The organism is Xanthomonas sacchari, assembly GCF_040529065.1.
In the GTDB taxonomy this organism is placed as follows: Bacteria; Pseudomonadota; Gammaproteobacteria; order Xanthomonadales; family Xanthomonadaceae; genus Xanthomonas_A; species Xanthomonas_A sacchari.
The window spans coordinates 849,896-907,566 of sequence record NZ_CP132343.1 but is presented as its reverse complement, the minus strand read 5'-3'; the positions used below and the strand labels follow the sequence as shown (position 1 = coordinate 907,566).

General features: G+C 70.6%; 40 protein-coding genes and 1 pseudogene (2 of these 41 running past the window's edge). 12 read left to right on the top strand and 29 right to left on the bottom strand.

Going from position 1 to position 57,671, the window contains the following annotated elements; all coding sequences use genetic code 11:
- The 4 genes from RAB71_RS03925 to RAB71_RS03910 all read right to left on the bottom strand — a co-directional run.
- On the bottom strand, nt 1-271 hold the 5' end (the start) of the coding sequence (locus RAB71_RS03925; protein WP_041499664.1) for a hypothetical protein. The gene continues 1,244 nt to the left of window position 1, outside the view; only the first 271 of its 1,515 coding nucleotides appear in the window; it begins with the start codon at nt 269-271; its stop codon lies off the left edge, out of view.
- Entirely contained in the window at nt 219-2,090 is a 1,872-nt protein-coding gene (locus RAB71_RS03920) for a glycosyltransferase family 2 protein (RefSeq protein WP_234006496.1), read from the bottom strand. The genes RAB71_RS03925 and RAB71_RS03920 overlap by 53 nt, the downstream gene beginning before the upstream one ends.
- Nucleotides 2,091-2,152: 62 nt before the next feature.
- Nucleotides 2,153-3,103, bottom strand: coding sequence for a hypothetical protein (locus RAB71_RS03915; protein ID WP_104609554.1), 951 nt, complete (start codon nt 3,101-3,103; stop codon nt 2,153-2,155).
- Nucleotides 3,104-3,256: 153 nt separating this feature from the next.
- Complete coding sequence (locus tag RAB71_RS03910; RefSeq protein ID WP_010343608.1) at nt 3,257-4,102, bottom strand: glycosyltransferase family 2 protein; 846 nt, start codon at nt 4,100-4,102, stop codon at nt 3,257-3,259.
- A gap of 415 nt (nt 4,103-4,517) precedes the next feature.
- Here RAB71_RS03910 and RAB71_RS03905 point away from each other — a divergent pair, with 415 nt between their 5' ends.
- From RAB71_RS03905 to RAB71_RS03890, 4 genes are all read left to right on the top strand, one after another.
- Nucleotides 4,518-5,669 (top strand): phosphotransferase enzyme family protein, encoded by a 1,152-nt coding sequence (locus tag RAB71_RS03905; RefSeq protein WP_010343607.1) that lies wholly within the window; start codon nt 4,518-4,520, stop codon nt 5,667-5,669.
- Nucleotides 5,670-5,773: 104 nt separating this feature from the next.
- Nucleotides 5,774-7,954 (top strand): TonB-dependent siderophore receptor, encoded by a 2,181-nt coding sequence (locus RAB71_RS03900; RefSeq protein ID WP_010343606.1) that lies wholly within the window; start codon nt 5,774-5,776, stop codon nt 7,952-7,954.
- A 415-nt stretch (nt 7,955-8,369) separates the two neighbouring features.
- On the top strand, nt 8,370-8,942 hold the full coding sequence (gene pnuC, locus RAB71_RS03895) for a nicotinamide riboside transporter PnuC (protein ID WP_010343605.1): 573 nt from the start codon (nt 8,370-8,372) through the stop codon (nt 8,940-8,942).
- A gap of 156 nt (nt 8,943-9,098) precedes the next feature.
- Nucleotides 9,099-9,836, top strand: coding sequence for a UTRA domain-containing protein (locus tag RAB71_RS03890; protein WP_010343604.1), 738 nt, complete (start codon nt 9,099-9,101; stop codon nt 9,834-9,836).
- 60 nt (nt 9,837-9,896) lie between these two features.
- Here the strand turns inward: RAB71_RS03890 and RAB71_RS03885 are convergent, their stop codons facing one another.
- The 18 genes and pseudogenes from RAB71_RS03885 to xerD all read right to left on the bottom strand — a co-directional run bounded on the left by RAB71_RS03885 (nt 9,897) and on the right by xerD (nt 40,677).
- Nucleotides 9,897-10,355 (bottom strand): hypothetical protein, encoded by a 459-nt coding sequence (locus RAB71_RS03885; protein WP_010343603.1) that lies wholly within the window; start codon nt 10,353-10,355, stop codon nt 9,897-9,899.
- Nucleotides 10,348-11,181, bottom strand: coding sequence for a hypothetical protein (locus RAB71_RS03880; RefSeq protein ID WP_010343602.1), 834 nt, complete (start codon nt 11,179-11,181; stop codon nt 10,348-10,350). The genes RAB71_RS03885 and RAB71_RS03880 overlap by 8 nt, the downstream gene beginning before the upstream one ends.
- Before the next feature lie 4 nt (nt 11,182-11,185).
- Entirely contained in the window at nt 11,186-13,489 is a 2,304-nt protein-coding gene (gspD, locus tag RAB71_RS03875; protein ID WP_010343601.1) for a type II secretion system secretin GspD, read from the bottom strand.
- Nucleotides 13,490-13,500: 11 nt separating this feature from the next.
- Complete coding sequence (gene xpsN / locus RAB71_RS03870; protein ID WP_029562180.1) at nt 13,501-14,277, bottom strand: type II secretion system protein XpsN; 777 nt, start codon at nt 14,275-14,277, stop codon at nt 13,501-13,503.
- A 178-nt stretch (nt 14,278-14,455) separates the two neighbouring features.
- Nucleotides 14,456-15,100: pseudogene (gene gspM, locus RAB71_RS03865) on the bottom strand (type II secretion system protein GspM); the annotation flags it as partial.
- Nucleotides 15,081-16,205: a PilN domain-containing protein gene (locus tag RAB71_RS03860; protein WP_104609552.1), complete on the bottom strand. Its 1,125-nt coding sequence runs from the start codon at nt 16,203-16,205 to the stop codon at nt 15,081-15,083. The pseudogene gspM and the gene RAB71_RS03860, both read right to left, overlap by 20 nt.
- Nucleotides 16,202-17,059, bottom strand: a complete 858-nt coding sequence (locus tag RAB71_RS03855; RefSeq protein WP_010343596.1) for a general secretion pathway protein GspK — start codon at nt 17,057-17,059, stop codon at nt 16,202-16,204. Before RAB71_RS03855 ends, RAB71_RS03860 begins: the two co-directional genes overlap by 4 nt.
- The gene (locus RAB71_RS03850) at nt 17,056-17,709 is read right to left on the bottom strand and encodes a type II secretion system protein J (RefSeq protein ID WP_010343595.1); all 654 of its coding nucleotides are present in this window, start codon (nt 17,707-17,709) and stop codon (nt 17,056-17,058) included. The genes RAB71_RS03855 and RAB71_RS03850 overlap by 4 nt, the downstream gene beginning before the upstream one ends.
- Nucleotides 17,706-18,122: a prepilin-type N-terminal cleavage/methylation domain-containing protein gene (locus RAB71_RS03845; protein WP_010343594.1), complete on the bottom strand. Its 417-nt coding sequence runs from the start codon at nt 18,120-18,122 to the stop codon at nt 17,706-17,708. Before RAB71_RS03845 ends, RAB71_RS03850 begins: the two co-directional genes overlap by 4 nt.
- A complete protein-coding gene (locus RAB71_RS03840) occupies nt 18,119-18,568 on the bottom strand; it encodes a GspH/FimT family pseudopilin (protein ID WP_029562178.1) in 450 nt (149 codons plus the stop codon). Before RAB71_RS03840 ends, RAB71_RS03845 begins: the two co-directional genes overlap by 4 nt.
- Nucleotides 18,569-18,646: 78 nt before the next feature.
- Nucleotides 18,647-19,084, bottom strand: coding sequence for a type II secretion system major pseudopilin GspG (gene gspG / locus RAB71_RS03835; protein WP_029562177.1), 438 nt, complete (start codon nt 19,082-19,084; stop codon nt 18,647-18,649).
- 675 nt (nt 19,085-19,759) lie between these two features.
- Entirely contained in the window at nt 19,760-20,974 is a 1,215-nt protein-coding gene (locus RAB71_RS03830) for a type II secretion system F family protein (protein WP_010343591.1), read from the bottom strand.
- 139 nt (nt 20,975-21,113) lie between these two features.
- On the bottom strand, nt 21,114-22,844 hold the full coding sequence (gspE, locus tag RAB71_RS03825) for a type II secretion system ATPase GspE (RefSeq protein ID WP_010343590.1): 1,731 nt from the start codon (nt 22,842-22,844) through the stop codon (nt 21,114-21,116).
- Nucleotides 22,845-23,121: 277 nt separating this feature from the next.
- Nucleotides 23,122-25,017: a S8 family peptidase gene (locus RAB71_RS03820; RefSeq protein WP_010343589.1), complete on the bottom strand. Its 1,896-nt coding sequence runs from the start codon at nt 25,015-25,017 to the stop codon at nt 23,122-23,124.
- 157 nt (nt 25,018-25,174) lie between these two features.
- Nucleotides 25,175-33,385 (bottom strand): ESPR-type extended signal peptide-containing protein, encoded by an 8,211-nt coding sequence (locus RAB71_RS03815; protein WP_104609551.1) that lies wholly within the window; start codon nt 33,383-33,385, stop codon nt 25,175-25,177.
- Nucleotides 33,386-34,332: 947 nt separating this feature from the next.
- A complete protein-coding gene (gene purL / locus RAB71_RS03810; RefSeq protein WP_010343586.1) occupies nt 34,333-38,373 on the bottom strand; it encodes a phosphoribosylformylglycinamidine synthase in 4,041 nt (1,346 codons plus the stop codon).
- Between the two features lie 300 nt (nt 38,374-38,673).
- Nucleotides 38,674-39,480 carry a DsbC family protein gene (locus RAB71_RS03805; RefSeq protein WP_010343585.1) on the bottom strand — a complete coding sequence of 269 codons (807 nt, stop codon included), beginning with the start codon at nt 39,478-39,480 and terminating at the stop codon, nt 38,674-38,676.
- Nucleotides 39,481-39,702: 222 nt separating this feature from the next.
- Nucleotides 39,703-40,677: a site-specific tyrosine recombinase XerD gene (gene xerD, locus RAB71_RS03800; protein WP_041500492.1), complete on the bottom strand. Its 975-nt coding sequence runs from the start codon at nt 40,675-40,677 to the stop codon at nt 39,703-39,705.
- Nucleotides 40,678-40,915: 238 nt separating this feature from the next.
- Here xerD and RAB71_RS03795 point away from each other — a divergent pair, with 238 nt between their 5' ends.
- Both RAB71_RS03795 and RAB71_RS03790 read left to right on the top strand, forming a co-directional pair.
- Nucleotides 40,916-41,392 (top strand): RDD family protein, encoded by a 477-nt coding sequence (locus RAB71_RS03795; RefSeq protein WP_010343582.1) that lies wholly within the window; start codon nt 40,916-40,918, stop codon nt 41,390-41,392.
- 572 nt (nt 41,393-41,964) lie between these two features.
- Nucleotides 41,965-42,366: an MAPEG family protein gene (locus RAB71_RS03790; protein WP_010343581.1), complete on the top strand. Its 402-nt coding sequence runs from the start codon at nt 41,965-41,967 to the stop codon at nt 42,364-42,366.
- A gap of 204 nt (nt 42,367-42,570) precedes the next feature.
- On the opposite strand, the gene lptG is transcribed toward RAB71_RS03790, so the two are convergent.
- Together lptG and lptF are read right to left on the bottom strand one after the other, a co-directional pair.
- Nucleotides 42,571-43,677: an LPS export ABC transporter permease LptG gene (lptG, locus tag RAB71_RS03785; RefSeq protein WP_010343580.1), complete on the bottom strand. Its 1,107-nt coding sequence runs from the start codon at nt 43,675-43,677 to the stop codon at nt 42,571-42,573.
- Nucleotides 43,674-44,759, bottom strand: coding sequence for an LPS export ABC transporter permease LptF (gene lptF, locus RAB71_RS03780; protein ID WP_010343579.1), 1,086 nt, complete (start codon nt 44,757-44,759; stop codon nt 43,674-43,676). The genes lptG and lptF overlap by 4 nt, the downstream gene beginning before the upstream one ends.
- 107 nt (nt 44,760-44,866) lie before the next feature.
- On the opposite strand from lptF, the gene RAB71_RS03775 reads away from it, so the two are divergent.
- The 3 genes from RAB71_RS03775 (at nt 44,867) to RAB71_RS03765 (ending at nt 49,841) form a co-directional block, all read left to right on the top strand.
- The gene (locus RAB71_RS03775) at nt 44,867-46,348 is read left to right on the top strand and encodes a leucyl aminopeptidase (protein ID WP_010343578.1); all 1,482 of its coding nucleotides are present in this window, start codon (nt 44,867-44,869) and stop codon (nt 46,346-46,348) included.
- A 111-nt stretch (nt 46,349-46,459) separates the two neighbouring features.
- Nucleotides 46,460-46,885, top strand: coding sequence for a DNA polymerase III subunit chi (locus RAB71_RS03770; protein WP_029562175.1), 426 nt, complete (start codon nt 46,460-46,462; stop codon nt 46,883-46,885).
- A 115-nt stretch (nt 46,886-47,000) separates the two neighbouring features.
- Entirely contained in the window at nt 47,001-49,841 is a 2,841-nt protein-coding gene (locus RAB71_RS03765) for a valine--tRNA ligase (RefSeq protein ID WP_010343576.1), read from the top strand.
- Nucleotides 49,842-50,082: 241 nt separating this feature from the next.
- Here the strand turns inward: RAB71_RS03765 and RAB71_RS03760 are convergent, their stop codons facing one another.
- The 4 genes from RAB71_RS03760 to pssA all read right to left on the bottom strand — a co-directional run bounded on the left by RAB71_RS03760 (nt 50,083) and on the right by pssA (nt 53,541).
- On the bottom strand, nt 50,083-51,237 hold the full coding sequence (locus RAB71_RS03760) for a polysaccharide lyase family 1 protein (protein ID WP_010343575.1): 1,155 nt from the start codon (nt 51,235-51,237) through the stop codon (nt 50,083-50,085).
- A gap of 551 nt (nt 51,238-51,788) precedes the next feature.
- On the bottom strand, nt 51,789-52,277 hold the full coding sequence (gene rimI, locus RAB71_RS03755; RefSeq protein WP_010343574.1) for a ribosomal protein S18-alanine N-acetyltransferase: 489 nt from the start codon (nt 52,275-52,277) through the stop codon (nt 51,789-51,791).
- On the bottom strand, nt 52,274-52,750 hold the full coding sequence (locus tag RAB71_RS03750) for an alanine acetyltransferase (protein ID WP_208625099.1): 477 nt from the start codon (nt 52,748-52,750) through the stop codon (nt 52,274-52,276). Before RAB71_RS03750 ends, rimI begins: the two co-directional genes overlap by 4 nt.
- Before the next feature lie 14 nt (nt 52,751-52,764).
- A complete protein-coding gene (pssA, locus tag RAB71_RS03745) occupies nt 52,765-53,541 on the bottom strand; it encodes a CDP-diacylglycerol--serine O-phosphatidyltransferase (protein WP_010340188.1) in 777 nt (258 codons plus the stop codon).
- A 77-nt stretch (nt 53,542-53,618) separates the two neighbouring features.
- On the opposite strand from pssA, the gene RAB71_RS03740 reads away from it, so the two are divergent.
- The 3 genes from RAB71_RS03740 to RAB71_RS03730 all read left to right on the top strand — a co-directional run bounded on the left by RAB71_RS03740 (nt 53,619) and on the right by RAB71_RS03730 (nt 56,518).
- Nucleotides 53,619-54,011, top strand: coding sequence for a DUF4124 domain-containing protein (locus RAB71_RS03740; RefSeq protein ID WP_010340189.1), 393 nt, complete (start codon nt 53,619-53,621; stop codon nt 54,009-54,011).
- A gap of 100 nt (nt 54,012-54,111) precedes the next feature.
- The gene (locus RAB71_RS03735; protein WP_010340191.1) at nt 54,112-55,806 is read left to right on the top strand and encodes a proline--tRNA ligase; all 1,695 of its coding nucleotides are present in this window, start codon (nt 54,112-54,114) and stop codon (nt 55,804-55,806) included.
- Between the two features lie 250 nt (nt 55,807-56,056).
- The gene (locus RAB71_RS03730; RefSeq protein WP_010340192.1) at nt 56,057-56,518 is read left to right on the top strand and encodes an H-NS family nucleoid-associated regulatory protein; all 462 of its coding nucleotides are present in this window, start codon (nt 56,057-56,059) and stop codon (nt 56,516-56,518) included.
- Nucleotides 56,519-56,578: 60 nt separating this feature from the next.
- On the opposite strand, the gene RAB71_RS03725 is transcribed toward RAB71_RS03730, so the two are convergent.
- A protein-coding gene (locus tag RAB71_RS03725; RefSeq protein ID WP_010340193.1) for a threonine/serine exporter ThrE family protein crosses the window boundary here: on the bottom strand, nt 56,579-57,671 show its 3' portion. It continues 167 nt past the right edge of the window; only the last 1,093 of its 1,260 coding nucleotides appear in the window; the start codon falls outside the window, past its right edge; the stop codon is at nt 56,579-56,581.

Sequence of the window (57,671 nt, the reverse complement as noted above, 5' to 3'; positions counted from 1 at the left end):
CGCCGATCAGCACGCCCAGGTACAGCGAGGCCTGCGCGTACAGGAATCCCAGGTACTCGATGCGGAAGCCGGCCGCGTCGCGCAACAGCAGCAGCTTGGCGTACTGCGCCATCGCGTCGTCGCTCATGTAGCCGTGCGCGAGCAGCCGGTGGCACAGCAGCGCCAGCAGCGCCGCGGTGAACACGAACACCGCGGTGCCGCGCGCGCGCGGCGGCGCGTCAGTCGTCGAGCGCGGCGCGGCGCTCTTCGGCCATGTGCTTGCTGATGCCATGGGTGGTCTTTTCCCAGTAGAACGGGTTGCGGATGAGCTGCCACAGGCCCTTGTAGGCGGCGATGGACTGCAGCAGCCAGTACAGCGGCACGGTCAGCGCGTAGGGCGCCAGGCGGAAGTAGTCACGCTTGAACGCCGCCACCAGGGTCATGTAGATCAGGAAGCCGTTGCCGAGCAGCAGGTTGAGCAGGCTCAGGTACAGCAGCGCGGGTGGGAAGAACGGATCGAAGAATTTCGAGCCCACCGCCAGCCACAGTCCGTAGCTCAGCCACATCAGCGGCGCGGCCAATGCGGTGAAGAAGGTGCCGCCGACGAACAGTTGGAAGCCCCAGAACCCGCGCACGCCGGTAGAGCGGTACAGCTGCACCGGGTCGCGCATGTGCACCAGCCAGGTCTGCATGTAGCCCTTGAGCCAGCGCGAACGCTGCCGGATCCAGTTCGGAATGCTCACGTTGGCTTCCTCGAACGTGGTCGAGTTGACTACGCTGACCCGGTAGCCCTGCTGGGTCAGGCGCACGCCCAGGTCGGCGTCCTCGGTGACGTTGTACGGGTCCCAGGCGTGGACCTTGCGCAGGATGTCCAGGCGGAAGTGGTTGGAGGTGCCGCCGAGCGGAATCGGGATGCGCAGGGTCTCCAGCGCCGGCAGGTAGAAGTCGAACCACAACGTGTATTCCAGCGTGAACATGCGCGTGAGCCAGTTCTCGTCGGCGTTGTAGTAGTTCAGCCGCGCCTGGATGCAGGCCACGTCGGCCGGCGACTTGCGGAACGCGGCGACCACGCGCTTGAGCTGGTCCGGCTCCGGCTTGTCCTCGGCGTCGTAGATGGTGAGCATCTGCCCGCGGGCGAAGCGCAGCGCGTAGTTGCAGGCCTTGGGCTTGGTCTTGGGCTGCGACGGCGGCACCCGGATGATCTCGAAGAATGCCTCCAGGCCCAGTGCCTTGGCCGCCTCGATGGTCTCGGTGTCGTCGGCCTCCAGCACCAGCTTCACGTCCAGCTTGGAGGTCGGGTAGTCGAGCCGGCGCAGCGCGTTGGCCAGGATCGGCAGCACGTCCGGCTCCTTGTACATCGGCACCAGCACCGTGTAGACCGGCAGGTCCTCGTCGCCGAGCGCGGCCACTTCCTCGTCGCTGACCTTGATGTCGATGCGGCGCCGCGCACCGCGCCAGGCCAGCACCAGCTTCAGCCCGAAGGTGGCCAGGAACGCCACCGCGATCAGCGTGTTGAGCGCGATCAGGGTGACCAGCGGCCACAGCGCCAGGGCCGCGGCCAGCACCACCGTGAGCGCCACCAGGAACACCGACTGCGCGCGGGTGATCACCTGCCGCGCCGAATGCTCGGGCGCATGTTCGGCCAGCAGGTTCAGCGCGTCGTGGGTGAGCTGCGCGTCGGCGTGCTGCTGCAGGCTCCAGACGATGTCGAACTTGGAGGTGCCGACGAAGCGCACCTGCTCGCCGTAGGTGGCGCGCGCCCAGGAAAAGGTCTCCGGGCCGGGATCGGCCACCGCCAGCACCAGCTGGCCGTCCTCCTCGCGCCACGGCAGCACCAGGCGCTGCGCGTAGTCGGCCAGATGCTCCGGCTGGAACAGCGCCGGGTCGATCGGCTGCTTGAGCAGATTGACGAAGTGCAGCCCGAAATGCTCCGCCAGCACGGTGTAGAAACGCAGGGGCGCAACCCCGCGCTGGGCCAGCACCACGTCGCCCAGCCGCGAGCGCCAGCGCGCCTGCAGCGACAGCGCGTTCTGCAGCTGCGGCGGATCGATCACCCCGGCGGCGACCAACGCCTCGCCGATCGGCGCCTGCAGGCCGCCCTCGGTCGGCAGCCGCCCGAGGCGGCCGGGGACGCTCGCCTCGGCGGCGACGCTCTCGTGTTCGCCGGACACGGCTAGAACCGCCACCAGGCGGCCACGAACGGACCGCCCGCGCCGCCGGTGTTGCGCCCGGCTACCGGCTGCTGGTAGCCGAGCTGCAACTGCGTGCCGCCGGGCAGCGTGTACAGCACCGAGGCCTGCAGCTTGCTGAAATCGAAGTTGTTGCCGCGGATCGGCGTGTTGTCGCCGGGCGCGTAGATCCGGTTCGGCCCCTTGCCGTTGCCCAGGCTCTGGATCACGTTGAACTCGCCGATCAGCATCCAGCGCGGCGCCAGCGCCACGCCGCTGGACACGTCCAGCCGCGCCTCGTCGGAGGCGTCGCCGCCGCGCAGCCGCACCGCCGTGCCCAGGTCGACATAGCCGTCGTGCTCGCCCAGGCGATAGCCGCGGCCCACGCTGTAGCGCAGCTCGGCGCCGTAGTCGCCCTGGCCCAGTGCCGGCCGCTCGCCATCGCGCTGGCGCGCATACGCGGGCACCAGCGCCAGCACCTGCAGCGCGCCCTGCCAGGGGCCATCGCGGCCGTCCGGGTCGAGCCGGTAGCGCAGGCCGATTTCCTGATCGGACCAGCCGCTGCTGTGGCGGTCGCCGTAGCCGCTGTCGTTGCGGTAGCCGACCTTGCTGAAATAGAAGTTGCCGACCAGGGTCAGGTCCGCGCTCAGCCCGTATTCGCCGTAGAGATTGAGCTGGTCCTGGCGGCTGCGCCCGGCATCGGGGAAGTTGCCGGACTGGCCGTGGCTGTTGAACACCGCGCCGCCATCGGTGTGGCTGGCCTTGAGGATCACCAGCCCGTGGCCGGCCTCGTCGACCCAGGCGCTGGCCCAGCAGGGGCCAGCCGCCAGGGCGAGCAGCGCCAGCGTCAGCCGCGCGCGGCGCGCAGGCGTGACGCGGCGGGCACCGGGCAGGGGCACAGCAGACGCGCAGGCACGCGCGTGGGTGCGCGGACGCACGCCGTCGAAATCATGCATGGTTGAGTTCCTGGTGGGGGTCCCCCGAACCGGAAAGCAGGCGCGGTCCAGGAGGAAATCGGCGGAACACGTCATTTGTTAAGTGACGCACTTCCCAATATAGCGAATTTATGCTGCCATGCCGCACGCGCGCGCGGCGCGCGCCGATTTCGTTCAGCCTGGGCGGCGCCAGCACAGCCGGGCGAAGGTGACCCAGGCGTGCAGCCAGATCACCGCCCAGACCGCCGCCCGCACCGGCCACGCCCGGCTGGGCGCCTCGAACTTGCGGAAGTAGCGCCACAGCCCGCGGTGCTTGTGCCACTCGACGAACCACGGCCGCTTGCGGCTGGACACGCCGCGCACGTGCAGCACGCGCAGGCGGTTCAGTACCGCCACCGTGGCCCCGGCCTGGCGCACCCGGCGGCACAGGTCCAGATCCTCGGCATGCAGCCGGTAGCCGGCGTCCCAGCCGCCGATGCGCACGAACAGCGCGCGCGGCAGCAGCATCAGTGCGCCGGACAGCGCCGGCACCGGCTGCAGCGGTTGCGCCGGGTCGGCCGCCAGCGCCAGCCGCGAGCCGGCCAGCGGATGCCGCAGCATCGCCGCGAAGTCCGGGTCGCGGCGGCGCACCGCGGCGTCGGCTCGGCCGTGTTCGTCGACCTGCTCCACGCCCAGTAGCGCCTCGCCGAGCGCGGCGGCCTGCGCGCGCAACTGCGCCAGGGTGTCGGGTTCGACCATCAGGTCGGGATTGACGAAGGCCAGCCACGGCGCGTCGCTGGCCGCGGCGCCCTGGTTGCAGGCGGTGGCGAAGCCGGGATTGTCGGGATTGGCGATGAAGCGCACCCGCGCATCGTCCAGCGCATGCCGCTGCACCAGCGCCAGGGTGTCGTCGCGCGAGGCGTTGTCGACCACCCGGATCTGCGCCACCTCGGCCGCCGCGCGCAGGCGGTGCAGACAGGCGTCGATGGTGCTGCCGCTCTCGTAGGTCACCACCACCACGGCTATCTGCTGTTCGCTCATCGGCCGATTATCCCGCATGCGCCGCCCGCCACGCGCGCAGCAGGCATGGCGGCGGCGGCGATTGCCGCGCATACTCTGCGCCCCGTGCGCTGCGCGGCCGTTTGCGGCCCTGCGCGCATGGGAGACGGAGCGATCCGTGTCCTTCCTTTCGCCCAGTGCAGATGCCGGTCAGCGTTGTTTCCTGTCCCAGGCTCCCGCCCCACCCCGCACACCGCGCGCGCCGCCTGAGCCCGCGCGCATGCCGAGATGCCGGCGGCGCCCGCTTCTCCGCTCCCGATCGCGCGATCGGGCACTGCCCCAGGCCTCCCCGCCCCTGGTCTAGACCAACCACTCGCAATGGCGGTGCCGTCGCGCATGCCGGGGCTGACATGCGGCGGCGGGTCCGGCGCGCCGGGTCGCGCTGCGAGGCATGCGCATGAGCGCCCGCCACCAGATGCACGGCATGGGCACGCAGACCGTGGTCGCCGACTGGCCGCCGCTGTCCGACGGCGAGGTGGAGGCGCTGCTGCAGCAGTACGCCCTGCGCGGTCACCTGCGCGGACTGCGCTGGCATAGTCCGCGCCCGTTCTCGGCGGCGGCCGAGGTCGAGACCGGCGTCGGCACGCTGTTCGTCAAGCGCCACCACCGCCGCGTGCGCGATCTGCATGCCTTGGGCGAGGAGCACGCCTTCATCGCCCATCTGCGCGCGCAGGGCGTGCCGGTGCCGGAGGTGCTGCGCGATCGCGACGGCGCCAGCGCCGTGCGGCGCGGCCACTGGACCTACGAGGTGATGCGCGCTGGCGCGGGCGAAGACCGCTATCGCGAGGCGATGTCGTGGACGCCCTTCGCCGACACCGCCCATGCCGCCGCCGCCGGCCACGCGCTGGCCGCGCTGCACCGCGCCGCCGCCGGCTACGCCGCGCCGCCGCGCAGCAGCACCGTGCTGGTCGCCAACCTGCGCCTGTTCGCCCAGCCGCAGCCGCTGCAGGCGCTGCAACAGGACATGGTACGGCGCCCGGCGCTGGCCGCATGGCTGCAGCAGCGCGACTGGCAGGGCGACCTGCGCGCGCACCTGCTGCCCTGGCACGCACAGGCCTGGCCGCTGCTGCAGACGCCGCCGCCGGCGCTGTGGACCCATGGCGACTGGCACGCATCCAACCTGCTGTGGCGCGGCCACGGCGCCGCCAGCACGGTCAGCGCGGTGTTCGATTTCGGCCTGTCCGACCGCACCTTCGCCCTGTTCGACCTGGCCACCGCGATCGAGCGCAACCTGATCCCGTGGCTGCAACTGGACGACGGCGACACCGCCGTCGCCGACCTCGACCAGCTCGATGCGCTGCTGCACGGCTACGCCACGCTGCTGCCGCTGGACGCGGCGCACCTGCGCCTGCTGGCCGCGCTGCTGCCACTGGTGCATGCCGATTTCGCGCTCAGCGAGATCGAGTACTTCGCCGGCATCACCGGCTCGGAGGCGCACGCCGACATCGCCTACCGCCGCTACCTGCTCGGCCACGCCGCCTGGTTCGGCGAGGGCGAAGGCCAGCGGCTGTTGCGACATCTACAGCGGCGTGCCGCGGCCGCGCCATGAACCGTCGCATCCACCCCGACACATCCGCCGTCACGCCTGCCGCGCACGCACCGCGCGACGCTGCCGCTTCCCACTTTCGTTTCGTTTGCCCGAGGTCGTTCCGCATGCTTCCAACCCGCCGTTTCCCCGCTCCGCACGCCCTCGCGCTGGCACTGGCCACCGCCCTGCCGTTGCCGGCCCTGGCCGCCGACGATGCGGCGCCGTCCGCCAGCACGCAGACCCCGGTCGAACTGGACGCGGTCAACGTGCAGGGCCGCCAGCAGCACAACCGCAGCAGCCTGAGCGGCTATGGCGATGCGCCGCTGCTGGACACGCCGATGGCGATCGCCACCATCGACCGCAGCCAGTTGTCCGACCGCCAGGTCCGCGTGCTCAGCGAGGTGCTGCGCGCCGACGCCGCAGTCGGCGATAGCTATGCGCCGATCGGCTACTACGAGAATTTCCTGGTCCGTGGCTATTCGCTGGATGCGGCCAACAGCTACCGCATCAACGGCCTGACCATCGCCGGCGAGCAGAACGTGGCGCTGGAGAACAAGGAGCAGGTGCAGGTGCTCAAGGGCCTGTCCGGGGTGCTGTCGGGCATCACCACCCCGGCCGGGGTGATCGACTACCAGACCAAGCGCCCGCAGCACGTGCGCAGCCTGGTGCTGAGCGGCGACGACGACGGCAGCCGCGGTGCGGCGGTGGACCTGGGCGACTGGTTCGGCAGCGAGCGCCAGTTCGGCCTGCGCGTCAACGCCGCGCACGAGACCCTGCGCAGCTATGTCGATCACGCCGATGGTCACCGCAACTTCCTGTCGCTGGCCGCGGACTGGAACATCGATCCGCAATCGACCCTGCAACTGGACGTGGAATACCAGGACCGCCAGCAGCGCTCGGTGCCGGGCTATCAGTTGCTCGGCGGCACGCAGTTGCCGAGCGGGGTGTCGGTGCATCGCCTGCTCGCCTACCAGCCGTGGTCCAGGCCGGTGGGCATCGAGGCGCTGAACGCGCAGGCGCGCTACACGTACCGCTTCAGCGACGCCTGGAATCTGCAAGTCGCCGCATCGCACAGCCGCGCGCTGATCGACGATTACTCCAGCTTCGCCTGGGGCTGCTACGGCGCGGCCAGTTGCGCCGGCGACGCGGTACCCAACCATTTCAGCCGCGAAGGCGACTACGACATCTACGACTACCGCAGCCCCGCCGACAGCCGCCGCAACGACGAACTGCAGGCGATCGCCAGCGGCAGCGCCAGCACCGGCGTGCTGCAGCACCAGGTGCAGGTCGGCGTCGACTATCTGCATCGCACCATCGACCGCCACGGCTCGATCAACGAGATGATCGGCAGCGGCAACATCGACGCCGACCCGCCGCTGCTGGCGCCGGCCGATGCCACGCTCGGCCCCAAGCGCCGGCGCCTGGACAGCGAACAGACCGCGCTGCTGGCCAGCGACCGCATCGGCATCGGCGATGCCTGGCAACTGCTGCTGAGCGCGCGCCAGGTGCGCTACGACGAACGCGCCTGGGACCGTGATGGCATGCTGACCCGGCGCACGCGCCGCTCGGTGCTGCTGCCGCAGGCAGCGCTGCTGTTCAAGCTGCAGCCGTCGCTGTCGCTGTACGCCAGCTTCGCCAAGAGCCTAGCGCCGGGCGGCACCGCGCCGTGGTTCGCCAGCAACGCCGACAGCATCCTCGCGCCGACCAGCGCCTACCAGCGCGAGGCCGGCCTGAAGTACGAGCGCGACGGCGTGACCCTGGGCGCGGCGCTGTTCGACATGCGCCAGGCGGACCAGTACGCGCAGCCGCAGGCCGACGGCAGCTTCCTGTTCGTGCAGCAGGGCCGCCTGCACAACCGCGGCATCGAACTGTCTGCCGCCGGCACGCTCGGCGCCGGCCTGCACCTGCAGGCCAGCGTCGCCGGCATCCGCGCGCGCGCCGAGGACATCGGCACGCCGAGCGACGAAGGCCATCAGGCGCTGAACGTGCCGCGCTTGCGCGCCAGCGCCCAGGCCAGCTGGGACGTGCCCGGCGTCAGCGGCCTGGCGCTGCTGGGCGGCGCGCAGTACAGCGGCGCCAAGTACGCCGACCGCAGCGGCCAGGTCGCCGTCGGCGGCTACAGCGTCTATAACCTCGGCGCCCGCTACACCACGCGCCTGGGCGCGGTGCCGACCACGCTGCGACTGAGCGTGGACAACCTCACCGACAAGCGCTACTGGCGCGACGTCGGCGCCTACGAAGGCGACGATTATCTGTTCCTGGGTGCGCCGCGGACGGCGCGGCTGGCGGTGCAGTTCGAGTTTTGAGGAGCGGGGATTGGGGATTCGGGATTGGGGATTGGTTGAGGAGCTGGGAATGGGGAATCGAGAATTGGGATTGGTAAAAGCTAAAAGCGGAACATGGCGCGTCACCCGTGTAGGCGCGGCTTCAGGCGCGACGGGCTATTGCTGACGGGTCGCGGCTGAAGCCGCTCCTGCAAATACCCACGATCTCATGCGCTTGCGAACGTCCTGATCCAGATTTCCTGATCCACAATGATTTCATCCACTCTCGAACCCCATCCGCGCTGCGGGCCCTTGTAGGAGCGGCTTCAGCCGCGACGGGCTTTCCCGTTAACGCCTGTCGCGGCTGAAGCCGCTCCTACAACACGCGCGCAATGCACTGCGCTCGCGCACCACCCCCAATCCCGAATCCCCACTCCCCAATCCCGGCCTCCCAACCATGTCTCCCCTCGAGCTGCTCGCCGTGCTGGTCAATGTCCTGGGTGTGTGGCTGACCGCGCGGCGGGTGCGCTGGTGCTGGCCGGTCAACGTGGTGGCGGTGCTGCTCTACGCGTGGCTGTTCTATCAGTGGAAGCTGTATTCGGACATGCTGCTGCAGGGCCTGTACGTGATGCTGCAGGGCTACGGCTGGTGGCGCTGGAGCAAAGGACTGGGCGACGACGGCAAGGTCCAGGTCGGGCCGCTGCCGTGGGCCGAAGGCGTGCGTTCGGTCTTGGCCGGCGCCGCCGGCGCGGCGCTGCTGGGCTGGTGGATGCACCGGCACACCGATGCGGCGCTGCCGTGGCTGGATGCGGCGCTGTCGGCCTTCAGCGTGGTCGCCAGCGTGTGGGCCGCGCGCAAGCGCATCGCCAACTGGGGCCTGTGGATCGTGCTGGACTGCGTCTACGTTGGCGTGTTCGTGTACAAGGGGTTGTATCCCACTGCCGCGCTATATGCAGGATTCGTGGTGCTGGCGGTGTACGGCCTGCGCCTGTGGCAGGCGGATCTGCGTCGCGCGCGTGCCATCACTTGAGTGCGCGCAGTGACTTTCTTGGTCTAGCGACACAGCGCGAGCGAACGCAAGACGACCGGCGCGCGGGAATCGCGCAAACATCGGACGCCACATCGTCCGTATGCCTGCCGGCAGCGTAGTCTTGTAGGCCACGCTTCACCACGTCCAGAACGCCACATGAGCTTCCCCACTGCCGCCGCCGCCGGCTTCGCTCAACGCATCGCCGATGCGCTGCTGGCGCGCATCACCGCCGGCGAATGGCGCGCCGACCAGCGGCTGCCGGTGGAGCGCGAACTGGCCGCGTTGTTCGGTTGCACCCGCATCACCTTGCGCGAGGCCCTGCAGCAACTGGAATCGGATGGGCACATCTACCGCGAGAACCGTCGCGGCTGGTTCATCAGCGCGCCGCGGGTGCGTCACGATCCCAACAGCATCGCCGGCTTCATGCAGTACGTGGCCGCACAGGGCGGCGTCCCGCGCACCGAACTGCTCGCCGCGCAGCGCCAGCCGGCCGGCCCGGCGCTCGCCCGGCACCTGCAATTGGACGATCCCACGACCGAGGTGTTCGTGCTGCGCCGCCGCCGCTGGATCGGGCGCCGCGCGGTGCTGCTGGAGACCAATGCGATCCTCGCCGCGTGGGCACCACGCCTGCTCGACCACGACCTGGCCGGCTCGCTGAGCACGGTGCTGACCCAGCGCCTGGGCTTGCGCCAGGCGCGCAGCCGGCTGTCGATGTATCCGGCCACGCTCGATGCCGAGCAGGCCGCCCTGCTGCAATCCACCGCCGGCACGCCCTGCTTCCGCCTGCAACGCGTCAGCTACGATCCCGACGGACGTGCGGTGGAGTTCGACATCGAATCCTGGCGCCACGACGTGCTGGAAGTGTCGGTGGATGTCTACGCGCCACCGGAGTGAAGCCGACTCTGCATAGCGCTGCGGGGAATGGCTTGCGTGGCCAGCCGGGTCGTTCCCGCGTCACCACCAGAACCACAGGCGAAGATCGCCCCTGCCGATGCAGTGGTCTCCCCGCCCCTTCGAAATGCCGTCGATTCCGTCTCGCAGGGCTGCAAGCCAGGCCGCACCGATCTCAAGTGCGGCCGGCGCCAGATCCGCTGGAAACGACCACCGATCATCGATCGTCGAGAAGGTGAGCCGCAGCTTCTCCGGGGCGACCCACGCAGCGCGACCGCGCCGATTGTTTGGAACGGCAAGCTCGGCCCTGGTGGGCGCCGTGATCGCGATGACACGCGAACCGCCGCCATCGGTGGCCAACGCGTCGAGCAGCATCAACAGCGACTGGCACCCGGCCGCGTCTGCATTGAGATGCCAGCCGGGAAAGTTGCGCTCGTTCTCGAGATAACGCCACAGCGAGATGCGGCCGGTTTGCGTCCAGCGATGGGCAAGCCGCAGATCGGACGGCGACAGGCTACGCATCGAACAGCGCGCGCTGCGGATCCGGTGGCGGCAGCGTGTCGTACAGGCGCTGCAACTCCTCGCGGCAGGCGCGCAGCGGATCGTGCATCAGGAAGCCGGCCAGGCGCGCGTGCCAGGCCGGCCAGCGCGTGGCCAGCGCGTCCATGTCGCCGTCGGCGGCGCGGCCTTCGCCGCTACACGCGACATGCGCGGTCTCGCACAGCACGTTGCGCCAGCCGAGTCCGGCCATGCGCAGCGACAGGTCGGTCAGCGCCGCATACCAGGAGCCATAGCTGCTGGCGTCCAGGCCGCCGGCACGCTGCCGCGCCACCCCACGCAGCACCACCGCATGGCACACCGCCGACGGCAGTTCCGGATGCAGCGGCGGCAGCGCCGCGCAGGCCCGCGCCAGGCGCTCGGGATCCTCGGGCAATGGGTTGATCTCGCCCAGCCGCGGCCACGCGCAGGCTTCGCCGGCGTTGCTCCACGGCGTGGCGCTGGCGATGGCCGCATCGCGCGCCAGGCAGGCGCTCAACTGCAGCAGCCAGCCCGGCCCGGGTTGCGCGTCGGCGGCCAGCACCGCCACGTCGGCATCGCCGCAGGCGCGCAGCATCTCGTCCACATGCGCCACCTCGCCGAGCATGCGCGGCCGACGCGTGTAGTCGGCCTGCAGGCGCGTGTGCGCCAGCCAGGCCTCGATCACGCGGATGCCGCGCGGGCCGGCCTGCGCATCGTCGGCCAGCCACACGCGGGTGCCGGCCGGCGTGTTCGCTTCGAGCGCACCCAGGCAGGCGTCCAGCGCGACGTCGTCGACGCCGACCGCCAGCAGCACGATGGGCAGGCTCACCCGCTTACTTCTTGCCGCGTGCCGGCAGCGGCTCCATGGCCTTGAACTTCTGCCCGTACTCGTCGGTGAGATTGCGCGCTTCCTGCGGGTTGCGCACGATCGTCGGGGTCAACAGCACGATCACTTCGTTGCGGGTCTTCTGCTGGGTTTTCTGACCGAACAAGGCGCCGACCACAGGCAACTTGCTCAGATACGGCACACCGCTGCTGCCGTCGGTGGTGCTGTCGTTGATCAGGCCGGCGAGCATGATGGTGTCGCCGCTCTGCACCGCCGCCTCGGTCTTGACCCGACGGGTGTTGATATCGACATTACAGGCCGAGCTGTTGACGATGGTGGTGGAGGACGTGCATGCCGTCGGCCGCGCGCCCGGCGTACTGACCTCTTGCACGATGTCCAGGAACACCATGCCGTCCTTGGTGACCCGCGGACGCACCTTGAGGATCACGCCGGTGTCGATGTAGCTCACCGATGAGTAACTGGTGTCGGTCCCGATGCCGGTATTGATCGAGGTCGAATTGATCGGAATGCGCGTACCGACATTGAGCGTCGCCTCGGCGTTGTTGCGCACGAATACCGACGGCGTCTGCAGCAGCTTGAGGTTGGTGACCTTGTCCAGCGCGGTAATCACTGCGGCAGCATTGGTACCGAGGAAGGTCCAGCCGAGGCCACTGCTGCCGGTGATCTTGCCGGCGATATCGCCCCAGATCTTGCGACCCGCAGCACTGGGCAGGCCCGCTCCCGGGCCGAGGCCGGTGGTATTGGATACGGTGGAATCGGCAGAAGCGTTGACCGAGTTCTCGAAGAACCAATTGACGCCGTATTGCAGATCACCGGTCAAGCTGACCTCCGCCACCTGCGCCTCGATATGCACCTGCATCGGCATCACATCGAGCTTCTCGACCACGTCGCGGATCGAGCGCCAGGCCTGCGGGGTCGAGCGCACCAGCAGGGTGTTGGTTTCCTCCACCGCCGACACGCCGACCTTGTCGCCCTGCACTTCCAGGGTCACGCTGCCGTTGCCGGACGTGCGCGGCGACAGTTGCAGGCTGCCATTACCCAGGCCACCGCTGCTGCTGCCGGAAGAACTGCTGCTGCCCAGGCTGTCGCTGCTGCTGCCCAGGCTATTGCTCCCCAGACCGCTGCCGCCCAGGCTGCTGTCGCTGCCGTTGAAGCCGCCCAGGCCGCCGCCGTTCAACTGGCTCATCTGCGAGCCCGGCATCAGCGAGGCGTTGGAGTCGCCGCGGTTGCCGCCGCCGGCGCCGAACACTTCGGCCAGGCGGTCGGCCAGGTCCTTGGCCTTGATGTACTTGAGCTCGTAGGAGAACAGGCGCGCGCCGCCGCCGGCGCTGTCGATGCGGTCCAGCCACTCCTGGATCTGGTCCAGGTAGCGCGCCTGCGGGGTGATCACCAGCACCGCGTTGGCGTTCTCCAGCGGCATGAAGCGGAACATGCCGGCGCTGGGGGTCTTGCTGTTCTCGCCAAACACCTTCTCCAGGTCCGCCGCGACCTGCTCGGCCTTGCCGGACTGGATCGGGAACACGCCCACCGACATGCCCGACAGCCAGTCGACGTCGAAGATCTGCACGGTGCGCAGGTAGTTCTCCAGCTCGGCACGGGTGCCGCCCAGGGTGATGACGTTGCGCGAACTGTCGATGCCGACGATGGCGTTCGGCCGCGCGTAGGGCTCGAGCACCTTCTTCATCTCGCTGGCGGAGATGTACTTCAGCGGCACCACGCGCACCTCGAAACCGCGCGCATTGGCCGGCGAGGCGGTGCTCGGCGCCACCGTGCCGGCCAGGGCCTGGTCGGCGGGGACGATGTTGTAGCGGCCGCCGCTGTAGACCATGCGCGCGTTGTTCCAGCCCAGCACCATCTCCAGCAGGTTCAGCGCCTGCGCCGGCGATACCGGCTTGGGCGTGGCCAGGGTCACCGTGCCCTGCACGCCCGGCGCGATCACGTAGTTCTGCCCGAGCATGTCGCCGAGGATGGCCTTGACCACCGCCTGCAGCGATTCGCCCTCGAAGTTGAAGGTGGCGCTGCCGCTGCTGGCGTTGCCCAGCGACGGCGCCGGCGCCGCGGCGGCCGCGGAATTGATCATGGTGCCGCTGCCGCGGCGGATCACCGGGGTGGCGCGCTCGGGCAAGGCATTGGGATCGGCCGGGCCGCCTTCGCCGTCGGTCTGGGTGCTGCCGGCCGCGCCGACCTGGGGATTGATCGCGGCGCCGCGGCGGACGTCCGGCGAGGGCGTGGTGGCGCAGCCGGCCACCAGGCCGATGGCGAGGAACAGGGAAAACAGACGCGGCGTCATGCGATCACTCTTCAAGGGTTCTGACCTGAGGGGTTGTTCTGGCGCTGTTGCTGCAATTGCCGGCGGCGCGCTTCGATCCGCTCGCGGATGGCCTGCAACTGCTCCGACGAGGGGGCCGGCGAGGACGGCGGCGGCGCGCTCGGGGTCGGCGCCTGGTTCGGCACCGGGTTGGACGCGGAGGGAGTCTGCGGTCGCGGCGCGTTGGCGTTGGACTGGCCATTGGGCGCGGACGCCGGCGGCGGCATCTGCCCCTGCGCAGCGGCGCGTCCGGCCTGGCCGAGCACGGTCGGCGGTTGCCCGCCCTTGCCGTCGAACACCTTCAATTCCAGGGTTTGGGTGCCGCCGGAACCGCTGACCGTGGCCTGCCGCGGCGACAGCGACAGCAGCCGCCAGCCCTGCACGGCGTCGCCGCCTTCCTTCAGGCGCAGCGATTCGCCCTGCTCGGTGGTCAGCGTCGCCATCTTGAAGCGGTCGGTGAGCAGCACGCCGGTCAGGCGCACGTTGGGCGCGGCGGCCTGGCCGTTGTCGGCGCTGAGGAAGAACGGATGCGGACGGCGATCCTCGGCAAATATCGGCCGCGCCGCGATCTCGCCGTACTGCGAGAAATCGCCCAGACGCTGCGTGGTGGCCGCGGGCAAGCCCGGCAGCCGCTGCAGCATCGACGGATCGTCGGGCAGCGGCGCCACGCGCTCGCCGAGCCCGCCCAGGCCCAGCGCCCAGACCAGCAGCCCCCACAGCGCCAGCGTGCCCAGCCACACGGTGCGCAGGCCCATCGCTTCAATTCGCATGACGGCCCTCCACCTGTTGTGGCAGGTCCGCCGGTGCGGCATTGGCGGCACCGGGCGCACCCGGCGGGTTGGTCGCGCCGGGCGTGCCCGGTGGTGGCGGCGGCGGCGGCGTGGACGCCGGTTCGCTCGGCCCGGCGCCGGCGGAACCGCCGGCGTTCATCACCGGCGTGGCGGCGGCGGGTGCCGTCGCGGCAGACGGGTCGGAAGCGGCGGACGCCGCCGGCGGCGCCGGCATCGCGTTCGGGCGCAGGTAGCCGGCCAGTTCGAAGGCCACGTCCAGGCCGTTGCCGCTCTCGCCCGGCGAGAGCTGGTAGCGCTGCGCCATCACGTTGAGGTTGTCGATGAACAGCGCCGGCGTGCCGCTCTCCAGCGCATGCAGCACCGCCGCCAGTTCCGGCGTGCCGCAGCGCAGGCGCACTTGCACCGCGACCCGGGTGAAGCGATCGCTGCGGTTGTCGGCGGCCAGCGGCGAGCGGTTGCTGATCGCGCAACTGCGGTTGCCGGGACTGGCCGTGGCCACCGCGCTTTCCAGGCGCTGCACCAGGCCGGCCGAGGCCAGCTCGGCCGAGGTCTCGCGCAGGAAGCCCGGGCGCGTGGCCAGTTCGCGCTGCGCCTGCTGCAGCCGTTGCGCCACCTGCGGCGCCTGCTGCAACTGCATGCGCACGCGCAGTTCGCGCTGCTGCAGTTCCTGGATCTGCGCATCGACCTCGCGCATCGGCACGGTCCACCACGGATGCACCAGCACCAGGTAGCCCAGCGCCAGCGCCGCCAGCAGCAGGCCCAGCGCCAGCCAGCGGTCGCGCTTATCGACCTGCACCGGCATCGGCGGCCTCCTTGCGCTTGGTGCCGGCCAGCTCGGCGGTGAGGGTGAAGCGGTCGCGGTGGCTGCCCGGGTCGGCCTGCAGCACGCCGGTCAGCGACGGCGTGCGCCACAGCGGCGAGCCTTCCAGGCGCCCGACCAGCGACGAGGCTTCGCTGCTGAGGCCGATCAACTGCAACTGGTTACCCTCGATCGAGAACTTCTCCAGATAGGTGCCCTCCGGCAGGCGCTTGCTCAGCTCGTTCCAGACCTCCACCGAGGCCGGACGCTCGGCGCGCAACTGGTCGAAGAACGCGGCGCCCTCGACCAGATCGAGCAGTTGCTGGCGCTGCGCGGCCACGGCGCGTGCGCGCTGCGCGCCGCTGTCCACCTGCGTGCGCAGGTGCTCCAGCGCATCGCGGCGATTGTCCAGCAACTGCCAGCCGGCCGCGCACAGCGCCAGCAGCGCGGTAGCGGCAAGGATCGCGTTCCAGCGCCGCATCGGGTCGGCGCGGCGGTGGCGCTGTTCCTGCGGCAGCAGGTTCACTCCCAGCGGCGCGCCGTCGCTGCCGGCGACGTCGATGCCGGCCAGGGTCGGGCGCAGCGCACCGGCGCTGGCCTGCAGGTCGTCCAGCACGCGGCGCGGCGCCACCACCAGTTCGGCATCGAGCTGGGCGTCGTCGCGGCGGCCGTCGGCGCGCACGTCGTAGATGACCTGGTCGGCCTGGAACGGGGTCTGCCGGTCGATCTCGAACTTCACCACCTCGCGCAGGTGCTCGGCCGCCGCCGCCGGCAGCCGCAGCCGGCGTTGCAGCGCCGCCTCGGCCGGCAGCAGCCACACCCGCGGCAGCGCCGCCAGGCGCGGCCCCAGCAGCGCCTCCAGTTCGGCGGGCAGCAGCGGCCACGGCAGCGCCAGCGGCGCGCCCAGCTCGGACTCGACCTGCCGCGCCAGCATCAGCTGCTCGCCCTCGCGCCACAGCAGCAGCCGCGCCTGCGACCAGCCCAGCTGCAGTTGCCAGCGCGGCGGCAGCCACGCCATCAGCGAGCGCTGCCACCAGGCCAGCAGCCCGCCCGCACCGGGGGCGATGCGTACGCCAAGTTTGTCCATCGTGTCGCGCCACGCCGTCATCGCACCGTCGTTCCTTCTTCCCAACGCAACACAGTGTAGGCGGAGCCCGGCAGCGCCGACGAGCCTGGGCGCACCACCGCGCGCAACACGCCCTCGCGGCCATTGCCCAGCCGCGCCCGGCTTTCGATGCTGTAGGTGCCGCCACCGCCCATGCCGACCATGCCGAGCTGGGTCTGGTCGGTGCGTTCGCGCTGCGCCAGCACCTGCTGCGCGTCCAGGCCCAGCGCGGTCAGCACCGGCCCCGGCGCGAAGTCCGGCGTCGGCCGCGACACCCCGCCGTACAGGGTCAGGTTGGGCAGCAGCTTGGCGTACAGCTCCGGGTCCATGCCCAGCACCAGTTGCAGCTCGGCCAGGCTTTCGAACGGCGCATCCTTGGCGCCGTAGGGCAGGCCGGCCGCGGCGTAGTCCGGATCCTCGGCGCCGTTGGGCTGGGTCAGGTTGTCCGGGTCGCGCCAGTCCACGATGGCCGCGGCGATGCGCTCGGCGCGCTGCGGATCCTCGCCGACCGCGCGCACCAGCGCCGCCAGCAGCGGCGCATCGGCCATGTTTAGATCGACCTTGCCGCTTTCGTCGGTGACCCGCAGGTCGACCGTGGCCCCTTCGTACTGCCAGCGGTAGCGGCGGCCGTCGGCACGCCAGCCCGGCTGCGTGGGGGTGCCGGCGAGCCGGGTCAGCGCGTATTCCAGGCCGGCGCGGGCGCGCTCCTGCGCCTCGGCGCCGTCGCCCAGCACCTTGCCCTGCAGGTTCTCGGTGCGCGCGGTCAGTGCGAAGGCGCCGATCAGCGCGGTCAGCAGCGCGATCAGCCACAGCACCAGCACCAGCGCGGCACCGCGGTGGCGATGCGTCGCGCTCATTGCCGCATCTCCGCGCCGCCGGCCTGGCGCAGCGCCACCACCAGCGGCGGCCACGCCGTGCCGTCGCCGCTGCGCAGCTCGATCGAGACCAGCAGCGGCAGCGTGTCGGTGCGCTCCCAGCGCTCCTGCCAGGGGCCGATGGTGCCGCGCTCCGGATCCAGGCCGCGGTAGCGGAAGCGCACCTCGCGCAGGTCGCGCGCCAGCGGTTCGGGCGGGCGCGGCGGGGTCTCGGCCAGTTGCTTGCCGGCCTGCACCTGCACCAGCGCGATCGCCAGTTGCCGATGGTCGCCCTCGCCGCTGACCCGCAGGTCGTGCAGGTAGGGGCCGCCGCGGCCGAGGTACTCGGGCAGATCGGCCACGAACTGCATGCGCTGCGGTTCGCCGACGAAACGCACCGGCTGCAGCGTATGCGTGTCGATATCCAGCGGCAGCGACTGCGCGCCGCTCAGGCGCCGGCGCAGGAAGCCTTCGACCGCGCGCATGCGTTCGCTGCGTCCGGCGATCGCCTCGCCACGGCCGCTGATCGCCATCGCCGAGCGCAGCGTGGCGAAGGCCAGGGTCAGGCCGCCGACCAGCAGCACCGTGGCCAGCAGCACCTCGATCAGGGTGAAGCCGCGCGCGCTGGCGCGCTGCGGCGCGCGTGCGTTCATTGCGGCACCCCGTTGCCTTGCGGGGCGACCAGGCGCAGGGTCTTCCACTGCAGCGCCTGCGCCGGCGCATCGCCCCAGCGCACCTGCAGGCTCAGTTGCAGCAGGGTCGGTGCGCCCGGCGTCACCGCCGCATCGGGCGGCCGCCGCGGATCCGTGTAGGGCGCCACGTCCAGGGTCCAGCGGTAGCGGCCCTGGTCCAGGGTGCCCTGGCTGCGCCCGGGCTGCAGCGGCTGCTCCACGCCCTGTGCCGCCAGCAGCGACTGCGCGTACAGGGTGGCGCGGCTCACTTGGTCGGCGCGCTGCACCTGGCGCGCGGCGCCGGACAGCGAGCCGAGCAGCAGGGTCAGCGCCAGCGCCAGCAGCGCGAACGCCACGATCACCTCGATCAGCGTGTAGCCGCGCTGGCGGTTCATGAACCCGCCTGCTCCGGCGCACGCCCGACCGTGACTTCGCCGGTCAGCCAGGTCACGTCGATGCGCCAGCGCGCCTGACGCGCCTGCAGCTCGATGCGTCCACCGCTGGAGGCGCCGTCCTCGAAGAACTGGATCGCGCCCTCCCCTTCGCGGCGCTGCGCCTGGCGCGCGCCGGTGAAGCGGATCGTCAGCGACGGCGGGATCTCGCCGTGGCGGCCGTTGGGCGCCTGCCAGCGGTGCGCCTGCGGATCGATCAGGAACCGCTGCGGCTGGCCGCTGGCGATCGCCTGGGTGCGGGTGTAGCGCAGTTGCGAGGCGATCTCCTTGGCCGCCGAGCGCAGGCGCATGCCGTCGATGCCGCCGGTCAGCACCGAGGCCGCCAGCAGCGCGGCGATCGCGATCAGGCCCACCACCAGCAGCATCTCCAGCAACGAGACGCCGCGCATGCGCGCACGCGCGGCCGGCGCGCACGCCGGCGCGCCGAAGCGCAGCGCGCCGGCAGGGGCCAGGATCACGGCGCCGGATCACTCGTACTTGATGTCGGCGTCGTAACTGCTGCCGCCGGGCTGGCCGTCCTTGCCCAGGCTGATCAGGTCGAACGGACGGCCGTCGCCGGGCACCTTGTACTCGATCGGATGACCCCAGGGGTCGTTCAGTTCGGCGGGCTTGGCATACGGGCCGAGCCAGCCGCTGACGCCGCCCGGCGCGGTGACCAGGTCGTCGAGCTTGGACGGCAGCTTGCCGGTATCGAGCTGGTAGTTGTCGACCTTGCCGGCCAGGGTCTGGATCTGCGACTTGGCCAGGTTGGCCTTGCCGCGATCGGCGCCGCCGAGCACGCGGCTGCCGACCAGGGTCAGCACCGCGCCGATCAGCACGATGACGATGATGATTTCCAGCAGGCTCATGCCCGCCTGGCGTGCGGCGGACGGGGAACGGGTGAGGGAGCGGCGGAGAGTGCGCATTGCATCGGATCCTTGCGGTGGAAGACCTATGTAGCCGAACACGGTGACGATGGCAGCCGGCGGCGGCCGGCGGTACAGCGGCGCGTCACGCACGCCGTCACACCTGCCGCCGGAGGATCCGTGCCGCGCGCACGCACGGCCGCGGCCGGCGCGCAAGGCGCCGCTGGCAATGGGACAGGGGCAGCGGCCGAAGGTTCCCGGCCGGGACCGCGCGGCGTCACACTCCGTGGCAGTCGCCTGAGGCCCGGACGGGGCCGGCCGTTCGGCGCCACATGCGCCATGGCGCACCGCGTGGACGCACCAGGCAAGGCCGCTGCCATCCATGGCGTCGCATCGCCGGCGCCGGACAGACCTGCCCGGCCATCCATGGCCGGGCGTTCGGCCATGCGCGAACCTGCGGTTCGCAAGCGCATGGCCTCCTTCGATTCGCTCGTCCGCTGCGCCAGATGATTGCGCAGCCGTCCATGGCGCGGCATCGCGAGCGCCGGAACCACCGGCCCGGCCATCCCTGGCCGGGCGTTCGGCGCCAAATGCGCCATGGCGCACCGCGCGGACGCACCAGACAAAGCCGCTGCCGTCCATGGCGACGCATCGCCGGCGCCGGATAGACCGGCCCGGCCATCCATGGCCGGGCGTTCGGCCATGCGCGAACCTGCGGTTCGCAAGCGCATGGCCTCACCCAATCGCATTGGTCAGGTCGTAGAGGGGGACGAGGACGGAAATGATCACCAGGCCGACCACCGAGGCCAGGACCAGGGTGATCGCCGGCACCATCGCCGCCAGCAGGCGGTCGATGGCCTGGGCGGTTTCCTGTTCGAAGGTGTCGGCGGTCTTCAGCAGCATGATGTCGAGCGCGCCCGACTCCTCGCCGACCTGGATCATCTGCAGTGCCAGGCGCGGGAAGCGTTTGCCCTTGGACAGCGAGGCCGACAGCCCGTGGCCGTTCTTGACGTCGTCGGCGGCGGCGCCGACGTCGGCGGTCAGCGCCAGGTTCGACAGCACGTTGCGGGAGATGCCCAGCGCCGCCAGCAGCGGCACGCCGTTGCGCAGCAGGGTGCCGAGGGTGCGGGTCAGGCGTGCGGTCTCCAGCCGCGCGATCAGCACGCCGACGAAGCGCTGGCGCAGCAGCCAGGCATCGAAGCTGGCGCGGAACGCCGGGTCACGGCGCTTGCGGTCCACCGCCAGGATGGTGACCCCGGGCACCACCAGCAGCACGATCCACCAGTCGCGCACGAACAGGCCCACGCTCAGCACCGCCTGGGTGAACCACGGCAGGGCCACGTCCAGGCTCTCGTACATCTGCGCGAACTGCGGCACCACGTAGCCGAGCAGGAACAGCAACGCGCAGCCGACCACGCTGACCAGGATCGCCGGGTAGATCAGCGCGTTGATCACCCGCCCGCGCAGTTCGCGGCTGCGCTCCAAGTACTCGGCCAGGCGCTGCAGGGTGTCGTGCAGGCTGCCGCCGGCCTCGCCGGCGCGCACCATGTTGATGTACAGGCGCGAGAACAGCCCGTGCTGGCGCTCCAGCGCGGTGGACAGCGGCGCGCCGCCGCGCACCGCGTCGCGGATGTCGCCGACGGTGCGCTTGGAACGCTCGTCCTCGGGCAGTTCGAGCAGGATCGACAGCGCGCGGTCGAGCGGCTGGCCGGCGCCGAGCAGCGTCGCCAGCTGCTGGGTGAACTGCACCAGCGCCGCGCCGTCGAACGGCTTGGGCCGGAACAGCCCGCGTAGCGAGGTGCCGCCGCCCTCGGCCGCGAGCTTGGCCTGCATCGGCATGTGCCCCTGCTCCTGCAGGCGCAGCGCCACTTCCGCCTCGCTGGCGGCTTCCATCTGCCCTTCCAGGATCTCGCCGTGCGAGTCCAGGGCCTTGTAGCGGTACAGGGGCATCAGGGCTGGAGCTGGGACTGGAGAATGGGGAATCGGGAATGGGAGAGCGCATCGCGCGCGGCCGGTGCGTTCCCGAACACGGGCAGCCCGCGCATGGCCAGGCGACACGCCTCCACAGTCAGAGCGCAGGTCGCGCGCATCAGGTTTCCTCCGTCACGCGCAGCACTTCCTCGATCGTGGTCTGGCCGCTGAGCGCCTTGGCCAGGCCGTCCTCGTACATGGTGCGCATGCCGGCCTCGCGCGCCAGTTGCTCGATCTCGCCCATGCCGGCGTGGCGCATCACCGCGCGGCGCAGCACGTCGTTCATCACCAGGAATTCCATGATGGTGGTACGGCCGACATAGCCGGTCGGCGCGATCGCCGAGGGCCGCGGGCGGTACAGGAAGATCTCGCCTTCCGGCTGCAGCCGGCGCAGTTCGAACTTCTCGATCTCCTCCGGCGAGGCCGCATAGCGCTCGGCATGGGTCGGCTCCAGCCGCCGCACCAGGCGCTGGGCGAGGATGCCGTTGATGGTGGAGGTCAGCAGGTAGTCCTCCACGCCCATGTCGAGCAGGCGGGTGATGCCGCCGGCGGCGTTGTTGGTGTGCAGCGTGGACAGCACCAGGTGGCCGGTCAGCGCGGACTGGATGGCGATGCGCGCCGTCTCCAGGTCGCGCATTTCGCCGATCATGATGATGTCTGGGTCCTGGCGCACGATGCTGCGCAGCGCATGCGAGAAATCCAGGCCGATCTGCGGCTTGGCCTGGATCTGGTTGATGCCTTCGATCTGGTATTCGACCGGGTCCTCGACGGTGATGATCTTGACGTCGGCGGTGTTGAGCTGGCTCAGCGCGGTGTACAGCGTGGTGGTCTTGCCCGAGCCGGTAGGGCCGGTGACCAGCAGGATGCCGTGCGGCTGCTCCAGCACCTTGCGGAACTGCGGCAGGAACGCGTCGGTGAAGCCGAGCCGGTGGAAATCGAACACCACGGTCTCGCGGTCGAGCAGGCGCATCACCACGCTCTCGCCGTGCGCGGTGGGCACGGTGCTCACGCGCAGGTCCAGTTCCTTGCCCTGCACCCGCAGCATGATGCGGCCGTCCTGCGGCAGGCGGCGCTCGGCGATGTTGAGCTTGGCCATGATCTTGACGCGGCTGATCACCGCCGCGGTCAGGTTGGCCGGCGGGCTCTCGCCGTCGATCAACACGCCGTCGACGCGGTAGCGCACCTTCAGCCGGCTCTCGAACGGTTCGATGTGGATGTCCGAGGCACGCAGTTCCACCGCGCGCTGGATCACCAGGTTGACCAGGCGGATCACCGGCGCCTCGGAGGCCAGGTCGCGCAGGTGCTCGATGTCGTCGGCGGCCACGCTGTCGCCGTCGGCGGTTTCCACGATCGCGCCCATCGCGCTGCGGCCCTGACCGAACCAGCGCTCGATCAGGTCGTCGATCTCCGAGCGCAGGCCGACCCGCGGCAGCACCTGCAGGCCGGTGGCCAGGCGCACCGCATCGGCAGCGTAGGCGTCGTGCGGATCGGCCATCCACAGCTCCAGCACGCCGTCGCGTTCGCCCAGCGGACACACATGGAATTGCTTGAGGAAACGCAGCGACAGCGGTTGCGCCTCGGGCAGGCTCTCCGGCGCGGTGGCCGGCAACTGCTTGGCGTCGAGCAGCGGCAGGCCCAGGACCTCGGCGCTGAGTTCGGCATGGTCGCGCTCGGAGACCAGGCCAAGGCGCGCCAGCAGCGCCAGCAGGCCGCCGCCGGACTCGCGCTGCAGTTGCCGCGCGCGCGCCAGGTCGCCGTCCTTGAGCCGGCCCTTGGCCAGCAACGCCGCGATGATGCGGGTTTCGGGCGTCTCCACGGCGACGGCAGTGTCCTTCACGAGCGCATTCACGCGATCCCTCCCAGATGACCGTGCGACTTTAGCAGTTCGGCATGACCCGACGCCGAATCCGGCGCGCGCCGGCGTCGCTGTCTACCGGCGGCCAGGACGTCGGCGCAGGCAGGACGCGCCGCCGTCATCGGCCTGACATTCCGGCAGGCGATGGTGGACGGTTGCGCGCCGGCCACTGGAGCCGCGGCTGTGGCCTGTGCGCCTGCTGCAGACGCAGGAAACCCGGCCGGAGCCGGGTTTCCTGGGACACCATGGCGCCTCCCTGCGCCGCGTGCGCTTACTGGCGCGCGACCAGGCTGACGCCGCTGTAGGTGCTCTCGCCGACCAGCTTGATGTAGTAGGTGCCGGCCTGCGGCGCGGTGAAGCGCACCGTCTCGTTGTTGCCCGGACGGGTCGACTTGGCGTCGGCGTTGCCGGTGCCCGGCTCCTTGCCGAAGCTCACGTACATCGACACGTTGCCGCTGCCGCCGTAGGTGAGGAAGCTCAGCACCGCGCCGGCCTTGGCCTCGAAGCTGTACAGCGCCTCGTTGCCGGCGGCACCGGCCAGGCCCGCCACCGCCACCTTGTTGGTCAGCGCGGTCGCCGTCGGCGCGCACTGCTCGGTGGCCGGATCGCACGGCTCTTCCAGCGCCTTGTCCAACGCGGCCTTGGCATCGACGATGCCGGTGCCGATCGGGGTGCTGGACGGGATCGACACTGGGAACGGACGCGCGGTCTGCTTGAGCAGGGTCTCCAGCGCAGCCGGGGTCAGCGGCGCCTTGCCCGCGGCGATCAGCGCGCTCTGCACCAGCGCCGCCACCGCGGCCACGTGCGGCGAGGCCATCGAGGTGCCGCCCATGCCCATGTAGGTGTAGTTGCCGGAGGTCGGCGTGGTCGCGCCGGTGTAGCCGTTCTGCCAGACATAGCCGCCCGGGTTGCCGTCGACGCTGCCGCCGCCGCCCGGACCGGACAGGTCCACCTTGGCGCCGTAGTTGGAGTAGTAGGTGATGCCGCCGGTGATGCGGGTGGCACCGACCGCGATCACGTTGTCGCAGCTGGCCGGGCTGAAGTTGGCGGCGTTGGCGGTGTTGTTGCCGGCGGCCACCACCACCGTGGTGCCGCGCGACACCGCGCCGTTGATCGCGTCCTGGGTGACGCTGTCGCAGGCGCCGCCGCCGCCCAGGCTCATGTTGATGACCTCGGCCGGGTTCTGGTTGGCCGGCACGCCGGACACGGTGCCGCCCGAGGCCCAGATGATGGCGTCGGCGATGTCGGAGGTGTAGCCGCCGCACTTGCCGAGCACGCGCACCGGCAGCACGGTGGCGTTGGGCGCCACGCCGGCCATGCCGACGCCGTTGTTGGTCGCCTCGGCGACGGTGCCGGCGACGTGGCTGCCGTGCCAGGAACTGTCATCGGCAACGGAGCCGGCGTAGCACTCGTTGTCGTTCTCGACCCAGTCGCCGTAGTCCAGCGCGCCCGGCACGCGGTCGTCGGTCGCACGCCGCGAGACTTCCTTGTCGGAGATGAAGTCATAGCCCTGCAGCAGGTTCACCGCCACGTCCGGGTGGTTCGGCAGGATGCCGGTGTCGAGCACCGCCACCACCACACCGTCGCCCTTGGACACGTCCCACGCGGCCGGCGCGTTGATGCCGCCGTTGGCGTTGCTGTAGTGCCACTGGTACTGCGCGTACAGCGGGTCATTGGGCACGAACTGCGGCTGCACCTGCGCCTTGGCCCGCAGCACCTCGACCGGGCGCAGCTTGGCGTCGACCTGCGCGTACTTCACCGTCGGGTCGGCGGCGATCTCGGCCACCACCTTGTCCAGGTCCGCCTTGCTCAGCTTGCCGGTCAGGCGGATCAGGTCCGCGCCGATGCCCAGGGTGCGCACGTATTCGGCGCGCACGCTGGCCGCGGCCGCGCGCGAGATGCCGTTGCCGCCGCCGAGGCTTGCGCGGCCCACCGCCGACTGCACCGCCGACAGCTTGGCGCTGCGGTCGCTGGCCGCGGCGCTGCCGGCGTTGTAGCGCACCAGGATGCGGTTGGAGGTCACCGCATCGGCCGGCGCGGAGGTGCCCGGTTCCTTGACCGGCAGCGGTGCCGAAGCGCCCGCCGCGATCGCGCTCGAGGCTCCCAGCGACATCGCCAGCATGGCGGCGGCGATGGCATTGATACGAAGGTTTTGCTTGTCGATCACGTTGACGTCCTCTTCAAAGTTTCGTGGATCAGGCGACAGTTGCGGCCGTAAAACTCCCTTTTTCCGAATCCGTTGGCCGGCCCAGCCAAGGTCCTGTGGTCTGCCCCCTCAGGCCATTGCGTGGCGGACGGCGGCACCCGCCGCCGTCCGCGATGGATCACCAGCCGAAACCGGCACCGATGCCGATCGAGCTGTCGTCGCTGCTGAAGGCACCGCCGATGGTCACCGTGGCGCGGTCGCTGAAGGCGCGCTGGTAGCCCACCGACAGTGCCGACTCGCCGTTCTGGAAGCCGATGCCGGCACCGACCCGGTTCTGGGTACGGATGCCGGCGGCGCTGGTGGCCATGTTGAGCATGGCCGCGCTCATCGCGCCCTGGCGGTCGATGCGACGGTCCTGGTCGCGCAACCGCGCATCGACGTCGCCGCGCAGCACCTCGAAGCTGTCGGCCATGGTGCCGAAGCGCGCATCGGTGTACGACTTGGCCGTAGCCACACCGTTGTCGAGCTGGCTCTTGTTGACCGCATCGGTGGCCTGGGTGCCGGCGGCGACGTTGGCGAGCTGGCGCTCGTTGCCGGCGCTGCCGATCGAGACCGTCTGCGCGCGATCGGCTACCGACCCCTGCCCCAGTGCGACCGCGCCCTGCGCGGTGGCGCTGGCGCCCTGGCCGAGGGCGGTGCCCGAGGCCGCGCTGACGCTGGCGCCCTCGCCCATCGCCACCGCGTTGGTCGCCACCGCCGCGATGTGGCTGTTGGCGCCCACCGCGGTGCTGCCGTCGGCATTGACCTTGGCGTTGCTTCCGATCGCGGTGTCGTTGGCGCCATGCGCATAGGCGCTGCCACCGATCGCGGTGCCGGTGACGTCGTTGGCGCGCGCGGCGGTCCCCACCGCCGTGGCGCTGGAGGCCACCGCCGCGCTTTCGCCGACCTGGGCGGTGCCGATGCTGCCGGACACCGACGCAGTCGTGGCCGCGGTCGCAGTCGCCGGCGCCGCCTCGGTGGCCTGCGCGGCCACTGCGCTGGTGCCGACCATGCGCGCGCTGCGTGCCGCGGTGGCGCTGCCACCGGTGCGCGCATCCAGTTCGCTGACCTTGCCGTCCAGCGCCGCCAGCGCCGCGCCGACGTTGTCGTAGCTGGCGCCCTGGATCACGTAGGTCGGCGCCACGAACAGGCCTTGCGCGCCGAGTCCGGCGCCGCCGCCCAGGAACGTGGCCATGTTGCTCAGCGACTGGTACAGCTGGCCGCCGTTGATCGCGTCGGTGCTGCCGGCGGCGACGCTGCCGGCGGTCAGGTTGACGATGCGCCGGGTGGCCGGGCCGCCGCGGCCGTTGCCGCTGCCCAGCGACACGGTGTCGGCCTCGTACACCCGCGAGCCGGCACCGAGCGCGACCGCGTTGTCCGCCGAGACGCCGGCATTGGCGCCGAGCGCGACGCCGTTGCTGCCGCTGTTGCGGACGAAGCTGTTGTAACCCATCGCCACGCCGTTCTCGCCGATCGCGTTGGTCTGCAGGCCAATCGCGGTGCTGCGCGCACCGGTCGCCGAGCTGCCGGCACCGTTGGCGGTGGCACCGGCGCCAGCAGCGACGCTGCCCACGCCCAGCGCGGAACTGCGCAGGCCGCTGGCGGTGGCGCCGGCACCGGCCGCGGTGCTATCCACGCCGCTGGCGCTGGCCACCGCGGTGCCGGAACTCTGGAAGCGCGCACTGGTATCGCCGGCCGCGGTAGCCACCGCGTCCAGCTGCGCCTTGTTCACCGCGTCGGTGGCGTTGACCGCCGCGCCGACGTTGGTGATGCGGCGCGTGGCCGGCGCAGTGACGCCGTTGCCGCCACCCACCGACACCACGTTGGCTTCGCTGGTGCGCGCGCCCGAGCCCAGGGCGACGCTGCCGGCGCCGCTGGCCGAGGCGTTGATGCCCAGCGCCGTGGCATTGCTGCCGCCATAGGCGAAGGCGTTCTGGCCGATCGCGGTGCCGCCCTGCGCGGTGGCCCAGGCGAACTGGCCGACCGAGGTGGTCTGCGCCGCGGTGGCCCAGGCCGAGGCGCCGAGCGCGGTCGCATCCTCGCCGGTGGCACGGGCGCTGTAGCCCAGCGCCGCGGCATAGGCGCCGGAGGCGGTGCTGCCCCAGCCCAGCGCCGAGGCGTAGTTGCCCGCCGCCGCCGCACCGTAACCGAACGCACTGGTGCGGGTGCCGCTGGCGGCGCTGAAGGCACCGACCGCGGTGCTGTAGTCGCTGGCGGCCGTCGCCTTGTAGCCGTCGGCCGTGGCCTGCAGACCGCTGGCGATGGCGCCGGCGCCACTGGCACTGCTGAACGTGCCGCTGGCCTGCGCGCCCGCGCCCAGCGCGGTGGCGCCGGCGGCGCTGGCGGTGGTGGTGCCGTCGAGCAGCACGTTGCCGGACGCGTCGGTGTAGTACAGCGAGCCGCCGATCGCGGTGCTGGACTCGCCGGTGGCGGTGGCGTTGTAGCCGGACGCGGTGGCGTAGCGGGCGCCGGCCAGCGCGCCGCTGCCGAACGCCGAGGCGCCGGTGCCGTAGGCGTTGCTGGCCTCGCCGGCGGCGGTGGCGTAGGTGCCTTCCACGTAGCTGCCGACATCGTCGGCCGGGTCGCTGCCGCCGCTGGCCTTGAACTGCTTGCCGGTGGCATCGGCGGACTGCTTCACCTCGTTCAGTTGCGCGACGTTGACCGCATCGGTGGCCTCGGTGCCGGCGGCGACGCTGGTGATCTGCCGCTCCTTGCCGGCGCTGCCCACCGAGACGGTGTTGTCGCGCGCCGCCTCGGAGTTCGCACCCAGGGCCACGCTGTTGACGCCGGATGCATAGGCGCCGTAGCCGAACGCACTGGCGCTGTCGGCGCTGGCGTAGCTGAGGCTGCCGAGCGCGCTGCTGAAGTCGGCGGTGGCACCGGCGCCGGCACCGAACGCGGCGCTGTTGGCGCCCGAGGCCTCGGCCGGGATCAGGCCGAAGAACGAAGTACCGCCGACCGCCACGCTCTCCTCGCCGGAGGCCACGCTGTACTCGCCCACCGCCACGCTGCTGCTGCCGGAGGCGGTAGAGGACACGCCGACCGCGGTGCCGTAGCTGCCCGAGGCGAGTGCGCCATAGCCCAGCGCCGAGGACAGATAGCCCGTGGCCTCGCTGTAGCCGCCCAGGGCGGTGGCGCCGATGCCCGAGGCGGCGCTGCGGAAGCCGGTGGCCGTGGCCTGGTTGTCCGAGGCCACCGCCTCGTTGCCGGTCGCAGTGGCATAGGTGCCGCTGGCCTGCGCGCCGGCACCGCTGGCGGTGGCGCCGATCTCGCTGGCCTGGGCGTTGCTGCCGATGGCGATGCTGTTCTCGCCCGACGCCTGGCTGGCGTTGCCCAGCGCGACCGCATCGACACCGCTGGAGACGGCGTTGAAGCCGATCGCGGTCGCGCCCGCGGCCACGGCATTGGCGCCGCCACCGAGCGCAGTGGCGCCGTCGGCGGTGGCGTTGGCGGCCTCGCCGGCGGCCAGCGCATTGTCGCCGTCGACCAGGGCGCCGGCATCGCTGTCGGCGCTGCCGCTGGCCTGGAAGTACTTGCTGGTCGCTGCCGCGGCCTGCTTCACCGCATCCAGCTGGGCGACGTTGACCGCATCGGTGGCCTCGGTGCCGGCGGCGACGTTGGTGATCTGCCGCTCCTGCCCGGCACTGCCCACCGACACGCTGTAGGCGCGGTCGGCGACCGCCCCGGCGCCCAGCGCCACCGCATTGGACGCCGTCGCCTCGCTGCCTGCGCCGATGCTGATCGCGCTTTCCGCATCGGCCACGGTGTTGGTGCCGATGGCGATGGTGTTGACCTGGTTGCCCAGCGCCTGGAAGCCCAGCGCCACGCTGTAGTTGCCGTAGCCGAACGCGCCGCGGCCGACCGCGGTGGCGCTCAGGCCCGGCGCCCAGCTGTTGAAGCCGATCGAGGTGGCGCCGCTGCCACTGGCCCACGCCCCGGTGCCGAACGCCGAGGCGTTGGCGCCGGTGGCCCAGGCCGAGGTGCCGAACGCCGAGGCGCCGTCCGCGGTGGCCCAGGCGTAGGCACCGACCGCACTGGCGTCCTCGCCGCTGGCCCAGGCGTTGTCGCCCTGCGCCAGGCTGTAGTTGCCGGTCGCACGCGCCTTGTAGCCGCCGGCGGTGCTGTGATCGCCGGTGGCCTGCGCACCGTAGCCGGTGGCGGTGGCGGCGCTGCCGGTGGCCTGCGCGCCCGCGCCGAGCGCGGTGGCGTTCTCGCCGGCATTGGCGCCGACCAGCACCGGCTTGCCGTCGGCATCGACGATCGGCTGGTTGTACTGGTCGTAGGCCTGGCCGCGGCCGCCGATGGCCGTGCCGCCGGTGCCGCCGGCCGTGCTGCCGTTGCCCAGCGCGACCGCGTCATCGCCCATCGCCGCCGCGCCGCTGCCGAACGCCGCCGCGCCGCTGCCGTAGGCATTGGCCGCATCGCCGGCGGCCAGCGCGCCGGCGCCGTCGGCATAGGCGCCGACCGTGCCGTCGCCGCCATGCGCAAAGAACTTGGAGGTGCCTTCGGCAGTGGCGCGCACCGCATCCAGTTGCGCGAGGTTGACCGCATCGGTGGACTGCGTGCCCGCAGCGACATTGACGATCTGCCGCTCGCTGCCGGCATCGCCGACCGAGACCGTGTTGGCCCGACGCGCCACCGCGTTCGCACCCAGCGCCACGCTGTCGGCGGCCAGCGCGGTGCTGTAGAAGCCCACCGCGGTGCTGTTGACGCCGCTGGCCCAGGACTGCGCGCCCAGCGCGCTGGCGTAGTCGCCCGGGGCGTAGGCGAAGTAGCCCAGCGCGGTGCTCTGCAGGCCAGAGGCCTCGGTCATGCTGCCGTTGGCGGTGGAGTCGTCGCCCGAGGCGATCGCGCCGGCGCCGAACGCGGCCGCGTTGGCGCCGCTGGCCTGGGTCTGCACGAACAGGCCCAGGCCCGGGATCAGGTCGGCCGGACCGCCGACCGCCACGCTGCTAGTGCCGGTGGCCGCGCTCTGCGTGCCGACCGCCGTGGCGTAGTCGCCGGTGGCATTGGCCACCGCACCGAAGGCCGATGCCTGCGCGCCGCCGGCGTAGGCGCCCACGCCCACCGCCGAGGCGGCGAAACCGCTGGCATCGGCGCTGGCGCCCAGCGCGGTACCGCCGACCCCGGCGCTGGTGGCGCCGGTGTCCACCGCCACCCCGCTCTTGGTGATCAGCGGATCGCCGTTGGCGTCCACCGCCACCCCGCCGACCGCCACCGCCGCCGGCCCGGTAGCCTGCGCGTTGGTGCCGAAGGCGGCGCTGTTCTGCCCGGCCGCGACCGCGCCGCTGCCCACCGCGGTCGCCCCGCTGTTGAGCGCATCGGCGCCGGCGCCGAGGGCGGTGCTGCCGTTGCCGATGGCATTGGCGGCCTCGCCGGCGGCGAGCGCGTCGTCGCCTTCGACGTAGGCGCCGGCATCGCTGTTGCCGGCGCTGGCCTGCAGGTACTTGCCGGCCTCCTGCAGCTGCGCCACGTTGACCGCGTCGGTGGCTTCGGTGCCGGCGGCGACGCTGGTGATCTGCCGGGTCAGGCCGTTGCCCACGTCGCCGACCGAGACGCTGTTGTCGCGGTTCGCGTAGGAATAGGCGCCAAGCGCGACCGCGCTGGACGCCGAGCGATCCTGCGCATCCGCGACCCAACTGCTGACCCGCGCGCCGTAGCCGATCGCGGTCGCGTCGGCGCCGTTGGCCGCGCTGTTGGCACCGAGCGCGGTGCTGCTGTCGTGGAACGTGGAGGTCACCGCGTCTGCACCGAGCGCCACGCTGTTGGCGTTCCACGCGGTGGCCGCCTGGCCGATCGCCACCCCGCCCTCGCCCGCGGACAGCGCATGGGCGCCGAGCGAGACGGTGTGCGGCGCGAACGAACCGGCGCTGTGGCCGATCGCCACCGAATCGGCGGTGCCGTTCTCCAGGTTCGGGAACACATTGGCGTTGTAGCCCATCGCAATCGCGTAATCGCCCTGGCTCTCCGCGCCTGCCCCCAGCGCCACGCTGCCGACGCCGGTGGCCGCGGTGATGCCGACGCTGTTGCCGGCACTCGCCGCGGCGGTGCTGACCCCGCCGATCGCCACGCTGTCGGTCCCGCTGGCCAGCGAGTTCATGCCCATCGCCACGGTGCTGGTCGCGGTCGCCCGCGCGCCGATGCCGGCCGCGGTGGCGTAATCGCCGGCCGCGCGCGAGCCGTAGCCCACCGCCGTGCCCAAGTCGCCAGCCACTTCGGACAGGCCGCCGACCGCGGTGGCACCGTCCTTGAAGGTCTGCGCGTGGTAGCCCAGCGCGGTGCTCTGCACGCCGCTGGCCGAGGTGCCGGTGCCGACCGCGGTGGACAGCGGATCCAGCGCCTGCGCGCCGCCGCCGACCGCGGTCGCGGCCACGCCGAGCGCCTGGGTGGTCTGTTCGCGGCTGCCGACGATGAAGCCGTTCTCGTCGTACTCGTACACCGTCGCGGTGCTGCCGATCGCCGTGGCGGAGGTGCCGACCGCGGTGGCATCGGTACCGACCGCGCTGGCGTGGTCGCCGCTGGCGACCGCGCCACTGCCCAGCGCCGCGGCGCCGAGGCCGGCGGCGGTGCTGGTGGAACCGACGGCGGTGGTGTAGTCGCCATCGGCCAGCGCGTCGGCGCCGGCGGCGGTGGCCTGCTGGCCCTGCGCCAGCGCAGTGCCGTCGCCGCTGCCGGCGAACAGCCGCGCGGTGCCGTCGGCCACCTGCTTGACCGCGTCGAGCTGGTCCAGGTTCACCGCATCGGTGCCCTCGGTGCCGGCGGCGACGTTGGCGATCTGCCGCTCCTTGCCGGCGCTGCCGACCGAGACGGTGTCGGCGCGATCGGCCACCGATCCCTGGCCGAGCGCGACGCTGCCGCTGGCCGCGGCCTTGGCGCCGTAGCCCAGCGCGGTGGAATCGTCGGCCTGCGCCCAGGACGCGGCGCCGAACGCGGCGCTGGACGCGCCGTCGGCCGAACTCAGCCAGCCGACCGAGGTCGAGAAATCCCCATTGGCCCAGGCGCCGGCGCCGAACGCGCTGCCGCCTTCGCCCTGCGCCTCGGTGGTGAACAGGCCGAGCACGCTGCCGCCGACGGCGGTGCTGGACACGCCGCTGGCGAGGCTGGAAAAGCCCACCGCCACGGCGTCGCCGCCGCTGGCGTTGGCGCCGTAGCCGAACGCGGAGGCGAAGTCGCCGCCGGCCTGGCTGAAGCCGCCGGTGGCGGTCGCCGCCAGCCCGGTGGCGGCGGCGGAGAAGCCGGTGGCGGTGCTCTGCGTGCCGTCGGCGCGCGCGGCAGTGCCCAGCGCGGTGGAGAACGCGCCATTGGCCTGCGCACCGGCGCCGAACGCGCTGGCGCCCTGCGCGGCCGCGGTGGTGGTGCCTTCCAGCAGCACATCGCCGTTGTCGTCGACGATCGACAGCGCACCGCCGACCGCGGTCGCCGAGGCGCCGACGGCGGTGGCATTGCTGCCGACCGCAGTGGCGTTGCCGCCCAGCGTGGTGGCGCCGCTGCCGAGCGCGCTGGCGCCGTTGCCGATGGCGTTGGCGCCTTCGCCGGCGGCCACCGCATTGGCACCCTCGACATAGGCGCCGGCATCGCTGGCGTCGCTGCCGCTGGACTGGAAGTACTTGGCGGTGGTGTCGGCGGTCTGCCTGACCGCGTCCAGCTGCGCCACGTTGACCGCATCGGTGGCCTCGGTGCCGGCAGCCACGTTGGTGATCTGGCGTTCGCCGCCGGCCTTGCCGACCGACACGCTGTCGTCGCGGTCGGCCACCGCGTCGGCGCCCAGCGCCACGCTGTTGCGGCCCTGCGCCACCGCGCTATTGCCCAGCGCGGTGCTGTTGAAGCCGCTGGCGCTGGAGAAACCGCCGACCGCAGTGGCGTACTCGCCCGTCGCATCGGCGGCCACGCCGACCGCGGCGCTGGCGGCGCCGGAGGCGATGCTCTCGGCGCCGAGCGCGGTCGCGCCATCGCCGCTGGCGGTGCTGTAGTAGCCGAGCGCGCTGGCTTCCACGCCGCTGGCGTCGCTGAGGGTGCCGCTGGCCACACTGCCGTCGCCGCTGGCGTTGCTGGCCGCGCCGGTCGCGGTGCTCTGCGCGCCGCTGGCGTTGCTCTCGGCACCGACCGCGGTGGCGTAGTCGCCGCTGGCGTTGGCGTTGTCGCCGATCTGCACGGCCTGCGCCTGGGCGTTGCCGGGAAGGGCGCCGGCGCCCAGCGCCAGGGCGATCGCGCCGGCCAGGGCCAGGCCGTGTGCGCGTGCGGCACGGCGATCGCGGACGACCGCGCCGCGGGCATCGCCGCTGGCCAGTTCCGACGCCACCACCCACATCCCCAACGCGTTGTTCCAGACCTTGCGATAAATCCGATTCATCGACGACTGCTCCTCAATTCGGCTGGTTTTTGGTCAAAAAGCCACCCTCGCCCGGCGTTCCGGCCGGCCGACCCCCTGTCGGTTTTTTAGGTGCCGCACGTCCCAACCGGGACGCGAGAGGCTCACGCCTGTCGCTGCTCGGGCCTGTAGATGAACCGAGGTGGAATGCGGAACTGACTGGAGTGTTAACCCGGCATTTCGGATACGTCAAGTTTTTGACTTACCGCGACACACGTCGTGACACAGACCGCGAATTCAGGGTTATTCCGTTAATTTTTCGATAAATATCAATGAAAACAACCCCATCGCGCCAACTTTTCGGCACGGACCTTGCCAGCCTTGACACACGGCGGTTAGAGCGATTTCGTTTCTCGTCAAGGACTTGACGCAAACGTGTGGTAAGTGCGCGAGGAGCTGCACAGTCGAGGTGCGCGATCGCGCCAGACGGACGCGAATGGCGCCGATTGCGCGAAACAGGCGCCCGTGGTCACGCGGCGGCGCGACCCGGGGGGCGGACGGCGGAATGGATGCGGCCGCAGTGCGACCATGCAGCCCGGAGCGCCGGGCGGGCGCACGCCACCGGCTTGTTCACCGTGACGGTGGCGCAGGCACACGCACGCGACCGCCCTGACGGCAGCGCGCGCGGGACAAAACCCTGCAGTTTTCGTAGGAGCGGCTTCAGCCGCGACCGCGCACGGTCAGATCATCCCGACTCCGGGATCTGCAGAGAGATCCCATTCGATACACGGGAAACATCGACGGTATCGGCCTGTCGGACTGCCGACTCAGCCGACCCGGACACAGGCCTGCGTCGGGACTGAAGTCCCTCCCACATGGGACACAGCGACGCGCGGTCCAGCGCGTCAGCACACCATCGGGCTGGGCAACGCAACGCCGTCGCGCAGGCGCGTCGCCATCGCGGCGAGCGCGCCAGGGCAACGCCGGGTTCAGCCCACCCACACCCGTGCGTTGCGGAACATGCGCAGCCACGGCGCGTCGTCCGGCCACTCCGCCGGATGCCAGCTGAGGTTGAGCGAGCGCAGGGTGCGTTCCGGATGCGGCATCAGGATCGTCACCCGGCCGTCGTCGCTGGTCAGGCCGGTGATGCCATCGGGCGAGCCGTTCGGGTTCAGCGGGTACTGCGTGGCGACGGCGCCATGGCCGTCGACGAAGCGCAGCGCCACCCGCGCGGCGGCCTGGTCCACGGCAGTGTCGAACTCGGCGCGGCCTTCGCCGTGCGCCACCGCCACCGGGATCCGCGAGCCGGCCATGCCGCGCAGGAAGATCGACGGCGACTCCACCACCTCCAGCAGGCTGGTGCGCGCCTCGAACTGCTCGCTGCGGTTGCGCAGGAAGCGCGGCCAGTGCTCGGCACCAGGAATGATGTCCTTGAGCTGGCTGAGCATCTGGCAGCCGTTGCACACGCCCAGGGCGAAGGTATCCGGACGCGCGAAGAACGCGGCGAAGGCATCGCGCAGCGCCGGCCGCTCCAGGATCGAGGTCGCCCAGCCGCGGCCGGCACCGAGCACGTCGCCGTAGCTGAAGCCGCCGCAGGCGGCCAGGCCCACGAAGTCGGCCAGGTCGACGCGGCCGGCGATGAGGTCGCTCATGTGCACGTCGAAGGCGCGGAACCCGGCGCGCTCGAACGCGTTGGCCATCTCGATCTGGCCGTTGACGCCCTGCTCGCGCAGGATCGCCACCTTCGGCCGCTGGCCGCTGGTGACGAACGGCGCGGCGATGTCCTCGGCCGGGTCGAAGGCCAGCTTCGGCTTCAGCCCGGGCGCGGCGAAATCGCGCGCCAGCGCGCGCTCCTCGGCGGCGCTGTCGGGGTTATCGCGCAGCGTCTGCATGGCGTGGGTCACCGACCACCAGGCATCGAACAGCTCGTCCCAACGCCATTCGGCCAGGGTCTTGCCGCCCAGGGCCACGCGCACCGCCGCGGCGGTGCTGGGGCGGGCGATGCGCTGCGCGCACTCGGTCAGCGCATGGCGCTCGACCAGGTCGGCGAACGCGGCGCGGTCTTCCTTGGCGACCTGCACCACCGCGCCCAGTTCCTCGTTGAACAGGCTGCGGAACGGATCGTCGCCCCAGGCATCGAGGGTGATGTCCAGGCCCTGCCGCGAGGCGAACGCCATCTCGCACAGCGCGGCGAACGCGCCGCCATCGCTGCGATCGTGATACGCCAGCAGCATGCCGGCCTCGCGCGCATCGCGGATCAGCTCGAAGAACGCGCGCAGCCGCTGCGGATCGTCCAAATCCGGCACCGCGCCGCCGAACGCCGGCAGCGCACCGTCGCCATGCACCTGTGCCAGCACCGAACCGCCCAGGCGCTGCTTGCCGCCGCCCAGCCCGATCAGCCACAACTCGCTCTCGGCCTCACGCGCCAGCAACGGCGTCAACTGCGCCCGCGCATCGGCGACGGGCGCGAAGGCGGAGACGATGAGGGAGACGGGCGAGACGCTTCTGTGCGTGGCGCTCGCGCCGGGAGTGGGGAGTGGGGATTCGGGATTCGCAGAAGCGCTCTCCCCAATCCCCAATCCCGAATCCCGAATCCCGGCCACACCCCATTGCGCCTGCATCGACAGCGAGTCCTTGCCCACCGGGATGCTCAGGTCCAGTTGCGGGCACAGCTCCATGCCCACCGCCTTGACCGCGGCGTACAGGCGCGCGTCCTCGCCGTCGTGGTTGGCCGCGGCCATCCAGTTCGCCGACAGCTTGACCTGGTCCAGCGCCTGCACCGGCGCCGCGCATAGGTTGGTGATGGCTTCGCCCACCGCCATGCGCGCGGCCGCGGCGGCGTCGAGCAGGGCCAGCGGGGTGCGCTCGCCGATCGCCATCGCTTCGCCGGCGTGGGTGTCGAAGCCGGCCAGGGTGATCGCGCAATCGGCCAGCGGCAGCTGCCAGGGACCGATCATCTGCTCGCGCGCGGTCAGGCCGCCGACGCTGCGATCGCCGATGGTGACCAGGAAACTCTTCGCCGCCACCGTCGGATGGGCCAGCACGCGCAGCCCGGCCTCGCGCAGGTCCAGCGCATCGGTGTCCAGCTCCGGCCAGCGCGGCGCCGGCGGCTGCCGGGTGTCGCGATGCATCTTCGGCGGCTTGCCGAAGAGGACGTCCATGGGCAGATCGATGGGGTGCGGGGATTCGGGATTCGGGATTGGGGATTCGTGAGACGCGAGGGAGCCGGCCGACGTTGCGCCGTTGCCAATCCCCAATCCCGACTCCCCAATCCCGGTGCGCAGCACCCCGTAGCCCACGACGAGCCGTTCCTCGGCGGTCGCCACACCCACAGCGGCAAACGGGCAGCGCTCGCGCTCGCAGATCGCGGCGAATTCGGCCAGGCGCGCCTGCGGCACGCCAAGCACGTAGCGCTCCTGCGACTCGTTGCACCACAGCTGCATCGGCGACAGCGAGGGGTCGTCGCTGGGCACGCGGTCCAGGTCGATGAGGCCGCCTACGCTGGAATCGTGCAGCAGTTCGGGAATGGCGTTGGACAGGCCGCCAGCGCCGACGTCGTGGAACCAGCGGATCGGGTTGTCCGTGCCCAGCGCCACGCAGCGGTCGATGACCTCCTGCACGCGCCGCTCCATCTCCGGGTTGTCGCGCTGCACGCTGGCGAAATCCAGGTCCTCGGCGCTGTCGCCGGAGGCCACCGAACTGGCCGCGCCGCCGCCCAGGCCGATCAGCATCGCCGGGCCGCCGAGCACGATCACCGCATCGCCGGGCTGCAGCGGGATCTTCTCCACCTGCACGCGGTCGATCGCGCCCAGGCCGCCGGCCAGCATGATCGGCTTGTCGTAGGCGCGGGTCAGGTCCTGCGTCTCCGGCAGCTCGAAGCTGCGGAAATAGCCGAGCAGGTTGGGCCGGCCGAATTCGTTGTTGAACGCGGCGCCGCCGAGCGGGCCGTCCAGCATGATTTCCAGCGCCGGCGCCATGCGCGGGTTGAGCGGACGCGCGCCCTCCCACGGCTGCGGCAGGCTGGGGATGCGCAGGTGCGAGACGCTGAAGCCGGTCAGGCCGGCCTTGGGCTTGCCGCCGCGGCCGGTGGCGCCCTCGTCGCGAATCTCGCCGCCGGCGCCGGTGGACGCGCCCGGGAACGGCGCGATCGCGGTCGGGTGGTTGTGGGTCTCGACCTTGATGCAGAACGCCGACGGCGTCACCGCCTCGCTGCGGTACTCGCCGCTGGCCGGATCCGGGCGATAGCGCGCGGCCGGATGGCCTTCCACCACCGCCGCGTTGTCGCTGTACGCGCTGAGCGTGTGCTGCGGGGTCTGCTGGTGGGTGTGCTTGATCATCCGGAACAGCGAGCGGTCCTGCTCCTTGCCGTCGATGGTCCAGCTGGCGTTGAAGATCTTGTGCCGGCAGTGCTCGGAATTGGCCTGCGCGAACATCATCAGTTCCACGTCGGCCGGATCGCGGCCGAGTTCGCCGAAGCGCTGGCGCAGGTAGTCGATCTCGTCCTGGGCCAGGGCCAGGCCCAGGCGCGCATTGGCCGCTTCCAACTGGTCCAGCGGGATACGCTCGACCTCGCCGCGCGCCGGCGCCTGGAACAGCGCCTGCGCCTGCGCGGCATCGTCCAGCAGCGACTGCGTCATCGGATCGTGCAGCAGCTTGGCCAGCGCGGCCTGGTCGGCCGGCGTCTCGGGCCAGCCGGCCAGGTCCAGGCGGGTGCCGCGTTCGACCCGGCGGATCGCCAGCCCGGCGCCGCGGACCAGTTCGGTGGCCTTGCTCGACCACGGCGAGCGCGTGCCCAGCCGCGGCACCACGTAGCGCGAGCAGGTGTCCGCGTCGGCCGGCGCCGGCGCGTCCTGCGCCTGCAGGATGCGCCGCGCCGCGACCAGGTCGAGCGACGCGGCGTTGTCGCCGTCGATGAAGTAGACGTGCCAGGCACCGGCGATGCGCACGCCGGGAACGAGGGACTGCAGGCGGGTTTCGAGCCGAGCGCGACGGAACGGCGAAAGGGCGGAAGCGCCCTCGAGGACGATCATGTCCGGGGAACCGTGTGAGGAAACGGGCTGGCTATTGTAGCGGAGAGCTGGGAATGGGGATTCGGGAATGGGGAATCGGCACAGCCGGCCGCCGAGCGGGGTCGGCGCACGCGGACGCGCTAGCGGTGGTTGGGCGCCAGCGGACGCGGCGCTCCAGCGGCAAAACGCGGGGCGGCAACAGCGGTGGCGCAGAGGCCGCACCGCCGACCAAGGGGGAGAGAGGGGCGTTCAGCGGTCCTGGCCGCGGGAACGAGCGCAGTCGCGCCCATTCCCGATGCCCGTTTCCCCATTCCCGGCCGCTCAGCGGCTTCCGCCAGCCTTGGTCGCTTCCGCCGCGCGCTTGTCTAGCGCTTCGCGCATCTTGGCCGGGGGCAGGTAGCCGCCGATCTGGGTGCCGTCCGGGGCGAAGATCGCCGGGGTGCCGTTGACGCCCAGGCGCTGGCCCAGGTTGTACTGCATGGTCACCGGGTTCTTGCAGTTGGCCGCGCTCGGCACCTTGCCGTTGGCCTTGGCGTCGGTCAGCGCCTTCTTCTTGTCGGCCGCGCACCACACCGCGACCATGTCCTTGTAGTCCTGGCTGCCCAGGCCCATGCGCGGGTACGCCAGGTACTCCACGGCGATGCCCTGCTTGTTGAGCTCGCCGATCTCGCTGTGCAGCTTGCGGCAGTAGCCGCATTCGATGTCGGTGAACACGCTGATGGTGTACTTGGGATTGGCCGGGGCGAACACGATGCGGTCGGCACGCGGCGCCGATTCCAGCAGCTTGCGGCGGTAGCTCAGCAGGCCCTCGCTGGAGGCGAACTGCTTTTCCTGGATGTCGAACGGCTGCGCCTGGAACAGGTAGCGGCCGTCGTCGGAGACGTACAGCACCTGCCCGCCGACCACCACTTCGCGGAAGCCGGGGAACGGCGCGGCGCCGATGTAGTCGGGCTTGAAGTTGGGATCGAGCTGCAGCAGCGCCGACCGCACGCGCTGCTCGCCCGGCGCGCCGCTGACGGCGGGTGCGGCCTTGGACGACGCGGCGGCGCCGGCCGGCGGCGTGGTGGACTGTGCGCAGGCGGAGAGGGAAGCCGCGCCCAGCAGCGCGCAAAGAGCAAAACGGAGCATTGGCGATCCATGAAGGCTGCGAATGGCCGGATTGTCGCACACCCCCCAGCGCGGTCCATGTAGACAGGCTGAGCGGCGTCGCGCAGCGCGGCCCCCTTCATGAACGCTCCAAATCACCCGCAGGAGCGGCGTCGGCCGCGACGGCATCCCCCGAAAACACCATCGCGGCTGAAGCCGCTCCTGCACGATCGCGCGCAGCCACGCGGCGGATTGCAGGGGCCTTCAACCGCGCGGATGATGCTTGCGGTGCAGGCTCTGCAGGTGTTCGCGCGCGACCAGGGTGTAGATCTGGGTGGTGGACAGCGAACTGTGGCCGAGCAGCATCTGCAGCGCGCGCAGGTCCGCGCCGCGGTTGAGCAGATGCGTGGCGAAGCTGTGGCGCAGGCCGTGCGGGCTGATCCGCGCCGGGTCGATCCCGGCCACCGCCGCATAGCGCTTCACCAACACCCAGAACTGCTGGCGGGTCAGCGGGCGGCGCGCGGCGTCGATGAACAGCGGCACCACGCCATCGCTGGCCGGCACCGCCTGCCCAGCCGCCAGGGCCGGCCGCGCGCTGTCCAGGTAGCGCTGCAGCCAGTGCTGCGATTCCTCGCCCAGCGGCACCAGCCGCTCCTTGCTGCCCTTGCCGGTGACCCGCAACACGCCCTGGCGCAGATTCACCGCGTTGGCCGGCAGGTTCACCAGTTCGCTGACGCGCAGCCCGGCGGCGTACATCAGCTCGAGCATGGCGCGGTCACGCAGGCCGGCCGGCGCGGTCGCGTCCGGCGCCGCCAGCAGCGCATCGATCTGGCTCTCGGCCAGCGCCTTGGGCAGCGAACGCGGCAGCCGAGGCGGCTCCAGCAGCGCAGTCGGATCGTCGCCGCGCTCGCCGCGGCGCACGCGAAGGGCGAAGAACGCGCGCAACGACGACAGCCAGCGCGCATTGCTGCGCGGCGAGTAGCCCAGTTCGGTGCGCCAGGCCAGGTAGTCGAACAGCGCCTGCCGATCGGCCCCGGCCAGGCCACCGCCCGCACCATCGCGCCAGCGCGCGAACCCCTCCAGGTCGCGGCGATAGCTGTCCAGGCTCTGCCGCGCCAATCCCTGCTCGGCCCAAGCCGCATCCAGGAACTGCTGGATCGCCAGCGCATCGGCCTCGCGCAGCGGCGCGAGCCGTTGCGTCTGCTGGCGGCGTTCGGCGGGGGAATGCAGGGAGGGCATTTTGGGGATTGGGGATTGGGGATTGGGGATTGGGGATTGGGGATTGGGGAATCGGGAATCGGGAATCGGGAATCGGGAATCGGGAATCGGGAATCGGGAATCGGGAATCGGGAAAGCCTAGCGGCTTCGCCGGGGGGCGCAAGGTCGATGTGGGCGGGACGCGCGCAGGGCTGCGCATGCGCGAGCCGCACGACACGCAGTCCACCGCAAAGCGCGCGACTGGCTCTAAGCTGTGCCGATGAGCGCCTCGCCTCCCGATCCCGTCCCCCGCCCGCGCGCGCTGCTGCTGTGGCGGCTGCTGGCGCTGTTCTACGACGCCTGGCCGGTGCTGGCGCTGTGGTTCGTGATCTCGGCGCTGTTCACGCTCGGCTACACGCTGGAGGGCCATGCGCCGCGCGAGAACATCGCCCCGTTCAGCGCCCTGCAGTGGCTGCTGTGGCTGTGTTGCTGGGTGGTGGCCGGCCTGTACGCGACGCTGAGCTGGCGCCGCGGCGGCCAGACCCTGGGCATGCGTCCGTGGCGCCTGCGCCTGCACGGTGCCGATGGCTCCACGCCGCGCTGGGGCGCACTGTGGCGCCGCTATCTGGTCGGTACCGTGTCGTTGTTGCTGGGTGGGTTGGGGTTCTGGTGGGCGCTGGTCGATCGGGAACGGTTGACGTGGCATGACAGGGCCAGCGGTACCCGCCTGAGCCGCCAGCCCAAGACCACGCCCTGACCGCAGCACATGGGCGCGCGGCGGCGCGCCAACCACTCCTGCCACGTCGGGAGCACTGCGGCGCGGCATGACAGGGCCAGCGGTACCCGTCTAATCCGCCAGCCTAAAGCCAGGCCCTGACCGCAGCACATGGGCGCGCGGCGGCGCGCCAACCACTCCTGCCACGTCGGGAGCACTACGGCGCGGCACGACCGCGCCAGCGGTACCCGCCTGAGCCGCCAACCCAAGACCAAGCCCTGACCGCAGCACATGGGCGCGCGGCGGCGCGCCAACCGTTCCTGCCACATCGGGAGCACTGCGGCGCGGCACGATTGCGCCAGGGGCACCTCTCTGACCTGATGACCAAAACCATCTGACCCGATGACCAAAACCAAACGCAATCGGGAATCTATTCCGAGAAAACGGGCGCAGCATGGCTACTGAGCGTGCCAGTATTTTTTCGCCCCCCCTTCCTGACGTCCCGGTGCAGGAACTCCATCGACGACGCGACCGCAGCTTCCTTTGGCTTTTTGCTGGAGCCGCCGATTGATCCAGAGTATAAGCGTGCACCCATACCGCTGAGCCCAAGCATCATGATCGAGTATCGCTGGACGGCAATCGTTACATTGCTTGCACTGCTGGTCTATTTTTTCATGGGCCTCCAGGTAGGGCGCGCGCGTGGCAAGTCAGGCATCGACCCTCCTGCCATGACAGGTGACCCCATGCTCGAACGCGCCATTCGGATTCATTCCAACACACTGGAATGGCTTCCCATATTTCTGACAAGCCTTTGGCTGTTCGCGATTTACTGGAACCAGACGATCGCGACCATCATCGGAGCGATCTGGATCGCCGCAAGGATTTCTTACTCTATCGGCTACATGGCCGATCCAGCCAAGCGCATCCCGGGATTCATTACCCAGGCGTTAGCGTCGGGTGTTTTGCTACTGGGCTCGCTTGGCAAGATAGTTTTTGATCTGGCCACCGGCAGTTGATTGGCTTCTTCGACGTTCCGATGAGTCGCCTTCCCGATCAACCGTCCCATACGAGACAGCCCCGGCTGTCTCCCTAGCCGTTGCTGCAGCCCTGCCCGGAAATGGCTATCGGCGGGCAGATTGCGCCCGTCCGGCGGCAGCCGAAGATCACTGCCGCATAGAACAGGCAAAACACCTGCCAGTGGCGCTTGGACGACGCGCCGCCTAGCTGCTGCGTTTGCGGAACAGCAACCAGGACACGGTCAGCATCACCAGCGGCGGCAAGGCGTAGGCGATGCGGTAGTCGAACTTCAGCGCGCCGGCCATGCGTCCGAAGAACAGTTGCAGCAGCCAGAACACCAGGGCGAACAGGATGCCCAGGAACAGGCGCTTGCCCATGCCGCCGCTGCGCAGCGCGCCGAACGCGAACGGGATCGCGGCGAAGCACAGCGCCAGCACATTCAGCGGATAGAACCAGCGGCTCCAGTACTGGTCCTCGTAGTCGCGCGCGTCCAGGCCATTGCGGCGGCGGTACTCGATGCTGGTGTGCAGGTCGCGCGCCGACAGGTTGCGCGGCTTGGCCAGGCCCGAGGCCAGCGCCGCCGCATCCAGCCGCGACTGCCAGGGCAGGCTGTCGAACTTCTCGCGCTGCACCGAGCGCTCGGCGAAGGTGTCGCGGTAGGCATGCTTGAGTGTCCAGCCGCTGTGCCGGTGCTCGGCGATGGCGGCGTGGGTCAGCGAGGCCAGCCGGCCGCTGTCGTCCAGCGTGTACAGACGCACGTCGCGCAGCTCCAGCCAGGTGCCGCCGCCGTCCTCCAGGTGCTCTTCGCCGGCCTGCGCATTGAGGAAGGTGTTGCCCTCGCGCGCCCACAGCCCGGAATAGCGGGCCATGCTCATGTCGCCGTTGTACTTGGCGTTGGCCTTGATCGCATCGGCCTGGTTCTGCGCCCACGGCGCCAGGGTCTCGCCGTTGACCACCATGACCACGGTCAGCACCGCCATGGTCGAGGCTGCGGCCAGGCTCAGCCGGCGCCGCGACAGGCCCAGCGCGCGCAGCGCGGTCAGCTCGGAGGTGGCGGCGAGCTGGCCCAGGCCCATCAGCACGCCGATCACCGCGCCGGTCGGGAACAGGGTGTAGGCGCGGCGCGGCACCGTGTAGGCCACGAACGCGGCGGCATGGCCCAGGCTGTAGCTGCCGGTGCCGATCGTCTTGAACTCGTTGGACAGGGCCATGATCACGTCCAGGCCCAGCAGCACCGCCCAGGTCAGCAGCACCGTGCCGAGCACGGCGCGGCCCACGTACACATCATGCAGGTTCGGACGCAGCCTCATGCCGGCTGCCTCCGCGGCCGCGACAGCCGGCCATCGCGCAGGTACATCCACACCGACAAGGCCAGCAACGGCAGGGTCAGCCACCACAGGCCGAGCGCGCGCGGCAGCTTCTCGGTGCTCAGCCACTGGGTGCCGAGGAACATCAGGTTGGTGCCGACCAGGTAGGCCAGGAACGCCAGCATGATCCGGCCGTAGCGCTGCTGCCGCGGCGAACTGCGCGACAGCGGCAGGGTCAGCAGGGCGAAGGCCAGCGCCAACAGCGGCGGTGCCAGGCGCGCATGCAACTGCGCATTGGCCTGCGGGCGCGGATCGCCGATCAGCTTGGCGGTGGGCAGCAGTTCCGGATCGTCGTCCTTGCGCGCGGCGTTGCGGTCGGGCAGCGCCACGTCGTTGCTGACGAAACGCATCATCCGGTAGTCCAGCCCGTCGCCGGCCAGCGGGCCCTCGACCCGGTAGCCGTCCTCCAGGCGCAGGTAGCGGTCGGCCTTGCCCTCGAAGAACATGGCGCCGCGCTGCGCGGTGACCACGTCGAGGCGGCCGTCCTTCTGCCGCTGCATGAACACCTTGCTGAGCTTGGTGCCGTCCCCGGACAGGGTGCTGATGTAGACGATGCCGCCATCTGACAGCGGGGTGAAGCGCCCCGCCTCCAACCCCGCCATCAGCAGGCTGTGGTTGGCCTCGTCGATCAGCCGGTCGGAGGTGCGGTCGGCCCAGGGCCCCAGCCACAGCGAGCACATGCCGACCAGGGTCACCACCGGGATCACCAGCATCAGGATCGGGCGCAGCAGGCGCCGCGGGCCCACGCCGATGGCGGTGATCACCGCCATTTCCGAGTCGCGGTACAGCCGCGCCAGCGCCAGCAGCAGGCCCAGCATCAGCGCCAGCGGCAGGATCAGCGGCAGGTACACCACGAACTGCAGGCCCAGCTGGGAAAACAACAACTTGGCCGGGATGCGGCCATCGGCGATGTTGCCCAGGATGTCCACCAGCACACCACCGACGCTGACCACCAGCAGCACGATCAGGGTGGCCGAGAAGCTCTGGACGAAATCGCGCAGCAGGTATCGATCGAGCTTCGGCATGGGGGTGGGTTGATTTAAACTCTCGGATTCGTTCGCGGCTGCCCCAGCCTATCCGACTGGGGGTAAAGAGTCCGCGATTGTACGGATTTGCCAACGGAATCTGATCAATGGCCCTGGAATTCACCCTGAACCACGACGCCCCGGCCACCGCGGCGTTCGCTTGCATCGTCGTCGGCGTGTTCGCCGACAAGCGCCTGTCCCCGGCCGCCCAGGCCCTGGACGCGGCCAGCGGCGGACGCCTGACCGCCCTGGCCGAGCGCGGCGACGTCAGCGGCAAGACCGGCGCCACCGCCCTGCTCCACGATCTGCCGGGCGTGAGCGCGCCGCGGGTGCTGGCCGTGGGCCTGGGCGACGCCGCCAAGTTCGGCGTGCCGCAATACCTGAAGGCGGTCGGCGACGCCGCGCGTGCACTCAAGAGCGGGCCGGTGGCCAGCGCCCTGCTGACCCTGAGCGAACTGGAGGTCAAGGGCCGCGACCGCGCCTGGGCGATCCGCCAGGCGGTGATCGCCAGCGACCACGCCTGCTACCGCTACACCGCCACCCTCGGCAAGAAGAAGCCCGACGACAGCGGCCTCGCCCGCCTGGCCGTGCACGGCGACGACGCTACCGCGCTGGCCCAGGGCGAGGCGATCGCCGCCGGCGTGAAATTCGCCCGCGAACTGGGCAACCTGCCGCCGAACCTGTGCACCCCGGCCTACCTCGCCGAGACTGCCGCCGCCTTCGCCCAGGGCGTGGACGGCGCCGAGGCCGAGATCCTCGACGAGACGCAGATGCAGGAACTGGGCATGGGCTCGCTGCTGGCGGTGGCGCGCGGCTCGGCCAACCGCCCGCGCCTGCTGGTGCTGAAGTGGCATGGTGGCGGCGACGCCCAGCCCTACGTGCTGGTCGGCAAGGGCATCACCTTCGACACCGGCGGCGTCAACCTGAAGACCCAGGGCGGCATCGAGGAGATGAAGTACGACATGTGCGGTGGCGCCAATGTCATCGGCACCTTCGTCGCCGCCGCGACCGCGCGCCTGCCGCTGAACCTGGTGGTGGTGGTGCCGGCGGTGGAGAACGCGATCGACGGCAATGCCTACCGCCCGTCGGACGTGATCACCAGCATGTCCGGCAAGACCATCGAGGTCGGCAACACCGACGCCGAGGGCCGCCTGATCCTGTGCGATGCGCTGACCTACGCCGAACGCTTCAAGCCGGCAGCGCTGATCGACGTGGCCACCCTCACCGGCGCCTGCATGGTCGCCCTCGGCCACCAGACCGCCGGCCTGATGAGCAAGCACGACGACCTGGCCGCCGAACTGCTGGCCGCCGGCGAGCACGTGTTCGACCGCGCCTGGCGCCTGCCGCTGTGGGACGAGTACCAGGGCCTGCTGGATTCCAGCTTCGCCGACGTCTACAACATCGGCGGCCGCTGGGCCGGCGCGATCACCGCCGGCTGCTTCCTGTCGCGCTTCACCGAAGGCCAGCGCTGGGCGCACCTGGACATCGCCGGCGTGGCCAGCGACGAAGGCAAGCGCGGCATGGCCACCGGCCGCCCGGTGGGCTTGCTGTCGCAGTGGTTGCTCGACCGCGTTGCGGCCGGGAATTGAGAACCGGGAATCGGGAATCGTGAAAAGCGCCTTGTCTGACTCAACCGGAGGCGGCGCACGCGCCGCTACCCGCTGTTCCCATTCCCTATTCCCCATTCCCCACTCCCAGCCCTGATGCGCGCCGACTTCTACCTGATCGCCAAGCCGCGGTTCCTCAACGAACCGCTGCGGCTGGTGTGCGAGCTGGCGCGCAAGGCCAACGACGCCAACCTGTGGACGCTGGTGCTGGCGCGCGACATGGCCCAGGCCGAGGAGCTGGACGAGTTACTGTGGGCGTTCGATGCCGACGCCTACATCCCGCATCAGATCGCCGACGCCGATGCCGACGAGGAAGAGGCGCAGGTGTTGATCGTCCCGCCCGGCGTCGACGCGCCGCAGCGGCCGCTGGTGATCAACCTGCGCGACGCGCCCTACCTGGGCGCCTGCGACCGCGTGCTGGAAGTCGTGCCGGCCGACCCGTCCGCGCGTGACCCGCTGCGCGAGCGCTGGAAGCAGTACAAGGCCCAGGGCTACGCGGTCAACAAGCACGATATGTGATGAAGCGGAGAATCGGGAATGGAGAATCGGGAATCGTTTCTCCAAGCGCCGCATTGAGGCGGCCCCTGCTCTGCGCTCCATCGATTCCCCATTCCCGATTCCCGATTCCCAGCCCATGACCACCCTCGCCTCCAGCTACGATCCCACCTCCTTCGAATCGCGCCTGTACGCGCAATGGGAAGCGTCCGGTTACTTCGTGCCGTCCGGGAAAGGCACGCCGTACACCGTGCTGCTGCCGCCGCCGAACGTGACCGGCACGCTGCACATGGGCCACGCCTTCCAGCAGACGCTGATGGATGCGCTGGTGCGTTACCACCGCATGCGAGGCTTCGACACGCTGTGGCAGGTCGGCAGCGACCACGCCGGCATCGCTACCGAGATGGTGGTGTCGCGCAACCTGACCCTGGAAGGCAAGGGCGAGACCCGCGATTCGCTGGGCCGCGACGGCTTCATCGCCAAGGTCTGGGAGTGGAAGCAGCACTCCGGCGACACCATCGAGCGGCAGATGCGCCGCCTCGGCACCTCGGCCGACTGGTCGCGCAGCACCTTCACCATGGACCCACAGTCGTCGGCGGCGGTGATCGAGGCCTTCGTGCGCTGGCACGAACAGGGCCTGATCTACCGCGGCCAGCGCCTGGTCAACTGGGATCCGGTGCTGAAGACCGCGATCTCCGACCTGGAAGTGGAGAACGTCGAGGAAGACGGCTTCCTGTGGTCGATCGCCTACAAACTGGACGACGGCGCCAGCTACGAACACGTCGAGCACGACGCCGACGGCAACGAGACCCTGCGCGAGACCCGCGACTACCTGGTGGTCGCCACCACCCGCCCGGAGACCCTGCTCGGCGATACCGCGGTGATGGTGCACCCGGAGGATGCGCGCTACGCGCACCTGATCGGCAAGACCGTGACGCTGCCGCTGACCGGCCGCCGCGTGCCGGTGATCGGCGACGACTACGTCGACCGCGCGTTCGGCACCGGCGTGGTCAAGGTCACCCCGGCGCACGACTTCAACGACTACCAGGTCGGCGTGCGGCATGGGTTGCCGATGATCAACCTGTTCACCCCGACCGCTGCGCTCAACGACAGTGTCCCGGAAAAATATCGCGGTCTGGACCGCTTCGACGCGCGCAAGGCAGTGCTGGCCGACCTAGAGGAACAGGGCATCCTGGTCGAGACCAAGCCGCACAAGCTGCAGGTGCCGCGCGGCGACCGCACCGGCCAGGTGATCGAGCCGTACCTCACCGACCAGTGGTTCGTGAAGATGGACGCGCTGGCCAAGCGTGGCCTGGAGCTGGTCGAGTCCGGGCAGATCCAGTTCGTGCCGCCGAACTGGATCAACACCTACCGCCACTGGATGGAGAACATCCAGGACTGGTGCATCAGCCGCCAGCTGTGGTGGGGCCATCGCATCCCCGCCTGGTTCGATGACGCCGGCAACTGCTATGTCGGCCGCGACGAGGCCGACGCACGCGCCAGGGCCGGCCTCGGCGCCGACGTCGCCCTGCACCAGGACAGCGACGTGCTGGAAACCTGGTTCTCCTCGCAGCTGTGGCCGTTCTCGACCATGGGCTGGCCGGATCCGCAGGCGATGGCCGAGCGCGGCTTCGACCGCTACCTGCCGTCGAGCGTGCTGGTCACCGGCTTCGACATCATCTTCTTCTGGGTGGCGCGCATGATCATGGCCACCGACAGCTTCACCGGGAAAGTGCCGTTCCGTGACGTCTACATCACCGGCCTGATCCGCGACGCGCAAGGCCAGAAGATGTCCAAGTCCAAGGGCAACGTGCTCGATCCGCTGGACATCATCGACGGCATCGACATCGAGGCCCTGGTCGCCAAGCGCACCACCGGGCTGATGAAGCCGCAGGACGCCCCCAAAATCGAGAAGGCCACCCGCAAGGAATTCCCGAACGGCGTCGCCGCCCATGGCGCCGACGCGCTGCGCTTCACCATCGCGGCCCTGGCAAGCCACGGTCGCGACATCAAGTTCGACCTGGGCCGCGCCGAGGGCTACAAGAACTTCTGCAACAAGCTGTGGAATGCCAGCCGCTTCGTGTTGATGAACACGCAGGGTGGGGATTCGGGAGTCGGGATTCGGGAGTCGCATCAGCCGGTCACCGATGCCGAGAAGTGGATCCTGCTGCGGTTGCAGGCGGTGACTGCCGAGGCGCAGGCGCAGTTCGCCGCGTACCGCTTCGACCTGCTGGCGCAGTGCCTGTACGAATTCGCCTGGAACGAGTTCTGCGACTGGTTCCTGGAACTGGCCAAGCCGGCGCTGAGCGGCGACGACGCGGCCGCCGCCGACAGCACCCGTCACACCCTGCTGCACGTGCTGGAAACCCTGCTGCGCCTGCTGCACCCGCTGACCCCTTTCCTTACCGAGGAGCTGTGGCAGCAGGTGGCGCCGCGCCTGGGCATCGCCGCGCCGACCATCTCGCTGCAGCCGTATCCGGATGCGGCGGCGATGGACGTGTCCGCCTACGCCGGCGCAGCGGCCGACGTGGAATGGCTGAAGGCGATGGTGTCGGCGCTGCGCCGCGTGCGCAGCGAACTGCAGGTGGCACCGTCGCGGCAGGTGCCGCTGCTGCTGCAAGGTGGACAGGCGCAGGATCGTGCGCGGGTGGAACGCTTCGCGGCGCAGTTGCGCTTCCTGCTCAAGCTGGAGTCCATCCAGTGGCTGGACGACGGCGCGCCGTCGCCGGCCGCGGCCACCGCGATCGTCGGCGAACTGAAGCTGCTGGTGCCGCTGGAAGGCCTGGTCGACCTGGATGCCGAACGCCTGCGCCTGGATAAGGAGATCGCCCGCGTCGCCGCGGAGAAGGACAAGAGCGAGGCCAAGCTGGGCAAGTTCACCGACAAGGTGCCGCCCGCGGTGATCGAGCAGGAACGCCAGCGCCTAGCCGACTGGAGCGCGCAACTCGACGGCCTGCGCGCGCAGCGCGCCAAGCTGTAACGCAACACAGGTTGTAGGAGCTGCTTCAGCCGCGACCTCTGTCCCTAACGGGTCGCGGCTGAAGCCGCTCCTACAACACAAGCACCGGCGACGCGGCGCCATGCCACGTCCGGGCATTGGCAGCGATGCGGACGGCCTCGGACCATCCCAACGTCATCTCGGCTTGGCATCGCGACTGATGCCCCATCGCCGCACCACCACACCGCTGCCCGGCCTTCCGGGCAGCGGCGCACCGATGCCCTTACAGCTTGCCGGCGCCGGCCTTGGCCTTGACGTCGGCTGCCACCTTGTTCGCCGGCAGCAGCGAATAGGTGTACGGCGGGGTCCAGCCGATGTTGTTGTTCCACGAGCAGGTCAGCGCATTGCCGTTGAGCAGCGAGCCGAAATCGCGGTAGACGCTGCCGCCGTAGTCGGCCGCGATCTTGTCGCAACTGCTCACGCCGCTGATGTCGAAGACGTTGTTCTCGGAGAAGATCTTCGATTCCTTGCCGACGCCGTGCGCGTAGGAGAACGGATACACCGCGTTGCTGGTGCTGCCGACGTGGTAGTTGTTGTACAGGTGCACCTGGCCGAAGCGCACCCGCGGCGCGCGCGCGGAGATGTTCTCGAACAGGGTGTTGTGGATGGTCACCTTGAGCTTGCCGCTGTCGGTGCTGGAGGCGCTGTCGCTGGAGCCGATCAGGTTGTTCTTCTCGTGCGACTTGAACGCCGAATAGGACACGGTGACGTAGTTGGCGCCCTTCTTGATGTCCAGCGCGCCGTCGTGGTGCTGCTTGGGCCGGCCGTTGGCGGTGCCGTTCTGGTCGTCGGTGCGGCGGCCGTCGGTGAAGGTCACATGGTCCACCCACACGTTGCTGGCGCCCTCGATGGTCATGCCGTCGTATTCGGAATTCCAGTTGCCGGCGCTGCCATCGTCCGGATCCCACACCGGTTGCGGATCCCACGGATTCTCGATGGTGATGTTGCGCACGATCACGTCATTGGCCTTGACGTAGAAATAGCCCTCGCGGATCTCGGCATTGCTGCCGACGCCGATCAGGGTGGTCTTGGTCGGGACGTCCAGGCGTGCGCGGCTCTTCATGTCGGCGGTGGTGCTGTACGGCGTGCCCTCGCTGATGTCGATGATGCCGTTGACCTTGATGATGCGGCCGTTGCTGCCGGCGCTGGCCTTCAGCGCGGCCTTCAGCTGTGCCGCGGTGCTGACGCTGTAGATGTCGGCCGCGGCGGCTTTGGATCCGCCCTTGGTGCCGCCGTTCTGCGTGGCCCAGCCGGTGGTGGCGACCTCCAGGCTGGCGTCGGCATGGGCGGCGCCGGCGATGCCGGCCAGGCACAGGGCCAGGCCGAACGTGCGCAGCGGCGAGCGTGGCGATGAAGCGATGCGGGACTGCGTGGTCATCCTGGAAACCTCGTGAGCATGCGTGGTTTGGACGCAGGCGCGCGTGCTCCGCCACGGCGGAATGCACGGCGACGCCTGCGCGGTCGCTGTCCCCTCGGACAACTGCGGGTCATGCCTTCGTGGGAGGCAGGCGCCGAAGAGGCGCGCACTGTAGGCAGCGCGCGGCGGCTGTAAAGCGCCGCTGTAGACACCCACGATCCAGCAGCAGGATGTGTGAGATGCATCGCACAAATCGGCCGCGCGCGGCAACGCGCCGTGGCGCCCACGCTGCGGGACAACAACGCTGTCCCACCGACAGCAGGGCGACATTGCAAAGCAGCCTGCAACCGCGCCAGGACCGCGCAAAAACGTGCGTGGCGGACGCGGACCAGGCATGCGTGACCGCCGCCGGAGAGCGCGCTCGTCGCGGGGACGCTGCCTGCGCGGCGGCGTGACACACTTCGGCAGGCGTATGCCGCACCGGGTGCGCAGTTCGGCATCCCGGCAGCGGCAACGCAAACGCGGCACGCAAGCAGGCCGCGGCGCGCGGCAATGCGGCGCGCGAACGCGCCTCAGGACATGCCGTCGAAGAACAGCTCGATCGCCATCACCAGCGCGTCCTCGCGGCCGTTCGCGGCCGGGTAGTAGCGCGGGCGCCGGCCGATCTCGTTGAAGCCTTCGCTGTGGTACAGGGCGATCGCATTGGGATTGGACGGCCGCACTTCCAGGAACACCCGGCGCGCGCCGAGATCGACGCCGTACTTGATCAGCGCGCGCAGCAGCAGCCGGCCGTAGCCGCGCGATTGCCGCTCCGGCGCTACGCAGACGTTGAGAATATGGGCCTCGTCGGCGGCAACGCTGATCACCCCGTAGCCGACGATCGTGCCCTCCTCCACCAGCACCCAGCCCGGGTAGCCGGCCTGCAGGCAGTCGCGGAAGATGCCGCGGGTCCAGGGGAACGGATAGGCGCGGCGCTCGATCTCCATCACCGCGTCCAGGTCGGCCTCGCGCAGGGCGCGCAGCGTGGCCGGCGGCGCCGACGCCGAGCCGAGCGCGCTCATCGCGGCGCCCGCTTGCGCAGCGCGCGCAGCTGCGGCCACAGCGCGCGCTTGGCCGCGGCATTGCCGCGCAGTTCGTCCAGCGGCCAGGTCGCCATCAGCGCCTGCGTGGCCGGATCGTTGGGATTGAGGCCGGAAGCGCGCAGCAAGGCGATCTGCAGGCGATCGGGCAGGCGCAGGCCGACCCGGCGCGCCCCGGCCGCAGGCGCCGCACGCGGCGCGTCTGGCTGCACCGCCGGTGCCGGGGGCGCGGATGCCCGCCGCCGCTCCGGTGCGTCGCCGGCCGGCATGTCGGCGGCATGGCCGCCACGCGGCGGCGCCGATGCCGATGGCGCGCGCTGCACCGGCGGCGCCGGCTCGGTCGCCGGCGACGGGATGGGCTCGGGCTCGACCACGGCCGCGGCATCCACGTACACGGTGTGGCCGAGCGCCTGCAGCCAGCCGACCTGCTCGGCCGACCACAACGGCGCATGCATGGACGCCTGCTCGCTCATGCCGCGTCCGGCACCTTGCGCCAGCGCCGCCACAGCCACAGGCACGGCCCGGACAGCGCGTACAGCACGCCGATCGCCAGCAGCGCCCGGGCCAGGTCGATGACCAGCACCGCCAGCACGATCGGCGCCAGCACCAGCATCAGGAACGGCACCCGGTCGGTGCGCGGGCCCTTCTCGCCACTGCCCTTGAAGCTCCAGAAGCGGATGCGGCTGACCATCAGCAGCGCCGCGGTCACGGTCAGGCCCAGCGCCACGTAGCGCAGCTGTTCGCCGTCCCAGCCCAGCGAGCCGTCGGCGAAGGACCACACGAAGGCCATCATCAGCCCGGCCGCGGCCGGACTGGCCAGGCCCACGAACCAGCGCTTGTCGACCGTGCCGACCTGGGTGTTGAAGCGGGCCAGGCGCAGCGCGGCGCAGGCCGCGTACAGGAACGCCGCCGACCAGCCGACCCGGCCGAGCATGCCGCCGTCGAACTTCAGCGCCGACAGCGACCAGTGGTACATCACCAGCGCCGGCGCCATGCCGAAGCTGACCAGGTCGGCCAGCGAGTCGTACTGCACGCCGAATTCGCTGCTGGTGCCGGTCAGCCGCGCCACCCGCCCGTCCAGCCCGTCCATCACCGCGGCCACGAACACCGCCACGCTGGCGTGCACGAACTGGCCGTTGGCGGCGGCGATGATGGCGTAGAAACCGGAGAACAGGCCGGCGGTGGTGAACAGGTTCGGCAGCAGATAGATGGTGCGCGAACGGGGGGGCGGTCGGGATGGGTCCATCCCGCCAGTCTAATCGACTTGCCAGGCCCGTCGGCGGGTGCTGCAATCGGCGCTCCCGCCGCGCCCTGGAGACCGAGATGCGCGCCCTGCCCCGGTTTTGCTGCCTGTCCCTGCTCGCCGTCAGCGGCATGCTCGGCGCCACCACCCTGTACCAATGGAAGGACGCCCAGGGCGTCACCCACTATGCCGAGACCCCGCCGACCGGCGGCAAGTACCAGGTGCGCAAGGTCGACACCCGCGGCGACGCCCCGGCCGAGACGCCCGCGGCCGCCCCGGCCGAGAGCGGCCAGTGCCTGACCGCGCGCAAGAACCTGGACATCCTCAACAAGCCCGGCAAGATCACCACCGACAGCGATGGCGACGGCAAGCCGGACGGGGAGCTGGACGAATCCCAGCGCGGCGCGCAGAAGGCCCTGGCCGAGGCCGCGATCAAGGCCTACTGCAGCCCTGCGGCCGCACCCGCCAAGTAAGCCGGCCGCGCCCCGAACACGCGCCGCCAGCCGCGGGCGATGCCCGCAGCGCCGGCAATGACTGGCAAAATGGGCGACCCGCCGTCTGCGAAGCCCCTCGATGCGCCTTTCCCAGTTCCACCTGCACACCACCAAGGAAACCCCGGCCGACGCCGAACTGGTCAGCCACCAGCTGATGCTGCGCGCGGGCATGATCCGCAAGCTCGCCTCCGGCCTGTACACCTGGTCGCCGCTGGGCCTGCGCGTACTGCGCAAGGTGGAAGCGGTGGTGCGCGAGGAAATGAACCGCGCCGGCGCGGTGGAAGTGCTGTTCCCGACCATCCAGCCGCGCGAGCTGTGGGACGCCACCGGGCGCTGGAGCAAGTTCGGCGGGCTGATGCTGCGCATGCAGGACCGCAAGGAACAGGACTATTGCTACAGCCCGACCGCCGAAGAGGCCGCCGCCGATTTCGCGCGGCAGGAGCTGAGCAGCTACAAGCAGTTGCCGGTCAACTTCTACCAGATCCAGACCAAGTTCCGCGACGAGATCCGCCCGCGCTTCGGGGTGATGCGCGCGCGCGAATTCCTGATGAAGGACGCCTACTCGTTCCACATCAGCGACGAGGATCTGGCGCGCGAATACGAGAACATGAAGGCGGCCTACACCCGCATCTTCACCCGCCTGGGACTGCAGTTCCGTGCGGTGCAGGCCGATTCCGGCGACATCGGCGGCGACGCCTCGCAGGAATTCCACGTGCTGGCCGCCTCCGGCGAGGATTCGCTGGCGTTCTCCACCGGCTCGGACTACGCAGCCAACGTCGAGGCCGCGATCGCCGCGGCCCCGGCCCCGCGCGCCGCAGCGAGCGAGGAACTGCGCAAGGTCGCCACGCCCACCCAGAAGACCTGCGAGGCAGTGGCCGAGTTGCTCGGCATCCCGCTGCAGCGCACGGTCAAGTCGGTGGCGGTGATGGCCGGCGAGACCTTCGTGCTGGCGCTGGTGCGCGGCGACCACACGGTCAACGAGATCAAGCTGGGCAAGGTCGCCGGCCTGGCCGGCTATCGCATGGCCAACGAGGCCGAGATCCTTGCGCATCTGGGCAGCGAGCCGGGCTTCCTCGGTCCGCTGGGTCCGCGCCGGCCGATCCGCGTGGTCGCCGACCGCGACGTGGCGGCGCTGGCCGACTTCGTCGTCGGCGCCAACGAACGCGGCTTCCACCTGGCCGGGGTCAACTGGGGCCGCGACCTGCCGGAACCGGACGCCGTCGCCGACCTGCGCAACGTGGTCGAGGGCGAGCGCGCCCACGACGGCGGCGAGATTCGCCTGGCCCGCGGCATCGAGGTCGGCCATGTGTTCCAGCTCGGCCGCCAGTATGCGCAGGCGCTGGACGCCACCGTGGTGGACGAAAACGGCAAGACCGTGACGCTGGCGATGGGCTGCTACGGTATCGGCATTTCCCGCATCGTCGCCGCGGCGATCGAGCAGAACCACGACGATGCCGGCATCCGCTGGCCGCAGCCGATGGCGCCGTGGACGGTGGCGGTGTGCGTGATCAATCCCAAGCGCGATGCGTCGGTGGACGCCGCCGGCGAGGCACTGCTGGCCGAGCTGCAGCAGGCCGGGCTGGACGCGGTGCTGGACGACCGCGGCCTGCGCCCCGGCGCGATGTTCGCCGATATCGAGCTGATCGGCGTGCCGCACCGGGTGGTGGTCTCGGAGCGGGGATTGGCTGCCGACACCTTCGAATATCGCGCGCGCAGCGGCGGCGATGCCGAGCACCTGGATCGAGGCGCCTTGCTGGCACGCCTGCAGGCGTGACGAAAGGGGCCGGGAGGATATCCCGGCCCTTTTTCTTTACGCCGCCGTCACGTCATATGGGCGAAACCGAAGCGGCACGTTCGCAATTGAATACGCCGTACATGGATCCATAAGGACATATTCCAACGGCATTGCGACCGGAAATACTCGCAGCGAATAAGCCGGATATTTGTCAATCCGATAAAGCATCATTATGATCCTGCGCTGGCCAGGGAATGGCGGAAGCCACCACCCATTTTCCGGAGTAAAGATGACCATCGATCTCAGTGGCCTGTCGGCCAAGCAGTTGGGCGCCCTCATCAAGACCGCCAAGAAGCAGCAGTCCATCGTCGCTAAGCGCACCCCCATCGCCAAGGTCCGCACCCAGCTGGCGCGCCTGGCCAAGAGCCACGGCTACAGCATCGAGGAAGTCTTCGGCGGCGCTCCCGCCGCGCGCGGCCGCAAGGCCGGCAAGCCTGGTCCGAAGCCGGGCCGCAAACTGGGCAAGGTTCCGCCGAAATACCGCAATCCCGCCAATGCCGCCGAAACCTGGACCGGCCGCGGCAAGCAGCCGCGCTGGCTGGCCGACCTGGTCGCCAAGGGCAAGAAGGTCGAGGATTTCCTGATCGCCGGCGGCGCTGCCAAATCCGCCGCGCCGGCCAAGAAGACCGCCAAGAAGGCCACCAAGCGCGTCGCCAAGAAGGCCAGCAAGAGCGCCGCGCCGAAGGCGTGATTCGCCGCGACGACAGTAACGAAAAACGCCGGCGCATGCCGGCGTTTTTCTTTTCAGTATTCAAAGATTCTTGCGCGCCGGTACCAACAGATTGCCGAACAACAGGCCGGCGACCAGCGCCATCACGATATTGGTCACCGTCAACAGCGCCGATTGCCCGCCGATCACGTCCTGCTGCTGGACCATCGTCAGCAGCCCGCGCAGGCTGGCGCTGCCGGGCACCAGCATGATGATGCCCGGCAGCCGGACCAGCGCGCCCGGCCGCTGCACGATGCGCCCGAACAGATTGCCGGCCGCGGTCAGCACCATCGCCGACAGGAAGATGCCGACCGGGCTGCCCCAGGCGTCGCCGGCGAAGCGCGCGATCGCATAACCAGCCACCGAGGCGGCCATCACGAACGGATAATCGCGGCCGCTGGCCTTGAACAGCAGCGCGAACGCGTAGGCGGCCACCAGCAGCGACGCCCACTCCACCCAGCCGTGCTGCGGACGCGACGCCTGCACCATCGGCTCCAGGCCGAGCAGTTGCGCCAGGGTCACCGCGATCACCGCGCCGACGGTCAGCTTGAGGATGGTGGTGACCGCGCCGGCGAAGCGCGCCGTGCCCGAGACCCAGTGCTGGCTGGTCAGTTCGTTGACCGCATTGGTCAGCGCCATACCGGGCAGCAACACCACCAGCGAGGCGATGATCACCGTATTGAGATTCAGCGGCGCCACGAAACTGGCCACCAGGGTCGCGACGAAACCGGCCAGCAGCGCCGCCAGCGCATCGTTGGCCTCCTTGGTCGCCGGGCGCTTGTCGGTGAGCTGGGTGAGCACGCCGATCAGCAGGCCGATGGCGCTGGCGGTGGCGATGTCCAGCCACGGCAGGCGCCACAGCCCGGCCACGCCGGCCGCGGCCAGGCCGAAGCCGAGCACCTGCATCGCCATCCAGCGCCGTCCCGGCGGCTGGTCCAGCTGGCGCAGCGCGGTGTGGCCCTGGGCCACGCTCATGCGCCCGCTGGCCACGTCGTCGGCGATGCGGTCGGCGACACTGAGCTTGTGCAGGTCGTTGTCGCCGGGCGCCAGCCGCACCACGCGGGTGATGTCGCTGGACCCGATCGCCTTGGTCGGGTCGCTGAAACTGAGGATCAGCCCGGTCGGGTTGGACCAG

Coding starts and splice junctions, on each gene's coding strand:
- RAB71_RS03905 (WP_010343607.1), top strand. CDS start 4,518: ATGAGCGCCCGCCACCAGATGCACGGCATGGGCACGCAGACCGTGGTC.
- RAB71_RS03760 (WP_010343575.1), bottom strand. CDS start 51,237: ATGACCACGCAGTCCCGCATCGCTTCATCGCCACGCTCGCCGCTGCGC.
- lptG (WP_010343580.1), bottom strand. CDS start 43,677: ATGAGGCTGCGTCCGAACCTGCATGATGTGTACGTGGGCCGCGCCGTG.
- RAB71_RS03830 (WP_010343591.1), bottom strand. CDS start 20,974: ATGCCCCTGTACCGCTACAAGGCCCTGGACTCGCACGGCGAGATCCTG.
- RAB71_RS03845 (WP_010343594.1), bottom strand. CDS start 18,122: ATGAACCGCCAGCGCGGCTACACGCTGATCGAGGTGATCGTGGCGTTC.
- purL (WP_010343586.1), bottom strand. CDS start 38,373: ATGATCGTCCTCGAGGGCGCTTCCGCCCTTTCGCCGTTCCGTCGCGCT.
- xerD (WP_041500492.1), bottom strand. CDS start 40,677: ATGCCCTCCCTGCATTCCCCCGCCGAACGCCGCCAGCAGACGCAACGG.
- RAB71_RS03805 (WP_010343585.1), bottom strand. CDS start 39,480: ATGCTCCGTTTTGCTCTTTGCGCGCTGCTGGGCGCGGCTTCCCTCTCC.
- RAB71_RS03750 (WP_208625099.1), bottom strand. CDS start 52,750: ATGCATGCGCCGTTGTGGTCGGCCGAGCAGGTCGGCTGGCTGCAGGCG.
- RAB71_RS03775 (WP_010343578.1), top strand. CDS start 44,867: ATGGCCCTGGAATTCACCCTGAACCACGACGCCCCGGCCACCGCGGCG.
- pssA (WP_010340188.1), bottom strand. CDS start 53,541: ATGGACCCATCCCGACCGCCCCCCCGTTCGCGCACCATCTATCTGCTG.
- RAB71_RS03765 (WP_010343576.1), top strand. CDS start 47,001: ATGACCACCCTCGCCTCCAGCTACGATCCCACCTCCTTCGAATCGCGC.
- gspD (WP_010343601.1), bottom strand. CDS start 13,489: ATGACGCCGCGTCTGTTTTCCCTGTTCCTCGCCATCGGCCTGGTGGCC.
- RAB71_RS03795 (WP_010343582.1), top strand. CDS start 40,916: ATGAGCGCCTCGCCTCCCGATCCCGTCCCCCGCCCGCGCGCGCTGCTG.
- RAB71_RS03815 (WP_104609551.1), bottom strand. CDS start 33,385: ATGAATCGGATTTATCGCAAGGTCTGGAACAACGCGTTGGGGATGTGG.
- RAB71_RS03735 (WP_010340191.1), top strand. CDS start 54,112: ATGCGCCTTTCCCAGTTCCACCTGCACACCACCAAGGAAACCCCGGCC.
- RAB71_RS03840 (WP_029562178.1), bottom strand. CDS start 18,568: ATGCGCGGCGTCTCGTTGCTGGAGATGCTGCTGGTGGTGGGCCTGATC.
- RAB71_RS03885 (WP_010343603.1), bottom strand. CDS start 10,355: ATGCGTAGCCTGTCGCCGTCCGATCTGCGGCTTGCCCATCGCTGGACG.
- gspG (WP_029562177.1), bottom strand. CDS start 19,084: ATGCGCACTCTCCGCCGCTCCCTCACCCGTTCCCCGTCCGCCGCACGC.
- RAB71_RS03790 (WP_010343581.1), top strand. CDS start 41,965: ATGATCGAGTATCGCTGGACGGCAATCGTTACATTGCTTGCACTGCTG.
- RAB71_RS03740 (WP_010340189.1), top strand. CDS start 53,619: ATGCGCGCCCTGCCCCGGTTTTGCTGCCTGTCCCTGCTCGCCGTCAGC.
- rimI (WP_010343574.1), bottom strand. CDS start 52,277: ATGAGCGCGCTCGGCTCGGCGTCGGCGCCGCCGGCCACGCTGCGCGCC.
- RAB71_RS03910 (WP_010343608.1), bottom strand. CDS start 4,102: ATGAGCGAACAGCAGATAGCCGTGGTGGTGGTGACCTACGAGAGCGGC.
- RAB71_RS03860 (WP_104609552.1), bottom strand. CDS start 16,205: ATGACGGCGTGGCGCGACACGATGGACAAACTTGGCGTACGCATCGCC.
- RAB71_RS03730 (WP_010340192.1), top strand. CDS start 56,057: ATGACCATCGATCTCAGTGGCCTGTCGGCCAAGCAGTTGGGCGCCCTC.
- RAB71_RS03890 (WP_010343604.1), top strand. CDS start 9,099: ATGAGCTTCCCCACTGCCGCCGCCGCCGGCTTCGCTCAACGCATCGCC.
- lptF (WP_010343579.1), bottom strand. CDS start 44,759: ATGCCGAAGCTCGATCGATACCTGCTGCGCGATTTCGTCCAGAGCTTC.
- RAB71_RS03850 (WP_010343595.1), bottom strand. CDS start 17,709: ATGAACGCACGCGCGCCGCAGCGCGCCAGCGCGCGCGGCTTCACCCTG.
- xpsN (WP_029562180.1), bottom strand. CDS start 14,277: ATGCGAATTGAAGCGATGGGCCTGCGCACCGTGTGGCTGGGCACGCTG.
- RAB71_RS03900 (WP_010343606.1), top strand. CDS start 5,774: ATGCTTCCAACCCGCCGTTTCCCCGCTCCGCACGCCCTCGCGCTGGCA.
- RAB71_RS03915 (WP_104609554.1), bottom strand. CDS start 3,103: ATGCATGATTTCGACGGCGTGCGTCCGCGCACCCACGCGCGTGCCTGC.
- RAB71_RS03855 (WP_010343596.1), bottom strand. CDS start 17,059: ATGAGCGCGACGCATCGCCACCGCGGTGCCGCGCTGGTGCTGGTGCTG.
- pnuC (WP_010343605.1), top strand. CDS start 8,370: ATGTCTCCCCTCGAGCTGCTCGCCGTGCTGGTCAATGTCCTGGGTGTG.